Origin of the sequence: Bacillus sp. 2D03, assembly GCF_003946765.1 — a bacterium.
Lineage (GTDB): Bacteria > Bacillota > Bacilli > Bacillales > Bacillaceae_G > Bacillus_A > Bacillus_A cereus.
The window spans coordinates 397,600-455,270 of sequence record NZ_RPSJ01000001.1 but is presented as its reverse complement, the minus strand read 5'-3'; the positions used below and the strand labels follow the sequence as shown (position 1 = coordinate 455,270).

The following is a 57,671-nucleotide window of genomic DNA, read 5'->3' as shown; positions in this document are numbered from 1 at the left end:
AAACGACTTCCTGTAGTTGGAAGGGCAATATCCATCAGAGAATAAAATGTTCCTTTGCTTTCCTTTACAGTAGTGAAAAATCCAGAGCGTATTGATAAATGTTTTTCTCGCTGAAATAACGTGAGTAAAAATAATAAGGATGCAACTTCACCGAGAACAGCTGATAACATAGCGCCGGCTGCAGCGTATTCTATGCCGTAAGGTAAAAATAATTGAATGCATATAGCGATAATGGTAATGCGGACGACTTGTTCTAGAACTTGCGCATAAGCGCTAGGTTTCATGTTTTGTTTCCCTTGAAAGTAACCACGCAAAACAGAAGAAACAGCAATAACAGGAACAACGGGCAAAATGGCCATTAATGGATAGTACGTTCTTTCGTCGGTTAATAATGTTTTTGCTAAAATAGGTGTGAGGAACATAATTCCGATTGTTAAAATGATACTAATAACGGATGTAACAGCTAGTGATACGGTTAATATTTTTTTAACTCTTTGTTTATCGTTCACAGCTTCCGCTTCTGCTACAAATTTTGCGATTGCGACAGGAAGACCAATTTGTGTCAATGTAATTGCTAAAATGAATGTAGGAACGGCCATCATATAAAGACCAACGCCTTCTTCTCCCAAAATACGTGCCATTACTATGCGGTTGATAAAGCCGAGTATTTTTGTAATAAAGCCGGCTATCATTAAAATAAATGCGCCTTTTAAAAAGCTTTGTCTCGTCATGTTCTTCTCCTACCTTCTCAAAATCAATGGAATGATTTACAATAATTTATATGCACGTACGAGACAAGAATGACAAGCATTTAAGAGAGTGAAGTATGATAGTGCTCTTGAAAGTAGTTATTGCTGTCCATTAGAGCGGGAATAAAAGCGACTTTTCGTGCGAAATAAGAAGGAGATGTTATAGATGTTAGATAGAGAGGCTTTGGTAGAATCATACCGCGGACAGTTACAAGTCGTTTTAGAAAGTAAAGTAGAAGAGTTTCAAATGTTCGGCTACGACAGAGTGACAGATGATGACATTTGGAAGTTTCTTAAAGTGAAAAAGTGGAAGAAGATAGACAGCGATGTTAGATTGTATGAATTAGTTAATGACGTATTAACAGTAAGTGCTAATGAATATATGACATATTTAACTGTTGAAGCATATCAAGCGCCACTTTGGTCATTTGATGAATATGAAAATAAATAACCGACTGCAATTGGTTTGTTCTTCCTTTTGCAGTATAATGATAGGTATTGATAATCAGGAAATAATTATGTCTAAGATCATATATAAAGGAGGTAGTGAAGAGAGAAAACAAATAATGAAAGTGCAGGTATCGTGAAAACGTACCGGCACAGCTAGTGATGAGCTAGCAAAATTATAGAAAGGAAGTCTACTAACTAGACGTATGCACACGTGTAAAAGTGAATCGTAAGAGATTTATTTAAAGTGTTAGTAGCGGAAAGAGGGTACATATGGCAAAGCGTGGTACGAGAATTGCCGCCTTTTTCCTCATCGTTTTATTAATCGGTGGAGTAATTGGTGCGGCAGGAAAAGACATAGCAAAAGGAATTAGTCTAGGACTAGACCTTCGCGGTGGTTTTGAAATTCTGTATGAAGTAAAACCAGCCAAAAAAGGTGACAAAATCGATCGAGACGTACTTGTAAGTACAGTAGGTGCTCTTGAGAATCGTGTCAATGTTCTCGGTGTAAGTGAGCCGAACATTCAAATCGAAGGGCAAGATCGAATTCGTGTACAGCTTGCTGGTGTACAAGATCAGCAAAAAGCACGTGAAATGTTATCAACACAAGCGAAATTAACATTCCGTGATGTAGATGATAATCTTCTTATGGACGGAACGGATTTAAAAGGCGGCGGAGCGAAGCAAACATTTGATGAGCAAGGCCGTGCGAGCGTAGGTCTTACACTAAAGAGCGCTGAAAAATTCCGTGAAGTAACTGAAAAAATTTCAAAAATGCCACCACCAACGAATTTAATGGTAATTTGGCTTGATTTTGAAGAAGGAAAAGATTCGTACAAAGCAGAATCTGCAAAACCGAATCCGAAGTTCTTATCAGCAGCAACAGTAAACCAAGTATTTAACCAAGCTGAAGTATCTATCGTAGGTGGAAACTTCACAGTTGAAAGTGCGAAACAACTTTCATCTTTATTAAATGCAGGTGCACTTCCTGTTGATTTAAAAGAAATGTATTCAACATCTGTTGGAGCGAAGTTTGGTCAACAAGCGTTAGAGCAAACGATTTTCGCTAGTGCGATTGGTATCGCTCTTATTTTCTTATTTATGCTTGTATTCTACCGTTTACCAGGACTTGTAGCGGTTATTATGTTAGGTTTATACATTTTCGTTACGTTACTTGTCTTTAACTGGATGCATGCAGTTCTTACGCTGCCGGGTATTGCGGCGTTAGTGCTCGGGGTAGGTATCGCTGTTGATGCGAATATTATTACGTACGAGAGACTGAAAGAAGAGCTGAAAATTGGTAAGTCAATGATGTCAGCATTCCGTGCTGGTAACCATCGTTCATTAGCAACGATTTTAGATGCGAACATTACAACACTTGCAGCAGCTGGTGTGTTATTCGTTTACGGTAATAGTTCCGTAAAAGGGTTCGCAACAAGTTTAATCGTAAGTATTTTAGTCGGTTTCATTACGAACGTATTCGGTACTCGTTTCTTACTAAGTTTACTAGTAAAGAGCCGTTACTTCGATAAAAAACCAGGATACTTTGGTGTGAAGCAAAAGGATATTATTCCATTAACAAAAGGTGTAGTACATCCACCAACGAAATTTGATCGTATTAACTTCGTAAATGTCGGTCATAAATTCCTTATCTTCTCGATTGTAGTTGTAATTGCAGGTGCAATTATCTTGCCAATTTTCAAATTGAATCTTGGTATTGACTTTGCGAGTGGTACACGTATCGACTTGCAATCAAAACAAGCAGTTACTGTGTCTGATGTTCATAAAGATTTTAAAGAGTTGAACATTGATGTGAAGGAAGAAAATATTGTACCGACTGGAGATGACAATAAAGGATTCGCAGTTCGTACATTAGGTGTTCTATCAAAAGATGAAATTGCAAAAACAAAAACATTCTTCCACGATAAATATGGTACAGATCCAAACGTAAGTACAGTTTCACCAACAATCGGGAAAGAAATTGCACGAAATGCATTTATCGCAGTATTAATCGCTTCTGCGGTTATCATTTTATACGTAAGTATTCGATTCCGATTTACGTACGCATTATCTGCAGTACTTGCATTATTACATGATGCGTTCGTTATGATTGTTATATTTAGTATTTTCCAATTAGAGGTAGACTTAACGTTTATCGCTGCAGTGTTAACAATCATCGGTTATTCTATTAATGATTCAATCGTTACATTTGATAGAAACCGTGAATTATACAAACAGAAAAAACGAGTTCGCGATATAAAAGACTTAGAAGAAATCGTAAATGCAAGTATTCGCCAAACGCTTGGTCGTTCGATTAACACCGTATTAACAGTGTTATTCCCAGTAATTGCACTGCTTATCTTCGGTAGTGAGTCACTACGTAACTTCTCGTTTGCGTTACTAGTTGGATTAGTTGTAGGTACGTATTCTTCTGTTTTCGTTGCTTCTCAAATTTGGTTAATGCTTGAAAACCGTCGTTTGAAAAAGGGCAAAAACAAGAAAAAGGTTGAGAAAGTAGAATCTGAACCGCAAGTATAGAAAAGGTGATGTCTCTTTATGAGGCATCTCTTTTTTCGTTTGTGGATACAATAAGATAGCAACTTTTTAACAGAAAGAAGATGGAAGAAAGTGGTGGTATTATCGCTGTTTTTGTTAAAATAAAAAGATAGGTTAAGAAAAGAAGGGATTTTAATGATGGAAAAAGATGAACGTTTTAAACAGGCTGAGTTTGGTGCTATTGTCGGGATCGTTGGTAATATTATATTAGCGATTGTAAAGGCGGTAATTGGTTATATTGGGAACAGTAAAGCACTGTTAGCGGATGCGGTGCATTCTGCATCAGATGTAATTGGTTCGCTAGCTGTACTTTTTGGATTGCGAGCGGCAAAGCAGCCACCTGATGAGGATCATCCATATGGTCATGGTAAAGCGGAATCGATTTCAGCGATTATTGTTGCGGTATTATTATTTATTGTGGGACTTGAAATCGCGATTTCGTCTATAAAAGCTTTTTCGCAAGAACTAGAACCACCGAAAGGAATTACGATATTTGCTGTTGTTCTTTCAATCGTCGTGAAAGAAGGAATGTTTCAATATAAATTCCGATTAGGGAAAAGAGTAAACAGTGATGCAATTATTGCAAATGCATATGAGCACCGTTCGGATGTATTTTCTTCAATTGCAGCTTTAATCGGTATTTGTGCAGCTATAATCGGTGGTAAGTTTGGTATAGACTGGCTCGTATATGCTGATCCGATTGCAGGATTAGTTGTTTCACTTCTTGTTGTAAAAATGGCATGGAGCATTGGAGCGGAAGCAATTCATGCAACGCTTGACCATGTTCTTCATGAGGAGGATGTTATTCCGCTTAGAGAGGCCGTTCTTCAAGTAGATGGTGTGAAAAAAATTGGTTCTTTATATGCACGGGAGCATGGTCATTATGTTATTGTCGATATTAAAGTGTCTGTAGATCCATACATTACCGTAGAAGAAGGACACCGTATTGGAAAACATGTGAAAGAAATACTTATGAAACAAGATAATGTACAAAATGTATTCGTACATATAAATCCGTATTCTCCAAATTAAACATCATTAACATTTTAGTATATAGATATTGCATCGTAGTTTGCATTATATTGTCACCCCTTAATCTGTCTTGTATAATGAACAGGTTAAGGGGTGATTTCGTGTTACAACCGAAGACGCGTTGGAAAGAAAAAGAATATAATGACGAGCGAGTGAGTGAATTAGCAAGTAAATTACAGTTATCGCCACTTGTCGTTTCATTATTCCTCGGTAGAGGACTAGATACAGAAGATAAGATTTTAGATTTTTTAAATACAGAAAATCAAGAATTTCATGATCCATTTTTATTAGAAGGAATGGATAGAACGGTAGAACGTGTAAATAAGGCCATTCAAAATGGAGAGCAAATATTAATATTTGGTGATTACGATGCGGACGGAGTAAGTAGTACGACGGTTTTATATCTTGCTCTTCAAGAATTAGGTGCAGAAGTAGAATTTTACATTCCAAATCGTTTTACAGAAGGGTATGGACCGAACGAAGAAGCGTTTCGTTGGGCGCATAGCGCAGGGTTCTCACTGATTATTACTGTCGACACTGGCATCGCAGCAGTACATGAAGCGAATGTAGCGAAAGAGCTTGGAATAGATCTAATTATTACAGATCACCATGAGCCACCGCCAGAATTGCCAGAAGCACTTGCGATTATACATCCGAAATTAGAAGGTGGCGTATATCCGTTTCACTATTTAGCTGGTGTAGGTGTTGCGTTTAAAGTTGCGCATGCACTATTAGGCCGTGTACCAGAACATTTATTAGAGGTTGCAGTAATCGGTACAGTAGCCGATTTAGTATCACTTCATGGTGAAAATAGGTTGCTAGTGAAACGTGGTTTAAAACATATGCGTATGACGAGAAATATTGGTTTGAAGGCATTGTTTAAAGTTGCTAACGTTTCGCAAAGTGAAATTACAGAAGAGAGTATTGGCTTCTCAATTGCACCGCGTATTAATGCGGTCGGGCGTTTAGAAGATGCAGCGCCGGCTGTACACCTTTTATTATCAGATGATCCAGAGGAAGCGAAAGAGCTAGCTGAAGAAATTGATGAGCTGAACAAACTGCGAAAAGATATTGTAAAGCAAATTACAGAAGAGGCTATCGCTGAAGTTGAAAATAACTTCCCGCCAGAAGAAAACAAAGTATTAGTACTTGCAAAAGAAGGTTGGAACCCAGGGGTAATTGGAATTGTTGCTTCTAAATTAGTTGAACGTTTTTATCGTCCGACGATTGTATTAAGCATTGATCCTATAAAAGAAACAGCAAAAGGCTCAGCACGTAGTATTGCAGGATTTGATTTGTTTGCAAACTTATCAGATTGTAGAGAGTTATTGCCACACTTCGGAGGGCATCCGATGGCAGCGGGAATGACGCTACATATGAATGATGTAGATGAATTACGTCGCCGATTAAATGAACAAGCAGATGCGATTTTAACAGAAGAAGATTTTATTCCAATTACAGCAGTTGATGTTTTTTGCAAAGTAGAGGATGTAACGCTAGCGGCAATTGAAGATATGCAAAAACTAGCCCCGTTTGGTATTGGAAATCCGAAACCACGTATTGCAGTAAAAGATGCAGAGTTAGAAAGCATTCGCGCAATCGGATCAGATGGCTCTCATTTAAAAATGGCTCTTCGTGATGGACAAGCAACACTGGATACAATTGGATTTGGTTTTGGTGCATATGCGAAAGAAATCTCTCCAGTTGCAAAGGTATCTGTAATAGGAGAAGCATCCATCAATGAATGGAATAATTTTAAGAAGCCACAACTAATGGTACAAGATATTGCTGTAGAGGCGTGGCAATTATTTGATTGGCGTAGTATGCGTAATGCAGAAGCAAATTTAGCAGAACTTCCGAAAGAAAAAATAACAATGGTGTATTTTTCTGAAGAGGTATTGAATAAATTTTCTTTAGAGAGCTATAAAGAAAAGCTCATGCATGCTTCAGAAGTAACGCATTTAGATGATCAATATATTGTGTTACTTGATTTACCAAAAGGAACCGATGAATTACGTGAGTTATTTAAAGTAGGATTCCCAGCGCGAATTTATACGCTATTTTATCAAGAGAATAACCACTTATTTAGTACAGTTCCTACGAGAGAACACTTTAAATGGTATTATTCTTTCTTAAACCAAAAAACACCATTTTCTTTAAGACAATATGGAGAACAACTATGTCGTCATAAAGGTTGGTCAAAAGATACAGTAAATTTCATGACACAGGTGTTTTTTGAGTTAGAATTTGTTACAATAAAAGATGGCGTCATTTTTATGGCAGACAAAAAACAAAAGCGTGATTTAATTGAATCGAACACATATCGTGAGAAAATGAACCACTTACAATTAGAAAAAGAATTGGTTTATAGCACATATCAGCAACTATATACATGGTTTGAAACGATTCGTAATCATAAAGAAGTAGAACAGTTAGGGTAAAGGATTTGTATTTACAAACCTTTTAGATCTGAGGAGGATTCAGAAATATGGATTTCAAGCAACATATCGCAATTGTACCGGATTATCCGAAAGAAGGTATTGTGTTTAAAGACATTACACCTTTAATGAATGACGGTAAAGCATACAAAGCAGCAACAGATGCAATCGTTGAATACGCAAAAGAAAGAGATATCGATGTTGTAGTAGGACCAGAAGCTCGTGGTTTCATTATCGGTTGCCCAGTTTCTTATGCGTTAGAAGTAGGATTTGCGCCAGTTCGTAAATTAGGAAAATTACCACGTGAAGTAATTACAGTTGACTACGGTAAAGAATATGGTAAAGATGTTTTAACAATCCATAAAGATGCAATTAAGCCAGGTCAACGCGTATTAATTACAGATGACCTATTAGCTACAGGTGGAACTATCGAAGCGACAATTAAGCTAGTTGAAGAACTTGGCGGAGTTGTAGCAGGGATTGCATTCTTAGTAGAGCTTACTTACTTAGATGGTCGTAAAATGTTAGATGGTTACGATGTATTAGTATTAGAAAAATACTAATCACTATATAGGTAAAACTACGGTGATAAAAAGTACCCGTGAATCTCTTGGAGAGGAGCGGGTACTTTTGTATAATTGAACAAAAAATCATGGTGAAATGTCAGTAAAATCTTTTCCTTTTCACAATTCACAATCATTGGGTTATAATGATAGAATATAATTTATTCTATTAAATAAAGATAAAGTCAATTTTCAATAAAAGGTGATTCGATGGCAAATGAGCAGGTACTAACAGCTGAACAGGTACTCGAGAAAGCAAGTCAATATTTAGTGGATGAAGATATTGAGCTAGTAGCACGTGCCTATGAATATGCACGCGATGCGCATAGCGAACAATACAGAAAATCGGGTGAACCGTATATTATTCATCCAATTCAAGTTGCAGGTATTTTAGTTGATTTACACATGGATCCAGCTACGGTATCAGCAGGTTTCTTACATGATGTAGTGGAAGATACAGAGATTACGTTAGAAGATATTGAACGGGAATTTAACAAAGAAATTGCTATGCTTGTTGATGGTGTTACGAAGCTTGGGAAGATCAAATATAAATCTCACGAACAACAACAAGCAGAAAACCATCGCAAAATGTTTATTGCAATGGCTCAAGATATTCGAGTTATTTTAATTAAACTAGCTGATCGTCTTCATAACATGCGTACATTGAAACATTTGCCTCAAGAGAAGCAGCGTCGCATAGCGAATGAAACGCTAGAAATCTTTGCACCTTTAGCACATAGACTCGGAATTAGTACTATTAAATGGGAGCTAGAGGATACGTCACTTCGCTATTTAAATCCACAACAATATTATCGTATTGTAAATTTAATGAAGCGTAAACGTGCAGAACGTGAAGAATATTTAGACGAAGTAATGACTGGTATTCGTGAGAAATTAAAAGAAGTTGCAATTCAACCTGAGATCTCTGGAAGACCGAAACATATTTACAGTATTTATCGTAAAATGGCACTGCAAAATAAACAGTTCAATGAAATTTATGATTTATTAGCTGTACGTGTCGTTGTAAATAGTATTAAAGATTGTTATGCAGTGCTTGGAATTATTCATACGTGCTGGAAGCCGATGCCAGGTCGTTTTAAAGATTATATTGCAATGCCAAAAGCAAATCTATATCAATCTCTTCATACGACTGTAATTGGACCGAAAGGTGATCCGCTTGAAGTGCAAATTCGTACGAAAGAAATGCACGAAATTGCAGAATTCGGGATCGCGGCACACTGGGCATACAAAGAAGGAAAAACAGCAGAAACAACAGGTACATTAGAGAAGAAACTCACGTGGTTCCGTCAAATATTAGAATGGCAAAATGAAACTTCTAATGCAGAAGAATTTATGGAGTCATTAAAAATTGATTTATTCTCTGACATGGTATTCGTCTTTACACCGAAAGGCGATGTAATGGAATTACCACTTGGATCGGTTCCAATTGATTTCGCGTATCGTGTCCATTCGGAAATTGGGAATAAAACAATTGGTGCAAAAGTAAACGGGAAAATGGTGACGCTGGATTATAAATTAAAAACAGGCGATATCATTGAAATTTTAACGTCGAAACATTCATATGGCCCAAGTCAAGATTGGGTAAAACTTGCTCAAACATCTCATGCGAAAAATAAAATTCGTCAATTCTTTAAGAAACAACGTAGAGACGAAAATATTGAAAAAGGCCGTGAACTTGTTGAAAAGGAAGTACGTGGTCTAGAGTATGAGATGAAAGAAGTATTAGCGCCTGATAACTTAAAACGCGTCGCTGAGAAATTTAACTTTGCAAATGAAGAAGATATGTTTGCAGCAGTTGGATATAGCGGAATTACAGCTTCGCAAATTGTTACGCGACTAACGGACAAGTTCCGCAAGCAACGCGAAGAAGAAGAAATTGTTGAAGTTAAAGAAGTTCGTAAACCGATGAAAATTCGAAAATGGGATTCTGGTGTAAAGGTAAGCGGTGCTGATAATTTATTAATCCGTTTATCGAAATGCTGTAACCCAGTTCCGGGTGATGATATCGTTGGGTATATTACCAAAGGCCGAGGTGTATCGATTCACCGCCGTGATTGTGTAAATGTTCATACAGAAGAAGCGATAGAACGTTTATTAGAAGTTGAGTGGGAAGGTAGCCCTGAAAAAGAAATAGAGTATAACGTTGATATTGAAATTTCAGGTTACGATCGCCGCGGTTTATTAAATGAAGTACTGCAAGCTGTTACAGAGACGAAAACATACATTTCAGCTGTTTCTGGTAGAAGTGACCGTAATAAGATGGCAACAATTAATATGTCAATCTCGATTCGTAACTTACAACACTTGAAAAAAGTAGTAGAACGCATTAAACGCGTTCCAGAAATTTATGCAGTACGACGCATGATGCATTAATAGGGAGTGTAGAAAGATGAGAGTTGTTTTACAACGATCAAAGAAAGCGTCTGTCACAGTAGACGGTGAGATCGTAGGACAAATTCCGTTCGGTTTAACATTACTAGTTGGCATTACGCACGAAGATACAGAAAAAGATGCAACTTACATTGCGGAAAAAATTGCAAACTTACGTATTTTTGAAGATGAGAGTGGAAAGATGAATCATTCTGTACTTGATGTAGAAGGACAAGTTCTATCTATTTCGCAATTCACATTATACGGAGATTGCCGCAAGGGAAGACGTCCAAACTTTATGGATGCTGCGAAACCTGATTATGCAGAGCGTTTATACGATTTCTTTAATGAAGAAGTTCGTAAACAAGGATTACATGTGGAAACAGGGAAGTTCGGAGCAATGATGGATGTTTCTTTAATCAATGATGGTCCGGTGACCTTAATTGTAGAAAGTAAATAGTGTTGATAAAAAAGAGAGGGTTATATAATCCTCTCTTTTTTATACATTGTTGTATGTTTTGTTCATTTATTTGGAATCAATAGCAGTTTCGGTTATGTATAACTCTCCCATCAATATGGAACAATAAAAAGTAAAACATCCATATTGAATGTGAGGGATATACGTATGCGTATGAATGAAAAAGGGCATTCTGTTACAAATGGTGCAAATCAACTATTTAACGTGAATTTTCATGATTTTATTTCAAAAGAGCAAAACAATACTTCAATGGAGCTTGCTTCCGAGTTTGGGATTTCTCTTCAAGATGTAAAGCGTTTAAAGAAGCAGATTGAACGTTCTTAGAGCACTTGACAATCCTACTTAACAAACGTATAGTAATTTTATATTTACATATGAATATAACCGTTGATAGAGAAGAGTAAATGAGACACACATGGAAAGAGAAGGAATGTCTTAGGCTGAAAACATTTCTGCATGATGACTGATTGAATGACACTCTAGAGGTTTCAACTTGAACGGCATATACGCTTAGTAGGGATGAACGCACATTTAAGCGTTATTAAAAAAGTGGAAGCATACGTGCTTCAATTAGGGTGGCACCACGGGTATAATACTCTCGTCCCTACTGTTTAAACAGTAGAGGCGGGAGTTTTTTTATTTTTATTAAGATTAAAACAATTTGAGGAGGAACTGAATATGTCTATTCAAATCCCACGCGGAACGCAAGATATTCTTCCAGGCACTGTTGAGTTATGGCAGTATATCGAAGGGCAAGCACGCGAAATTTGCCGTCGTTACAATTATAAAGAAATTCGTACACCAATTTTTGAGCACACTGAGCTATTTTTACGCGGTGTTGGTGATACGACAGATATCGTACAAAAAGAAATGTACTCATTCCAAGATCGTGGAGAGCGCAGCTTAACATTACGTCCAGAAGGTACTGCACCTGTTGTACGTTCTTACGTTGAAAATAAAATGTTTGGTGATGCAACACAACCAACGAAATTATACTATATCGGTCAAATGTTCCGTTATGAAAGACCACAAGCAGGTCGCTATCGTCAATTCGTACAATTCGGTATCGAAGCAATCGGCAGTAATGACCCTGCAATTGATGCAGAAGTAATTGCACTTGCTGTTGAATTTTACCGCGGCATGGGCTTAAAAAATATTAAAGTTGTATTAAACAGTTTAGGTGACGCAGCGAGCCGTCAAGCGCACCGTGATGCATTAATCGCACACTTTGAGCCACGTATCGGCGAATTCTGTTCTGACTGTCAATCTCGCTTAGAAAAGAACCCACTTCGAATTTTAGACTGTAAGAAGGACCGTAACCATGAATTAATGGGAACAGCACCATCTATTACAGAATACTTAAACGAAGATTCAGCAATATACTACGACAAAGTTCAAGAACTATTAACGATGATGGATGTTCCGTTTGAAAAAGATCCGAACTTAGTGCGTGGTTTAGACTACTACCAACACACTGTTTTTGAAATTATGAGTGAGGCAGAAGGTTTCGGTGCGATCACTACATTAAGCGGTGGTGGCCGTTATAACGGACTTGTACAAGAAATCGGTGGACCAGAAATGCCAGGTATCGGTTTTGCAATGAGTATTGAACGTTTAATTATGGCGCTAAAAGCTGAAAACATCGAATTACCACTTGAACATAGTATTGATTGTTACGTTGTGGCGCTGGGCGAAAAAGCGAAAGACCATGCTGCAAAAGTTGCGTTCGATCTTCGTAAAGCTGGATTGTCAGTTGAAAAAGATTATTTAGATCGTAAAATGAAAGCACAATTTAAATCAGCAGATCGTCTAAAGGCGAAATTTGTAGCTGTATTAGGAGAAGATGAGCTAGATAAAGGCATCATTAACTTAAAAGATATGGCAACAGGTGAACAAGAAGAAGTAGCGTTAGATGTATTTGCTTCATACGTAGCAGAGAAATTAATATAGGGGGAACTTACAGTGGCTGAAAGAACACATGCATGTGGAAAAGTAACAGTAGAAGCTGTTGGACAAACAGTTCAATTAAAAGGTTGGGTACAAAAACGCCGTAACTTAGGTGGATTAATCTTTATCGACTTACGTGACCGTACAGGTATCGTGCAAGTTGTATTTAACCCAGAAACATCAAAAGAAGCGTTAGAAGTAGCAGAAACAATTCGTAGCGAATACGTATTACACGTAGAAGGTACAGTTGTTGAACGTGGTGAAGGCGCAATTAATGACAATATGGCAACTGGTCGTATTGAAGTACAAGCAACAAAAGTAAATGTACTAAATGCAGCGAAAACAACGCCAATCATCATTGCTGATGATACAGATGCATCAGAAGATGTGCGTTTAAAATATCGTTATTTAGACTTACGTCGCCCAGTAATGTTTAACACATTCAAAATGCGTCATGACGTAACGAAAACAATTCGTAACTTCTTAGACACAGAAGAGTTCTTAGAAGTAGAAACACCAATTTTAACGAAAAGCACGCCAGAAGGAGCTCGTGACTATTTAGTACCAAGTCGTGTGCATGATGGTGAATTCTATGCACTACCACAGTCACCACAGTTATTTAAACAGCTTCTTATGGTCGGCGGATTTGAGCGTTACTATCAAGTAGCACGTTGTTTCCGTGATGAAGATTTACGTGCGGATCGTCAACCGGAATTCACGCAAATTGATATCGAAGCTTCATTCTTAACACAAGATGAAATTTTAGATATGATGGAGCGTATGATGACGAAAGTTATGAAGGATGCAAAAGGTGTAGAAGTTAGTGCACCATTCCCTCGTATGAAATATGCTGATGCAATGGCTCGCTACGGTTCTGATAAGCCAGATACACGCTTTGAAATGGAACTAACAGACTTATCTGAGTTTGCAGCAGGTTGTGGCTTTAAAGTGTTTACAAGTGCTGTAGAAAGCGGCGGACAAGTAAAAGCAATCAATGCAAAAGGTGCTGCAAGTAAATATTCTCGTAAAGACATCGATGCATTAACTGAATTCGTGAAAGTATACGGTGCAAAAGGTCTAGCTTGGCTTAAAGTTGAAGAAGACGGTTTAAAAGGACCGATTGCAAAATTCTTCGGTGAAGAAGATGCAAATGTGTTAATGAGCACATTAGAAGCTACTGCTGGCGACTTATTACTATTCGTAGCAGATAAGAAGAGCGTTGTTGCAGATAGCTTAGGCGCACTTCGTTTACGTCTAGGTAAAGAGCTTGAGTTAATTGATGAAAGTAAATTTAATTTCCTATGGGTAACGGATTGGCCACTTCTTGAGTACGATGAAGATGCAGATCGTTACTTCGCAGCTCACCACCCATTCACAATGCCATTCCGTGAAGACGTTGAGTTACTAGAAACAGCACCAGAAAAAGCACGTGCACAAGCATATGACCTTGTATTAAACGGTTATGAGCTTGGTGGTGGATCACTTCGTATTTACGAGCGTGACGTACAAGAAAAAATGTTCAAAGCACTTGGATTCTCACAAGAAGAAGCGCAAGAGCAATTCGGATTCTTATTAGAAGCATTCGAATACGGTACACCACCACACGGCGGTATTGCATTAGGTTTAGATCGTCTTGTTATGCTGCTTGCAGGCCGTACGAACCTTCGTGATACAATTGCATTCCCGAAAACAGCAAGCGCAAGCTGCTTATTAACAGAAGCTCCAAGCCCAGTTGCAGAAGCACAGCTTGAAGAGTTAAACTTAAAATTAAGCTTAAAAGAAGAGAAGTAAGAATAGGGTCTAGATGGTTATACTAATACCATCTAGACTTTTTTTGAGAGGTTGTTTAAAAAGTCCGGTTTAGATAACTGTCGCATCTCATCGTTGCTTCGCCAGTTCGGTGCTCGAGTAGTATTTCTACACTGCGCTCCTCCTGGCTTCAGCGCCTCGATCTGCTCGGTTCTCTAAATCCTCCTTTTTAAACGTGTATTGAAAGGAAGTAAAAAAAGACCGGTTTACACTATGTTTTCATTATCGAAATATGTATTTTTAGGAATTCTATAACTTTTTCTATACAAATAGTCGGAAAAACGCTAGAATACATGGTAGACCATTTTTGTAATAGGAGTGTAGAGCTGAATGTTACATCAATTTTCACGTAATGAATTAGCCTTCGGTAAAGAAGGACTTGAAATATTAAAAAATAGTACAGTCGGTATTTTAGGAATTGGCGGCGTAGGCTCTTTTGCAGCTGAAGCGTTAGCACGTTCTGGCGTTGGACGTCTTGTATTAGTTGATAAAGACGTTGTAGATATTACAAACGTAAACCGTCAAATTCACGCTTTAGTATCTACTGTAGGACGTTCAAAAGTAGAATTAATGAAAGAGCGTATCGCAGACATTAACCCAGAGTGTGAAGTAATTGGACTTGAAATGTTTTATACAGATGAAACATATGAAGAGTTCTTTAAGCACGGTTTAGATTTCGTAGTGGATGCATCTGATACGATTACGTTCAAAATCCATTTAATTAAACAATGTTTACGTCGTAAAATTAAAATTATCTCATGTATGGGTGCAGCAAATAAAATGGATCCAACTCGTTTCCGTATTGCGGACATTTCTAAAACACATACAGATCCAATTGCGAAAGTCATTCGTACGAAGCTTCGTAAAGAGGGTATTAAAAAAGGTGTAAAAGTTGTCTTCTCTGACGAAAACCCAATCGTAATTCGTGAAGAGGTACGTAAAGAAATCGTACCAGACGAAAATGCAAAAATTCGTAAAGCGAAATTACCGCCTTCATCAAATGCATTCGTACCATCTGTGGCAGGCTTAATCATGGCAAGTCACGTTGTACGTGAACGTATTAAAAACGTTGAAGTGAAGCGTGTAGGGCAAGAATAAAAAGAAAGCATATATCCGTCAAGGGTATATGCTTTTTCTATTATGTTTTAAAGAATTGCAGATATTTGCAATACTAATAATTCGAATGTAAGTAATCCTAATAAAGAATAATCGTATTTATCCGACTTATAGGCGGAAGTCTTTTTTAAACTCTTAATGGTAAAAAGACCTAATATTAGAACGAGAATACCGAGTGTTATTTTGAAGACTATTAATGAAATAGCAACCATCGCCCTTAAAATGTATATGTTTATAATAACATTTTAGTAAAAAATATCTAATCTATACCGAGAGTTTTCTTGTGTGATAGGGAGGGATATTTCTTGTCGAATCATCGATATATTAAAAAAATCGTTGATATATTTTGAGTTACGATAGATATATTTGAAAAATCGTCGGTGTAATTTCATTTACCGACACATACATATATACTCTCCACCAAAGAAACAAACAGGGACGTCACTTAGTCAAAAAAGTGACGTCCCTGTTTTAATTCTCTGCAGAATAAATAATATCTAAATTTCCATTTTGATCTGTTTTGAAAATCGGGGCAATTTGCTCTTCTTGCTCTTCGACTGAAACAAGTTTTCGAGCACGATCCATAATTCGAACAAGCATCGCGTAATCTTCTTCGATTGCTTGTTGTTTTTTTGTGAGTACCGCTAATTTCGTTTCAAGTTCATGATTCGTTTTTTGCAGAGAAGTGAGCTGAGCTTGTAATACATCATTTTCAGTTTGCAACTTTGCGAGTGAAGGGTTATTATGCTCCAAGTTTTGCAAAAATGAGATGACATTTTGCATCGTAAGTTCTTGTTTACTTGGCGTAATATCTTCAGAAAACTCAGCATCGATTACGAGTTGTTTCGTTTTCGTGAACTGATTTTTTTCTATTTTAGCTTCAGAGCGCTTTAATTCTTTACGTTGTTTCTTCGCAAGCTGCACAGCATCTTCGTAATTCGGCCTTACTTCAGCATTCCATCTAAAGCCGCAAGCTGCTGAAGTCCGGTTCAACGTATCGCCGACTTCATCAAATGCTTTTATTTGTGTACTTCCGCTGCGAATATGTCGTAAAACAGTTTCTGCTAAAAGGAGATCATCTTCTTTTGTCCATGCATCTTGACGTGTTTTCATAAGCGAAGCCTCCATAATGGTGACGTTTTCGTTTATGTTACCCTTTATTTTTCGTTTTATTCGAAGTTTGTAATCTTTCATAAACAGTAGAAAGGGCTTGCTCAAATTTCCCTGTCGTTTTCGGTTTATAATATTGCTTGTTTTTTATTTTATCAGGTAAGTATTGTTGCCTTACCCAGCCATTTGGATGGTCGTGTGGATATAAATATCCAATGCCTCTTCCAAGTGATTCTGCGCCTTTGTAATGACTATCTTTTAAATGGCTTGGAATGTCACCTGTTTGACCGTTGCGTAAATCGTGTAATGCAGCATCAAGTGCTTTATAAGCTGAATTTGATTTTGGTGATAAGCATAGCTCGATAACGGCATTTGCAAGTGGGATGCGTGCTTCTGGGAATCCAACTCGTTCAGCTGATTCAATTGCAGCTAGTGTACGTGGTCCAGCTTGTGGGCTAGCAAGTCCAATATCTTCATAAGCCATAATAAGAAGGCGTCTGCCAATACTTTGTAAATCACCTGCTTCAATAAGGCGTGCTAAATAATGGAGCGCTGCATTTACATCACTTCCGCGCACTGATTTTTGAAATGCTGATAATACGTCATAATGAGCATCGCCGCCTTTGTCGTGAACGAAGCTCTTCTTTTGTAAGCATTCTTCCGCAATCTCGAGTGTGATTTCAGCCGCTTGATCGTCTGTAGTAAAGCTAGATAATACAGCAAGCTCAAGTGCGTTATAAGCGGAACGCATATCACCACCAGAGGCATTTGCAAAGTGATGTAGTGCTTCATCTGTTACCGTTACAGCATATTCTCCAAGGCCTTTTTCTTTATCTTCTAAAGCTCTTTTTAACCCAATTAAAATATCATCTTCTGTTAGTGCGTGTAATTCGAAAATTTGACACCTGCTTCGAATAGCGGAGTTTATTGCATGGAATGGATTACTTGTCGTTGCACCAATTAAAGTAAGAAGTCCGCTTTCTAAGTGAGGTAATAGAAAGTCTTGCTTTGCTTTATCTAGACGGTGAACTTCATCTAAAATTAAAACGAGGTGTCGATGCATCTTCGCTTCTTGCACGACAACTTCCATATCTTTTTTATTGTGAGTAACAGCGTTCAATAGACGAAACGGGGTACCGGTACTTCCAGCAATTGCACTGGCAATGGATGTTTTTCCTGTACCTGGAGGACCGTATAAAATCATAGATTGAAAATGATTGGCTTGGACCATTCGCCATAAAATCTTTCCTTCACCAACTAAATGTTGTTGCCCAATAATTTCTTGAATATTTGTAGGGCGCATTCGATGTGCGAGTGGTTGTTTCATTTGGACCGTCTCCCTTAATATATAATCTCGTTCTATCGTATCATTTTTTTCTACGAAATTTGAAATAGGATGCTGTTTTATGGGAAAAATGAAGGATAATATTTTCATTTTTCTTTCAATTGTAATAATTTCCGAGTTTTTCAATGTGATTTTATGTTATCATTTTGATACACAAGTTGAAATTTCTTATAATACTATATTATGCTATAATTTCATAGGATTTTAAATTGTGTTCTTTTTATAAATAAGATATAACCAATAGAAGTGAAAATTTGAAAAGAGGTGCAAAATAGATGAAAATTTCAACGAAAGGCCGCTATGGCTTAACAATTATGATTGATCTTGCAAAAAAGTTTGGTGAAGGTCCGATTTCATTAAAATCAATTGCGCAGGCGCATGACTTATCTGAGCATTACTTAGAGCAATTAATTTCACCACTTCGTAACGCTCGTCTTGTAAAGAGTACGCGCGGGGCATATGGCGGATATGTATTATCTGATCAACCGGCTAACATTACAGCTGGGGATGTAATCCGTGTATTAGAGGGACCGATTAGTGTTGTAGAAATGATAGAAGAAGAAGAGCCAGCGCAGCGCCAGTTATGGATGCGTGTTCGTGATGCGGTGCAAGAAGTGTTAGATAGTACAACGTTAGAAGATTTAGTACGTTATGAGGAAGAAAATCACGGGGGCTATATGTTTTACATTTAATTCCTTGTGAAACGATTTGGAAAGAAGGAGATTTAATGGAACGCATTTACTTAGATCATGCTGCGACATCTCCGACTCACCCAGAAGTGGTCGAAAAGATGATTCCATATATGACACAAATATTCGGGAACCCGTCTAGTATTCACTTTTATGGACGTCAAACTCGTCACACAGTAGATGAGGCGAGAAGAGTGTGTGCACGCAGCATTCATGCGAATCCGAATGAAATTATATTTACGAGCGGTGGTACAGAAGCTGATAATTTAGCGCTTATCGGTGTAGCACGTGCGAACCGTCATAAAGGTAACCACATTATAACGACGCAAATTGAACATCATGCGATTTTGCATACGTGCGAATTGTTAGAGCGTGAAGGGTTTGAAGTGACATATTTACCTGTCGATGAAACAGGGCGCATTCAAGTTTCTGACATACAAAAGGCATTAACAGAAGAGACGATTCTTGTATCTGTTATGTTTGGGAATAATGAAGTAGGGACGATGCAACCGATTGTGGAAATAGGAAAGCTGTTAAAAGAGCATCAAGCGTATTTCCATACAGATGCGGTACAAGCTTACGGTTTAGTAGAAATTAATGTGAAAGAGTTTGGTATTGATTTATTATCAATTTCAGCTCATAAAATTAACGGGCCAAAAGGTGTAGGTTTCTTATACGCTGGTGCAAATGTGAAATTTGAACCGTTATTAATAGGCGGAGAGCAAGAAAGAAAACGCCGTGCTGGTACGGAAAATGTGCCTAGTATTGCTGGGCTTCAGTATGCAATTCTTATAGCTGAAAAAACTCGTGAGCAAAAAAATGCCCAATATGAAGAGTTTAAAGATATAATGGTATCTGTCTTCAAAAATGAAGGCATTACTTTCGAGGTAAACGGAAACTTAGAACATCGCTTACCGCATGTACTTAATGTAAGTTTTACAGGAATGAACATTGAACCTTTCCTTGTGAACTTAGACTTAGCTGGCATTGCAGTATCAAGTGGTTCTGCTTGTACAGCTGGTTCGATTGATCCATCACATGTATTAGTAGCGATGTTTGGAAAAGACTCCGATCAAATACGTTCATCCGTACGCTTTAGTTTTGGACTTGGAAATACGAAAGAGCAAATTGAAAAAGCGGCGTACGAAACAGTGAAAATCGTGAAGCGATTAACACAAAATTAGCATGGGAGGTGACATGATGAACAAACTACCTCACGAAACACGCGTTGTCATCGGAATGTCCGGTGGCGTCGATTCATCTGTAGCAGCACTTTTATTAAAAGAGCAAGGTTATGATGTAATCGGAATTTTTATGAAAAACTGGGATGATACAGATGAGAATGGTGTCTGCACAGCAACAGAAGATTACAATGATGTAATTGAAGTGTGTAACCAAATTGGTATTCCGTATTATGCAGTAAACTTTGAAAAACAATACTGGGATAAAGTATTTACGTACTTCTTAGATGAGTACCGAGCTGGTCGTACACCAAACCCAGATGTAATGTGTAATAAAGAAATTAAGTTTAAAGCATTTTTAGAGCATGCAATTGCGCTTGGTGCGGATTATGTGGCAACAGGCCATTATGCACGCGTTGCTTATATGGACGGCGAATATAAAATGCTTCGCGGTGTTGATGACAATAAAGATCAAACATATTTCTTAAATCAATTAAGCCAAGAGCAATTATCAAAAACAATGTTCCCGTTAGGTGAATTAAAGAAACCGCAAATTCGTGAAATGGCGAAAGAAGCTGGCTTAGCGACAGCGGCGAAAAAAGATAGTACAGGTATTTGCTTCATTGGTGAGCGTAACTTTAAAGATTTCTTAAGTAATTACTTACCGGCACAACCAGGTGTAATGCAAACATTATCTGGTGAAGTGAAAGGGAAGCATGACGGTTTAATGTATTATACAATTGGACAACGTCATGGCCTTGGAATTGGTGGTAATGGTGATCCATGGTTTGCTGTTGGAAAAAATCTAAAAGAAAACATTTTATATGTTGATCAAGGATTCCATAACGAACTTCTATATGGTGATGAAGTTATTGCTACGAATGTAGGATGGGTAAGTAACAAAGAAAAAGAAACAGAATTTAAGTGCACGGCGAAATTCCGTTATCGTCAAGAAGACAATAAAGTAACGGTTCAAATCGTTGATGAAAATACAGTTCGTATTCTTTGTGATGAGCCAATTCGTGCAATTACACCAGGACAAGCAGTCGTTTTCTATGATGGAGATGAGTGCTTAGGCGGTGCTACAATTGATGAAGTATACCGTAGTGGTAAGAAATTGGATTATTTAGGATAAATGAGAAGCCTCTGCCGATTAGCGGTTAGAGGTTTCTTTTACATAAAGCGAATTTTCGTTCGCTTGGAAAATACATTCTTTGTTATAATTTGTTGTAGAGGTGAAGGACATGTCAAACAAACTTGAAACAGGTATTCAATATATGCAAGAAGGAAACTGGGAAGAAGCAGCTAAAAATTTTACAGAAGCAATCGAAGAAAATCCGAAAGATGCGCTTGGATACATTAATTTTGCAAATTTATTAGATGTATTAGGTGATAGCGAGCGAGCGATTTTATTTTATAAACGTGCACTAGAGTTAGATGATAAATCTGCAGCAGCCTATTATGGTTTAGGAAATGTATATTATGGCCAAGAGCAATTTACTGAAGCGAAAGCTGTATTTGAACAAGCAATGCAAGCTGGATTACAATCAGCTGATGTAACATTTATGTTAGGTATCACACATGTACAGCTTGGAAATGATCGTCTTGCACTACCATTCTTACAAAGAGCAACAGAATTAGATGAAAACGATGTAGAAGCTGTATTCCAGTGCGGACTTTGCTTCGCGCGACTAGAACACGTTCAAGAGGCGAAACCTTATTTTGAAAAGGTATTAGAAATGGATGAGGAGCATGCAGATGCGTATTACAATTTAGGTGTTGCGTACGTATTTGAGGAAAATAATGAGAAGGCTCTCGCTTTATTTAAGAAAGCAACTGAAATTCAGCCAGATCACTTTTTAGCGGGTAATGGCGTTCGTTTATTAGAGCAAGAAGCTGAATAAGATAAAAATATAGTTTAATGGGTAGTTATCCCTCATCTAAAAAGGTGGGGGATGTACTGCTCATTAAAGTGAAAATACCGGAAAGGAGAGGAAAAATGGGAAATCAACATGCAATGGATTTGTTTGAGGAAGAGAAAAAGTTTATAAAAGCGCAAGTTCTTCATACCATTTTCCACAACGAAGAAAACCTCTATTCCGTTGTCAGTATGAAAGTCATTGAAACGAATGAAACGTATGACGAAAAGAAAGTAATGATAAACGGTCATTTTCCCCGCATGCATGAAGATGAAGTGTTTACATTGACAGGTCATTTTAAGGACCATCCAAAGTATGGAAAACAATATATGGTTGAAACATTTAAAAAAGAATTGCCGCAAACAAAAGCAGGTATGGTGCAATATTTAGCGAGTGATTTATTTAAAGGGATAGGAAAGCGTACAGCTGAAAAAATTGTAGACCATCTCGGAGAACATGCTATTTCTAAAATTATGGATGACCCTGAGGCATTAAATGGTGTTGTTAATAAACAAAAGGCTCAGGAAATATATGAGACAATTGTTGAACATCAAGGGTTAGAGAAAGTAATGAGCTTTTTAAATGGCTACGGTTTTGGAACGAAACTTTCTATTAAGATTTACCAGCAATATAAAGAGATGACATTAGAAGTGATTCGTAATAATCCGTATCAACTTATCGAAGAAGTGGACGGGATTGGTTTTGGAAGAGCGGATGATATAGGGCGTGCGTTAGGGATATCGGGTAATCATGACGACCGTGTACGCGCAGGATGTTTTTACACATTAGAGAATGTCTCATTACAACTTGGTCACGTTTATATGAGGAAAGATCAACTTGTAAGAGAAACGATGTCACTTTTAAACAATCAAGAAGGAAGAGTGACTGAGGAAGATATTATAGGTTGTATTGAAACGATGCAAAGTGAAGGGAAAGTCATCATAGAAGAAGAACGAGTGTATTTAGCAACGTTATTCTACTCTGAGAAAGGTGTTGTAAAGTCTATTCGCAGGCTTATGAATCAAGAAGAAACACCTTCATTTCCAGAAGCAGAAGTGTTAAAAACGTTAGGTGAAATTGAAGAACAACTGAACGTACAATATGCACCGTTTCAGCAAGAAGCAATTCAAACAGCACTTCATAAACCGATGATGTTATTGACAGGTGGACCAGGAACAGGGAAAACAACAGTTATTAAAGGGATTGTTGAAATGTATGCATCACTACACGGGTTATCGTTAAATCCGAATGAATACAGTGATGATAATCCATTTCCAATACTATTAACAGCTCCAACAGGAAGAGCAGCGAAGCGAATGAGTGAATCGACAGGACTTCCAGCTTGCACAATTCACCGTTTACTTGGTTGGACGCCAGAAGGATCTTTCCAGCGTAATGAAACGGATCCTGTCCAAGGTAAGCTCCTTATTATCGATGAATTTTCAATGGTTGATATTTGGCTTGCAAATCAGCTATTTAAGTCGTTGCCGACGAACATTCAAGTTATCGTTGTAGGTGATGAAGATCAGTTGCCATCTGTAGGACCTGGACAAGTATTAAAAGATTTATTAAATGCAGGTGCAGTTCCGACAGTGAAGCTTACTGAAATTTATCGTCAAGCGGAAGGCTCATCAGTGATTCAACTTGCCCATGCGATAAAAAATGGAACTCTACCACCAGATTTAGCACAAAATCAAAAAGATCGTTCATTTATCGGCTGTACAGGAGCTCAAATTGTTGAGGTTGTGAAAAAAGTTTGTGAAAATGCTAAAACAAAAGGCTTTAGCGCAAGAGATGTACAAGTATTAGCACCGATGTACCGCGGGCCTGCTGGTATTAATGTATTAAACGAAGCGCTGCAACAAGTATTTAATCCGAAGAGGGAAAAGAGTAAAGAAATTGCTTACGGTGATGTTGTGTACCGAAGAGGCGATAAAGTACTGCAACTCGTGAATCAGCCGGAGAGCCAAGTGTTTAATGGTGATATTGGGGAAATTGTTTCGGTGTTTTATGCGAAAGAAAACGTTGAGCAACAAGATATGATTATCGTTTCATTTGACGGAATTGAGGTAACGTATACGAAGCCCGATTTAAATCAAATTACGCATGCATATTGTTGTTCCATTCATAAATCACAAGGTAGTGAATTTCCGATTGTTATTATGCCAATCGTGAAAAGTTACAACCGTATGTTACGTCGTAATTTAATTTACACGGGCATTACAAGAAGTAAGAAGTTCCTTATTATTTGCGGAGAGGAAGCAGCTTTCCAATCTGGTGTAAATCGCCTTGATGATGCAATGCGTCAAACAACCTTAGCTAGTCGCTTGCAAGAATCACAAGGAGAAGTACAGATGGTCACAGTTAATGGCGAGGAAATGGACGTGGAAAACATTTCACCGTATGATTTCATGTAACAAGGTGAAATTATATAGTGAAACTTTCAAACGCATAGCGTTGAAAGGCTCCAGTAAAATGTATAAATGAATGCAGTTTGGACATAATGGCGAATAGAATCTGGGAGACTGTAAGGAGATGAAAGCCATATGTTTATTTGTCCAAATTGCAAAGGGAAAGACATTGGAAAAATAGGTGTCAACCAATTTTATTGCTGGAATTGTTATATCGAATTATCGGTTTCAAAGGGGAAAATCCATACGCATCAAGTTGAGGAAGATGGTTCACTAAGCTCTCTTGATGATTTATTTGATGAGAATGAAAGAACGATCGGATAACGAAAAGGGGGATTTACTTTGAATCTACGCAATTCATTAATCGCATTAGGTGTTGGAGCTGCAGCATATCAATATGCTCGTAAGCAAGATGTATTTTCAAAACGCAATATGAAAAAAGCACGTAAGATGATTAAGTCTTACTTATAATCATTTCGATAAAGTGAAAAACTCCCTTGTAGACAAGGGAGTTTTTTTATGCACCCATATGCAAATAAAAAAGTCCGATCTCTGAGAAAAGATAAGATAGACCGTAGCAGCCAACGCCAAGTATTCCATACTGCCATAATTGCTTCGCTTTTTCTTTACGTGAGGAATGAATAAAGAACCCCTTCCAAATACCGAACCCGATACAAATCCATTCAAGAATCATAAAAAGTGCTGATAATCCAAGCATAAACAAAACCATAATTAGCCCTCCTGATTATATTAATTCATGCTGTATTCTCAGGGGTGGTTGTCCTTGTTATGTTATTTATATGTACGTCTTTAAAAAACAGTATGGTCCGTATGAAAAGATTTTAAAAGTTTCGCACATAACCTACCCCATTTATTTTCAAAATAAAGGTGGAGGAGGTTTTTCATGTGAAGAATCTTAAAATCATTTGGATATATCGTTTAGGATTATTGTTACTTGTTTTTCTTTGTCTGCTCGTCTTTTTAAAAATTAAGCCGCTATGGGCACCGATTATTTTTGTATTTAAAGTAGCGATTACGCCGTTTCTTATCGCGTGTTTTATTGCGTATTTATTGCACCCTTTAATTGAAAAAATTCATAAGGAAGGGATGCCCCGTACACTTGCCATTTTGCTCATTTATATCCTTTTCTTTGGCGGAATTGGTTATGGGATTTATAAAGGAACACCAGTCGTTATTAAGCAGTTACAAGAGATTAATGAACAATTTCCGCAGTTTACAAAAATGTACGATTCGTGGATGGATGGCGTTACAGAACAAACGGCGAATTTCCCTTCGTTCATTCATGAAAAGGTGAAACAACTTTTTGTGGGTGTGGAAACGAAGATTCAAGCGCTTTTAAATAAAGTGATGAGTACAGCTCGTGGTGTACTCGATTCATTGCTCATTATTTTCTTAATACCGTTCATTGTATTTTACATATTAAAAGATTATGGTGAGTTTTATCATATCTTTTGGAAACTAGTCCCAAGTAAATGGCGAGGTACGGGGCAAATGCTTGCGAAAGAAATTGATAAATCACTTGGAAGTTATATTCGAGGACAGTTATTTGTTTGTTTAGTATTAGGGGGAGTATCAGCTCTTTCTTTTTGGTTTATCGGTATGAAATATCCATTATTGCTTGGCATTATTATTGGGGTAACGGATATAATCCCGTACTTCGGTCCTATTTTAGGAGCAATCCCGACGTTAATGATTGCAGCAACAGTATCAACGAGTTTACTTATTAAGGCGGGGATCACAATTGCGATTTTGCAATTTGTGGAGAGTAACATTTTATCGCCTTACATCGTTGGTAAGTCACTTCGTATGCATCCCGTTATTATTATGCTTGCCTTACTAGTTGGGGGAGAGGTAGCTGGGATTGTAGGATTGCTAATATCGGTTCCGATTTTAGCAGTTATTCGCACTGTCACTGTTCATGTGAGACCGCTCTTGAAAAAAGAAGATGTGTAAGTATAGAAGCCCTCTATGTAAGAAATAGAGGGCTAATCATATATTTATTTAGAAAGCTGCTCGTGTATCTTTTGAACGAGGGAGCTCACATCATTTGTTTGAATATGTTTTATTTTTTTCCATTCGTTATCATACATAAATACAATTTGATTGTTGAAAAGACGCTTTTGTTCTTTTAGATTAGAAATTTTTGCGAAAGAGTACTCTTCAAATATTGGATTCTTACTTACATCTGGCCCATAAAAGAATAGCCTTTTGTTCGTTAAAATTAGCAATCCTGGCCTTGCGACGGAACGATAAATAAATATGTCTAATGAACATGCTGCGTAAAATAATATCGTTTCGTCAGTCGCTAATATGTTTTTAGCTTTGCTAAGTAAGGTTGTCATTGTGATCGCTCCTTTATTTTATTAACAATAATTTAATTATAACAAAAAAAGTAATATTTAGAAATTTTTATAAATTATTCTTATAAGGAGATTCCGATTTATTAATAAATGCATACTATATGAAAAGGCTGTTAAGAATGAATAGTAGAATACTTATGATTAATAAGTAATTAATCCAATATAAATGATTATCTACATTGACAAACTTAAGAGAATTCTATTATATTTAGTCATATAATACATTAAATCAATGACGGAACAAGTACGTTACAGTCCATTTATAGAGAGAAGCTTCCATATGGCTGAAAGAAGCTTTAAATGAAGGGTAACAGAAAGCTAATCCTGAGAGCAGCTAATCACTGCCGTCTTGCCACGTTACGGCACCATGAGGTGATGAATTGATTGTTATTGTAATCAATTCATAATTAGGGTGGTATCGCGAGTTAACTCTCGTCCCTTTATAGGGACGGGAGTTTTTTATATTTAAGGAGGAAAATACAATGAAACAACTAACAGGCGCACAAATTCGTCAAATGTTTTTAGACTTTTTCCAAGAAAAAGGACATGCAGTAGAACCTAGTGCATCACTAGTTCCGCATGAAGATCCATCTCTGTTATGGATTAACAGTGGTGTAGCGACATTAAAAAAATATTTTGATGGACGTGTAATCCCGCAAAATCCACGTATTACAAATGCCCAAAAATCAATTCGTACAAACGATATTGAAAACGTAGGGAAAACAGCTCGCCACCATACATTCTTTGAAATGTTAGGAAACTTCTCAATCGGTGATTACTTTAAAGAAGAAGCAATTACTTGGGCTTGGGAATTCTTAACGAGCGACAAATGGATCGGATTCGATAAAGAATTACTATCAGTTACAATCCATCCAGAAGATGAAGAAGCATTCACAATTTGGAATGAGAAAATGGGCGTTCCAAAAGAGCGTATTATCCGCTTAGAAGAAAACTTCTGGGATATCGGTGAAGGCCCAAGTGGACCGAATACAGAGATTTTCTATGACCGCGGAGAAGCTTACGGTAATGACTTTAGTGACCCAGAATTATATCCAGGCGGAGAAAACGAACGTTACTTAGAAGTATGGAACCTTGTATTCTCTCAATTTAACCATAATCCAGACGGTTCATATACACCACTTCCTAAGAAAAACATTGATACAGGGATGGGTCTAGAGCGTATGACATCTATCGTTCAAGATGTGCCTACAAACTTTGATACAGACCTATTCATGCCGATGATTGGTGCAACAGAAACAATTTCTGGTGAAAAATATCGTAATGGCGATTTAGAAAAAGATATGGCATTCAAAGTAATTGCTGACCATATCCGTACAGTAACATTCGCTGTTGGTGACGGTGCTCTTCCATCTAACGAAGGCCGTGGTTATGTATTACGTCGTTTATTACGCCGCGCTGTTCGTTATTCGAAGAAATTAAACATCAACCGTCCATTTATGTTTGAATTAGTACCGGTTGTTGGAGAAGTAATGAAAGACTTCTATCCAGAAGTACTTGAAAAGAAAGATTTCATTGCGAAAGTTGTGAAGAACGAAGAAGAGCGTTTCCATGAAACACTTCATGATGGTGAAGCGATTTTAGCTGAAGTAATTGCAAAAGCAAAAGAAGAAAAAACAACTGTTATTTCTGGAGTAGATGCGTTCCGTCTATATGACACATACGGTTTCCCAATTGAATTAACAGAAGAATATGCAGAAGAAGCTGGCATGACAGTTGATCATGAAGGTTTTGAAAATGAAATGGAAAAACAACGTGAGCGTGCACGTGCTGCTCGTCAAGACGTTGATTCTATGCAAGTTCAAGGTGGTGTCCTTGGAGAAATTAAAGTAGCGAGCGAATTCGTTGGTTACGGTACAGTTGCAGCAGAAAGTAACGTTGTTGCACTTGTGAAAAACGGCGAATACACAGACAGCTTACAAGCTGGTGAAGAAGGACAGTTAATTCTTGATGTAACACCATTCTATGCTGAGAGCGGTGGACAAATTGCAGACCGTGGTTACCTTCTTGCAGATGGTGTGAAAGTTCTTGTAAAAGACGTACAAAAAGCACCAAACGGCCAAAACTTGCATAAAGTTGTTGTTGAAGAAGGAACATTAACGAAAGATGCGGCTGTAAAAGCTATTATCGATACGAAAAATCGTAGTAGCGTTGTAAAAAATCATACAGCAACTCATTTACTACACCAAGCATTAAAAGACGTACTTGGAACACACGTTAACCAAGCAGGTTCTCTTGTAACTTCTGAACGTCTACGCTTTGACTTCTCTCACTTCGGTCAAGTACAAGCTGACGAATTAGAAAAAATTGAGCGTATGGTAAACGAGAAAATTTGGGAAAGTATTGATGTTGAGATTTCTCAAAAAGCAATTGAAGAAGCGAAAGAAATGGGCGCAATGGCATTATTCGGTGAAAAATACGGAGATGTTGTACGCGTTGTACAAGTTGGCGATTACAGCTTAGAGCTTTGTGGTGGTTGTCACGTTGATAATACAGCTTCTATCGGTATTTTCAAAATCGTTGCTGAATCTGGTATCGGTGCAGGAACTCGTCGTATTGAAGCAGTAACTGGTAAGTCTGCATACGAATTAATGAACGATCAAGTAGGTTTATTAAAAGAAGCAGCAGGAAAAATGAAAACAAATCCGAAAGATATTTTAACAAGAGTTGATGGTCTATTTGCTGAAGTGAAACAACTGCAAAAAGAAAATGAATCTCTTGCTGCGAAATTAAGCAATATCGAAGCTGGAAACTTAACTGATTCTGTAATGACAGTTGATGGGGTGAATGTATTAGCAGCGAAAGTAAATGTTGCAGATATGAACAACTTACGTACGATGATGGATGACTTGAAAAATAAATTAGAGTCAGCAGTTGTTGTATTAGCGTCTGTTAATGACGATAAAGTAAACATCCTAGCAGGTGTAACGAAAGACTTAATTAGCCAAGGTTACCATGCTGGTAAACTTGTGAAAGAAGTAGCTTCTCGTTGCGGCGGTGGCGGTGGCGGCCGTCCTGATATGGCACAAGCAGGGGGTAAAAACCCAGCTCAAGTCGAAGAAGCTTTAGCATTTGTACAAGAGTACGTTAAATCTGTTTCAAAATAAAGAGATAGTAGTGTACAATGGTAGGGAGAGGAGAAGTTCTTCTCCCTATACTTACTATATAAGTGAGGTGCTTGAAATGGACGGTTTTGATAAAACAATGAAGTTTAGCATTCAAGATGAAAAACAGAGTGTCCATGTAAATGATGTACTTTTAACTGTGTATGATGCACTTCAAGAAAAAGGCTATAATCCGATTAACCAAATCGTCGGTTATTTATTAAGTGGAGACCCAGCATACATACCTCGCCATAAAGATGCACGTAGCATCATTCGCAAGCTTGAACGTGATGAGTTAATTGAAGAGCTTGTGAAGTCTTACTTGAAACATCATCGTGAGGAGTAGTTTATGCGGATATTAGGTTTAGATGTAGGTACAAAAACAGTCGGAGTTGCAATTAGCGACGAAATGGGCTGGACAGCACAAGGATTAGAAACAATTAAGATTAACGAAGAACGAGGTCACTTTGGTTTTGATCGTATTTCTGAGTTAGTAAAGCAGTACAATGTGGACAAGATAGTAGTAGGTTTACCTAAAAATATGAATGGTACAATTGGCCCGCGTGGTGAAGCGTGCCAACAATTTGCAGAAAACCTACGAGAGCTGTTACAATTAGACGTTGTAATGTGGGACGAGCGTTTGTCAACAATGGCAGCGGAACGTCTGCTCATTTCAGCCGATGTAAGCCGTAAGAAGCGAAAGCAAGTAATTGATAAGATGGCTGCAGTCGTAATCTTACAAGGATTTTTAGATAGTAAATAAGAGGTGACCAAAATGGAAGAAAATCAAATTACAATTGTAGACGAAAAAGGTAACGAACATTTATGTGAAATTATTTTCACTTTTGACGCTGAAAAATTTGGAAAAAAATCATACGTAGTCTTCTCTCCAATCGGTGAAGTAGACGAAGATGGAGACCAAATTTATGATGCAATGGCTTATGAGCAAAATGAAGAAGAGGGCGGAACTTTACTTCCAATCGAATCTGAAGAAGAGTGGGAAATGGTACAAGAAATGTTCAACACTCTAGCTGATGAGCAAGAAGCTGAATAATAAGTACTGAAAAGATGGACGACATACAGTCCATCTTTTTTTTGTATTTATATGTAAAATGAAAGATTTTTTGTCGAAACTGTGTAAGTCTTTGTAGTATAATGAGACGGATTGTAGAAAAATAAAGTGTCAATTAAAAAAGATAAGTGAATTTTTTGCGTTTTTACATCGTGCTGTATAGAAAGGTGTACATACGGTCTACAATTAAGTAAGGAGGAAATGTTTTGATAGAGAATCAAGTGAAAAAGAAGCGTAGACGTATCTTTTTATTTTCGATTATTGCACTGCTTTTAGTTTGTGGTTCAGTCTATGCGTATATTTCATCCGCATTAGGACCAGTTGATAGCGGGAATAAAAAAGAGATTGAAGTAGAAATTCCGAAAGGATCATCTACAAGTAAAATTGGAGAAATTTTAGAAGAAAAAGGTGCTGTGAAAAACGGTACAGTTTTTAGTTTTTATACAAAGGCTAAATCGAAAAGTTTACAAGCAGGTACATATTTATTAAACCCTTCAATGAGTGCTGAAGATGTGATCGAACAAATGTCATCTGGCAATGTGCATCGTCCAGCTCTTTATAAAGTGACGATTAAAGAAGGGGCGCAAGTAACTGAAATTGCAGAAACGATTGCGACAGAACTAAAGTGGAATAAAGATGATGTTACGCGTCAATTAAACGATAAAGCATTTATTCAAAAAATGCAGCAAAAGTATCCGAAGTTATTAACGGATAAAATCTTTGATAGCAATATTAAATACCCATTAGAAGGTTATTTATATCCTGCAACGTATTCGTTTTATAAGAAAGATACGACGTTAGAAGAAATTGTAATTCTAATGCTTGAGAAAACAAATGCAATCATTGTTCAAAATGAGGCGACAATGAAAGCGAAGAATTGGGATGTTCATCAGCTTTTAACATTATCTTCACTTATTGAAGAAGAGGCAACTGGTTTTACAGATCGTCAAAAGATCTCTAGTGTCTTTTATAATCGTTTAGCAAAAGGTATGCCGCTTCAAACGGATCCAACGGTATTATATGCACTTGGAAAGCATAAACAACGTGTATTATACGAAGATTTAAAGGTCAACTCACCGTACAATACGTATGTTGTAAAAGGATTGCCGGTAGGGCCAATCGCAAACTCTGGTAGACATTCAGTAGAAGCTGCGTTAGAACCTGCGCAAACAGATTATTATTATTTCTTAGCTGCACCAAGTGGTGAAGTGTACTATGCGAAAACATTAGAAGAGCATAATGCATTAAAGCAAAAATACATTACGAAAAAACAGTGAAATGGGGAGGGATAGCGAAAAAAGTCGCACATCCCTCTTTTTTGTGGTAAAATATATCGGGTTAAAAACTGGCAGAAGAATCGTTTTTAATATCAAAACGGGACGTACAAGCTAAGGGTAAAGCTGGCTTGTATTTTTATTGCATTCTATGTGTGAAAAGACGTCATAGAGGCACTTCTCCATGTAAATAAGGAGGACCATTTATGGAGGATGCAGTTAACGAGTACCTATTATCATTTATTGATCCGAAAGATAAATTAATTCTTGAAATGGAAGAATATGCAACAGAAAATCATGTGCCGATTATGGATCGACTTGGAATGGAATTTATGCTGCAATTTTTACGTTTAATTGGACCGAAAAGCATTTTAGAACTTGGAACAGCAATCGGTTATTCTAGTATTCGTATGATGCAAGCTATTCCAAATTCACGTATTGTGACAGTTGAGCGCAATCGTGAGCGATATGAAAAAGCACTTGAATATATAGAACGTTCCCCAGTAACAGATCGTATTTCAGTTATTTACGGTGATGCGTTAGAGACAGGTGAACAAGTAAAAGAACACGGGACATTTGACGTTATTTTTATTGATGCAGCAAAAGGACAGTATCGTCGCTTTTTTGACTTATATGAACCGTTATTAAATCCTGGTGGCGTAATTATTTCAGATAATGTTATGTACCACGGTCTTGTAACGACAAAAGAGAAAATTGAAAACAGACGTACACGTGGTTTAATCCGTCGTATTAAGACGTACAATGAGTGGCTTATGAACCATGAAGGATATGATACAACGATTTTCCCAATTGGTGATGGAGTAGCTGTTAGTAAAAAGAGAGGGTGACCAAGGTATGAAGAAACCTGAATTGTTAGTAACGCCAAGAGCGGTGGCGGATATCGAACAACTTGCGAAAGCAGGAGCAGATGCGGTAATGATCGGTGAGCAAAAGTTTGGTTTACGTTTAGCAGGGGAGTTTTCACGTGAAGATGTAAAACAAGCTGTGAAGATTGCACATGAAAATGGTGTGAAAGTATACGTAGCCATGAACGCTATGTTCCACAACGATAAAGTAGAAGAATTAATAGATTACGTTTCATTTTTAAACGAAGTAAATGTAGATGCAATTGTTTTCGGAGATCCAGCGGTATTAATGGCTGTTCGTGAAGTAGCACCAAATATGCAGTTGCACTGGAATACAGAAACGACAGCAACAAACTGGTTCACTTGTAATTACTGGGGACAAAGAGGATCAAAGCGTGCTGTATTAGCTCGTGAGCTTAGCTTAGATGAAATTGTTGATTTAAAAGAAAATGCTGAAGTGGAACTGGAAGTACAAATTCACGGTATGACTTGTATGTTCCAATCGAAGCGTTCATTAGTAGGAAACTACTTTGAGTATCAAGGACGTAATCTTGACATTGAAAAGAAAAAATATGAAGAGAATATGTTCTTATATGACCCAGAGCGTAACAATAAATATCCAATTTATGAAGATGAAAATGGTACTCACATTATGAGTCCGAACGACATTTGTTTCATCGATGAATTAGAGGAACTAATCGATGCTGAAGTTGATAGCTTAAAAATCGACGGTGTACTAAAAAGCTCTGAATACATTATTGAAGTAACGAAGAAATATCGTCAAGCGATTGATTTATGCGTAGAAGATCGTGATGCATATTATGACGTGAAAGATGATCTATATAAAGAAATAGAAGAAATGCAACCAGTAAATCGTCCGTTAGATACAGGATTCTTCTTTAAAGAAACGGTTTACTAAACGAGGAGGGTGTAGGAAATGACTGTACAAGAAATTTCACGAGTGATCGATGGCAAACGTGTTATTGTGAAGAAACCTGAACTGTTAATCCCTGCGGGTAACTTAGAAAAATTAAAAGTAGCTATCCATTACGGGGCAGATGCTGTATATTTAGGTGGACAAGAATTTGGTCTTCGTTCGAATGCAGGTAACTTTACGCTAGAAGAAATGGCAGAAGGCGTTGAGTTTGCAAAGAAGTATGGAGCAAAAATATACGTAACAACAAATATCTTTGCACATAATGAAAATATGGACGGGCTAGAGGAATATTTAAAAGGGATTGAAAAAGCTGGCGTAACGGGAATTATCGTTGCTGATCCACTTATCATTGAGACTTGTAAACGCGTAGCGCCTTCTGTTGAGGTGCATTTAAGCACACAGCAATCACTATCCAACTGGAAAGCAGCACAGTATTGGAAAGAAGAAGGTTTACATCGCCTTGTATTAGCTCGTGAAGCAAGCTATGAAGAAATGAAAGAAATTAAAGAAAAAGTGGATATTGAAATTGAAGCATTCGTCCATGGTGCAATGTGTATCGCATATTCAGGAAGATGTACATTAAGTAACCATATGACAGCGCGTGATTCTAATCGTGGTGGTTGTTGCCAATCTTGCCGCTGGGATTATGATTTAGTTCAAACAGTATCACAACATAAAGATGCAAAAGAGCTTCCTCTATTCCAAGAAGGAGATGCTCACTTTGCGATGAGTCCAAAAGATTTAAATTTAATTTTATCAATTCCAAAAATGATTGAAATCGGAATCGATAGCTTAAAGGTAGAAGGACGTATGAAATCAATCCATTACGTAGCGACTGTAGCAACTGTATATCGTAAAGTAATTGATGCGTATTGTGCGGATCCAGATAACTTTGAGTTTAAACAAGAATGGTTAGATGAGCTTGATAAATGTGCAAATCGTGATACAGCTCCTGCATTCTTTGAAGGGGTTCCAGGACATCAAGAGCAAATGTTTGGAAATCATAGTAAGAAAACAACGTATGATTTTGCTGGTTTAGTGTTAGATTATAATGAAGAAACGGGCATCGTAACGATTGAGCAACGTAATCATTTCAAACCAGGACATGAAGTGGAGTTCTTTGGACCAGAAATAGAAAACTTTACGCAAACGGTGGAGAAAATTTGGGATGAGGATGGAAACGAATTAGATGCAGCGAGACATCCGTTGCAAATCGTGAAATTCAAAGTGGATCAACGAGTGTATGTGAATAATATGATGCGCAAAAGCATACTTCAATAAGAAAGAGTGATAGTCGAATGGGGACGAATAAGCCTGTTGTAATTGGAATTGCTGGTGGTTCGGGATCAGGTAAAACGAGTGTAACGAAAGCGATTTTTGACCATTTTAAAGGTCATTCTATTTTAATCTTAGAGCAAGATTATTATTACAAAGATCAAAGCCATTTACCAATGGAAGAGCGTTTAAAAACAAATTATGATCATCCGCTTGCGTTTGATAATGATCTGTTAATTGAACATTTGCAGCAGTTGCTTGCATATGAGCAAATTGATAAGCCTGTATATGACTATACATTGCATACGCGTTCAGAAGAAATTATTCCGGTTGAGCCGAAAGATGTAATTATTTTAGAAGGAATTCTTATTTTAGAAGACCCACGTCTTTGCGAGTTAATGGACATTAAATTATTCGTTGATACGGATGCTGACCTTCGTATTCTGCGCCGCATGCAACGTGATATTAAAGAGCGCGGTCGTACGATGGATTCAGTTATTGATCAGTACGTAAATGTTGTACGTCCAATGCACAATCAATTTATTGAGCCTTCTAAGAAATTTGCGGATATTATTATCCCTGAAGGTGGACAAAACCACGTTGCAATTGATATTATGGTGACAAAAATTGCAACAATTCTTGAACAAAAAGTAAATTTGTAATAGCATAGTAAAAGATATACGGTAGGAAGGGATTTTTTCCCTTCTTATCGAATACAATGAAACATGCAACCTCATCTATATATAGGTGAGGGCATATTTATATCAACTTTCCATACATATCTTCTTTATATAAAGAAGAATTGGAAATACGGGGTTGTATGTGACAACTCCGCTAGTGCAAGGGTACTAGAAACCTCCGCTAACAATGGAAGCGGAGGAGTTTTCATATGGAACTCCTCTTTTTTTCAGGGGATTGGTATATAAAAGGAGTGGAAAATATGTCAACAGAAAAAACATACCCTATGACGCAAGAGGGTAAGCAAAAACTAGAGAACGAACTTGAGCAATTAAAAACAGTAAGACGTAAAGAAGTAGTAGAACGTATTAAAATCGCACGTAGCTTCGGGGATCTTTCTGAGAACTCTGAGTACGATGCAGCGAAAGATGAGCAAGCGTTCGTAGAAGGACGTATTACACAATTAGAAAATATGATTCGTAACGCAGTTATCATTAAAGATACTGGCGAAGTATCTACTGTTGTTACATTAGGTAAAACAGTAACATTTAAAGAATTACCAAACGGAGATGAAGAAGCGTATACAATCGTAGGTAGCGCGGAAGCTGATCCATTCGAAGGAAGAATTTCTAACGATTCTCCAATCGCAAAAAGCTTATTAGGTAAGCAAATTGGTGAGAAAGTAACAATCCAAACACCAGGCGGAGAAATGCAAGTAGAGATTGTCTCTGTAAAATAAAAAAAGATTCTCCTATCGGGAGAATCTTTTTTTTATCCCGCTATTTGCCAGACAGTAAGACCACCATCTCAAAATTCAGCGGAAGCAAAGAAGTTAGGTGGGCATCGGACTGCTCGTAAACGCCCGCTTGGTGAGGGCTAATTAAAGTTTCTTTTTATCTGTAGAATAGAAAAATTTGTGTAAACCTTAGAGTGATTCGACAAAAAATGTCAAAAAAACATTTTAAGCTTTGATATCATAATTAGAGACCATAGTTTTTAAAAGGGAAAAGGGGCTAATTATGAAACATAAAATCTTTACAGGATTGGTTTGTAGTATCTCTATATTAGGACTTGCTGCATGCGGAACGAATGAAGAAACTACATCATCAAAGGGAGAAAAAGTAAAGCAAGAAGAAAAAAAGGATATTAAAGCAACTGAGAGTTCAAAAGCCTTAGAAAATCCACAAGATAAAAAGGAATTTAATGATTTTGATGTAGCGTATCAATTAGCAATTGTCATGAAAATATTTCAAGATGTAACGATTAAGTATGATTACGCAATTGGGAATCCAGATTATTTATTGCGAGATTCGATGGATCAAAAAACAATAGATGATATGAAGAATATGTTACAAGAACAGGCGAAGAATAATGATAAAATTTTAAAAGATGAAGTGAATCAAGCATATACATATTTAAAACAATCGAAAGTAAGTAATAAAGATGATATTCAAAAAATAATAGATGCACAAAATAATTATTTACATATTGTAGATAAGATGATTACTTGTATTGATTCTGTAACAGTTGAGAATGCAAAAGAAAAAAGAAATGAAATGGATAATCTTAGTAAGGATTATTTAAAAATAGCGGCTAATGTAACAACCACTGTAATTGAAGTTGCTAAAAACACTGGAGTGAATGAAACTGAATTTAGATCGCTTCTTATGAAATTTTTAGAGAAGCCAAAGAAACAATAATAGCCTTATATAATATCTGTTTTTGTTTTGGAGATTGTATAAATAAAATAGTACCTCGTCTAAACTACAATAGACGAGGTGTTTTTTATGAAAATAAAACGGAGAATTACAATTGTTTTAATTTGTTTTATGTGCGTTATGTTTGTATTGCTTTGTCGTTTAATCCAAATTCAAATTATAGATACAGAATCATTTACTGATCGCAAAATAAATTTAATTGAAAAAAGTGTTACGCAACGCACACAATCCATTACAGTAGACGATGGACGTGGGCAGTTTATAGATCGTAATGGTAAAAAAATAGGTGAGGAAAAATATCCTGTTTTAATTATTTTTCCATTTTTACAAATAAAAAATGACATGTTAGAGAAAATCGCGCATATCATTGGTGTGTCGAGACAAGAGATTAGAAGACAAATGAAAAATAATAAAAATGCATTTACACTACAAGGAGAAACTGCTCCATTTCGAGTGACACGAGAGCAGATGGAGAAGGTAAATGAATTACATGTATTAGGTATTGTAGCAGCTGAAGTGCGATTAAAACAAACTGGAGAGATAAATCATTTAATTGGTGATGTAGGGGAGAACGAAAGGGAGTTTCAAAAGCGATATGGAGAATTGAAAAGAATCTCAAAACAAACGCCGATAGGTATTTCAGGATTACAGCAATCATTTGATGAATTTCTATTGACTGATGGAGAGGCAAAAGTATTATATCAAGTAGATCGGCAAGGAGAACCAATTTTCGGAAAGCAAGCGAAATACACTTCACCAGGAAATCCATTTTATCCAGTTAGGATTCAAACTACTTTACATAAAGAGTTGCAGCAAAAAGCAGAAGAAGTGATTGAAGCGAACGAAATAAAGAAGGGGGGACTAGTATTACTAGATGTAAAGACAAATGAAATATTAGCGATGGCTAGTAAGCCGTCTTTACAAGTAAGGGATGAGAATTTATATAAAACTACACTTGAAAATCAAATGTTAACGCCACATTTTCCAGGCTCTGTTTTTAAAACAGTAGTTGCAGCTGCAGTCATTGATCAAAAAGTAAATTTGTTTAATCGGACATTTAACTGTAATAAAGATTTATATGGTGAAAACGACCCGCAAGTTAGGATGGGTACACTTAACTTTAAAGAGAGCTTTGCTAGGAGTTGTAACAGGACATTTTCCGAGTTAGGTAACGAGCTATTACAAAAGGATAAGACGGTGCTAGAAACATACGTAGCAGCTTTAGGAGCAAATGAAAAGGTTGGATGGAAAGGTTCTGTATTTCATACACCTCATTTTGAGCAAATGCCAGAAGAAAAGGGTACTACTATTTGGGGGAATGAAGAAAATAAAAATAGTAAAAAAGCGGTAGAACAAACAGCAATTGGACAGAAAGATGTACGTATATCACCTCTAGCAATTGCAAATATGATGGCGACGATTGCGAGGAATGGAGAAAAGATGGAAGTGAAAGCAGTTGAAAAAATAGTATATAAAAATGGAGCGGATTTTTTTACATTTGAGAGCCATACGTTAAATGGAAAACAGCTTTCGTATGAAACAGTGAAAACATTACAAGAGTTATTAAGAGGCGTTGTAACAAGGGAGAAAGGAACAGGAACGGCATTCCGTTCGTTGCCACTAAGTGTCGCTGGAAAATCCGGGACAGCGCAAACAGGGAAAGGGACGAGGGTGAATCGCTGGTTTGCAGGTTATTTTCCGTATGAGAATCCAAGATATGCTTTAGTTGTTGTTGATCTAGAGACTGATAGCAAAGTGAATAAAGTTACACCTATTTTTAAAGATATGGTAGGAGCAATCTATCAATTGGAGAATGAAAAGTAATCTTGCAATTTATAGTGAAATGTCTTCATTTCATGAAAATATCATTGTAAATGTTCAACCTTTCTAGATTTAATGTTACAATAGCAATTAGGAAAAACTGCATGGAGGTTTGGAGAATGGCAGGAGGATCAAGATTCCAACAGAAACAACAAAAACGTCGTCAAAACGGTGTTTTAAATATTGCAATCGCTATTGTATTACTATTAGTAGCTATTGTAGCATATCAATTGTTCGTTCCTAGTACGAAAGAGCAAGCATCTTCTACTGATAAGAAAGTCTCTCAACAAACAACAAAGAATGAGAAAGCTGGAAAATCAGAAGATAAAGAATCTGCTAAGAAAAAAGAAAAAGAACAAGAGCAAGCAGAAGCCAAGAAAAAAGCTGAAGAAGAGAAGCTAAAGGCTGAAGAAGAACAGAAAAAAGCTGAAGAAGAAGCGAAAGCTAACGAGAAAGTATCAGCTGAGAAAACTGTATCTAAGGCAAAAGAGGCGTATACAAAACCTTCTTGGAAAGCTGTAGGAACAGAACAAGGTTCATCACCAGCGATGACGTTTAAACAGGGTTCATCAGATTGGAATGAGATGCAAAGTGCAATTGCTGCAGGTGTTGAAGTACCGAAAGAGCAATTAGTATTCCATTTTGTTGGAAGAGACAAAACTGGAAAGAGTAAAGCTTATGGTGATGTTCAAGATAAGCAAAGTGGGAAAAGATATTATGTAAATATTGATTGGGTAGACAATGAGGGCTGGAAACCAGTACTTGTTCAAACTCTAAACTAAAAAAGAGAGGCTCCTTAGGAGCTTCTCTTTTTTGTTAACGCAATTTCTTTAATTTAAAATGAACAACCGCGCTATAATACGGTCTTTTGCTTTCAGGATCCATAACCATCTGATGTGAGATGTGATGAACTTCAAGCATAAGTGCTTTATTATTATCAATTTGTTCACTAATTTTTCGTTCTAAAGAAGCTAAGTCTCCCGCTTCAAAAAACTCTACTTTATCTTCTAACATTTCAAAGGTAAATGACATGAAGACGGCCCCTCTCCTATGTAATCAACTATAGTGTAACAAAGAAAAGAAGGAAATACCATGTACATTTCAATTGACATTTTTAGAAAGAGGGAATATCATACTGATAAAACCGATAAGAAAAAGGGGAATTTTTATGGGTACAGAATTTAATGGTTTATTTGATGAGTGGGCTCATACGTACGACTCATTTGTACAAGGCGAAGATATACAATATAAAGAAGTTTTCGCCCATTATGAGGACATTCTAGAGGATGTAGTTAACAAGTCATTTGGTAATGTATTAGAATTTGGTGTCGGTACAGGTAATTTAACAGATAAATTATTACTTGCTGGCCGCACAGTTTACGGTATAGAACCGTCGCGTGAAATGCGCATGATTGCAAAAGAGAAATTGCCAAAAGAATTTTCAATTACAGACGGTGATTTTCTTTCGTTTGAAGTTCCAAATTCAATTGATACCATTGTAAGCACCTATGCATTTCATCATTTAACAGATGATGAAAAAAATGTAGCGATTGCGAAGTATAGTCAATTGCTAAACAAAGGTGGTAAAATAGTGTTTGCTGATACGATATTTGCAGATCAAGATGCATATGATAAAACTGTTGAAACAGCAAAACAAAGAGGTTTCCACCAGTTAGCAAACGATTTGCAAACGGAATACTATACACGTATTCCAGTTATGCAGACTATTTTTGAAAACAATGGCTTCCATGTAACGTTCACGAGATTAAATCATTTCGTTTGGGTAATGGAGGCAACTAAGCAATAGAAAGAGGGATTAGATTGAGAATTGCTGTAATTGGAGCAATGGAAGAAGAAGTACGTATTTTACGTGACAAATTAGAACAAGCAGAGACAGAAACAGTTGCAGGTTGTGAATTTACGAAAGGGCTATTAGCAGGGCATGAAGTAATCTTGTTAAAGTCTGGTATTGGTAAAGTAAACGCAGCGATGTCAACGACAATTTTATTAGAAAAATATAAGCCTGAAAAAGTAATTAATACTGGTTCAGCTGGTGGATTCCATCATTCTCTAAACGTAGGTGATGTAGTTATTTCCACTGAAGTTCGTCACCATGACGTAGATGTAACAGCATTTAACTATGAATATGGTCAAGTACCAGGAATGCCGCCTGGATTTAAAGCTGATGAGGCGTTAGTTGCATTAGCTGAGAAATGTATGCAGGCTGAAGAAAATATTCAAGTTGTAAAAGGTATGATTGCAACAGGTGATTCATTTATGAGTGATCCGAACCGCGTTGCAGCCATCCGTGATAAATTTGAAAATCTTTATGCGGTAGAAATGGAAGCAGCAGCAGTTGCACAAGTATGCCACCAATATGAAATTCCGTTTGTTATCATTCGCGCACTTTCTGATATTGCTGGTAAAGAATCAAATGTTTCATTTGATCAGTTTTTAGATCAAGCAGCTCTTCACTCTACAAACTTTATTGTAAAAGTGTTAGAAGAGTTAAAGTAATGTAACAAAAAGGCAACTGTCTCATATAAAGAAAATACATACAGTTGCCTTTTCTTTATTGGCAAACAAGGGGGAGAACACGATGAATGTATATCGTGGAGTTCATGAGTTAATTGGTCATACACCAATTGTAGAAATTACTCGTTTTTCACTTCCGAAAGGGGTCCGTTTATTTGCAAAGCTTGAATTTTATAACCCAGGCGGAAGCGTTAAGGATCGTTTAGGAAGAGAATTAATCGAAGATGCGCTAGAAAAAGGGCTTGTTACCCAGGGTGGAACAATTATTGAACCGACTGCTGGGAATACTGGTATTGGACTGGCACTTGCAGCATTAGAACATGATTTACGTGTTATCGTTTGTGTACCAGAGAAATTTAGTATTGAAAAACAAGAATTAATGAAAGCACTAGGTGCAACGGTCGTGCATACACCGACTGAGCAAGGAATGACCGGTGCAATTGCTAAAGCAAAAGAGTTAGTAAATGAACTACCGAATTCATATTCTCCAAGTCAGTTCGCAAATGAGGCAAATCCTCGTGCATATTTTAAAACATTAGGACCTGAACTGTGGGACGCATTGAATGGAGAGATTAACATATTTGTTGCTGGAGCAGGAACTGGCGGTACGTTTATGGGGACTGCATCTTATTTGAAAGAAAAAAATATAGATATTAAAACAGTGATTGTAGAGCCAGAAGGATCTATTTTAAATGGTGGTAAGGCTGGTTCACATGAGACCGAAGGAATTGGACTGGAATTTATCCCGCCATTTTTGAAGACATCTTATTTTGATGAAATTCATACGATTTCTGATCGAAATGCATTTTTACGAGTGAAAGAATTAGCCCAAAAAGAAGGACTTCTCGTTGGGAGCTCTTCAGGAGCAGCATTTCATGCGAGCTTACTGGAGGCAGAGAAGGCAGCACCAGGTACAAATATTGTAACCATTTTTCCTGATAGCAGTGAGCGCTATTTAAGTAAAGACATATACAAAGGATGGGAATAAAAAATGAGAGCAAAGACAAAGTTAATTCATGGTATTCGCATAGGAGAACCTTCAACTGGATCTGTAAACGTACCGATTTATCAAACAAGTACGTACAAACAAGAAGCGGTTGGTAAGCATCAAGGATATGAATATTCACGTACAGGTAACCCAACACGTGCAGCTTTAGAAGAAATGATTGCTGTATTAGAAAATGGGCATGCTGGATTTGCATTTGGTTCAGGAATGGCTGCTATTACAGCGACAATTATGTTGTTCTCAAAAGGTGACCACGTAATTTTAACAGATGATGTTTATGGCGGAACATACCGCGTTATTACGAAAGTATTAAACCGTTTCGGTATTGAGCATACATTTGTAGATACAACAAACTTAGAGGAAGTTGAAGAAGCGATTCGTCCAAATACGAAAGCAATTTATGTGGAAACACCAACGAATCCACTACTAAAAATTACTGATATTAAGAAAATATCTACTCTTGCTAAAGAGAAAGACTTATTAACAATTATTGATAACACATTCATGACGCCATATTGGCAGTCGCCGATTTCTTTAGGAGCAGATATTGTGCTTCATAGTGCAACGAAATATTTAGGAGGTCATAGTGACGTAGTTGCAGGTTTAGTAGTTGTAAATAGTCCACAACTAGCAGAAGATCTTCACTTTGTACAAAACTCAACAGGAGGTATTCTTGGGCCACAAGATAGCTTCTTACTACTTCGCGGTTTAAAAACATTAGGAATTCGTATGGAAGAACATGAAACGAATTCACGCGCTATTGCTGAGTTCTTAAATAATCATCCAAAAGTAAATAAAGTATATTACCCAGGTCTTGAATCACATCAAAACCACGAATTAGCAACAGAACAAGCAAACGGATTTGGTGCTATTATCTCATTTGATGTAGATAGTGAAGAGACATTAAATAAAGTACTTGAGAAACTACAATACTTTACACTTGCTGAAAGCTTAGGAGCAGTAGAAAGTTTAATTTCTATTCCATCTCAAATGACACATGCATCAATCCCAGCCGATCGCCGCAAAGAATTAGGAATTACAGATACATTAATTCGTATTTCTGTCGGTATTGAAGATGGTGAAGATTTAATTGAAGATTTAGCACAAGCGCTAGCATAATAAAAAATGCACTGCTCTATATTAGCAGTGCGTTTTTTTATTACATCATTTGTGAAACATTTCACAAAATAGACATACACAAACGAAATGATTTCATGTATATTGAATTCAGGAAATGTTACTCACGAACAAACTTGTGAAACTTTTCACAAACAATGAAATTCATGTAGGAAAGCATCTCTATTTTTTTGTGTTAATTGGGACTTATTTTGACCTATAGGGACATATAAGGACCGTGATAGTAGAATAGGAGGAAATTCACATGGTAGTCAAAGAGAAAGTTGTAAATGAAATGCAGGAAGTAAAAAAGATGATTGATACGCTAGTAAATAATGGTCAACAAGCTTTACAAGCATTAGAAAGTTTTACACAAGAGGAAATTGACAACATTGTTCATGAAATGGCATTAGCAGGTGTTGATCAACATATGCCGCTAGCAAAATTGGCAGTTGAAGAAACTGGCCGTGGTGTATATGAAGACAAATGCATTAAAAATATTTTTGCCACTGAATATATTTGGCATAGTATAAAGCAAGATAAAACGGTAGGGATTATTCACGAAGATCCTCATGAAGAAATAATAGAAATCGCGGAACCTGTCGGTGTAGTAGCTGGGGTAACGCCAGTAACGAATCCAACGTCGACAACAATGTTTAAAGCGTTAATTGCGATAAAAACAAGAAATCCAATTATTTTCGCATTTCATCCTTCCGCACAAAAATGTTCTGTGGCAGCAGCGAAAACCGTATATGATGCAGCGATGAAAGCTGGTGCACCAAAACACTGTATTCAATGGATTGAAAGACCGTCTGTTGAAGCGACGAAACAATTGATGAACCATGATGGTGTAGCACTCGTTCTAGCAACTGGAGGCGCTGGTATGGTGAAATCAGCTTACTCTACTGGAAAACCAGCGTTAGGCGTTGGTCCTGGTAATGTACCGTGTTATATAGAAAAATCAGCACATGTAAAACGAGCTGTTAATGATTTAATTTTATCGAAAACATTTGATAACGGTATGATTTGTGCATCGGAACAAGCAATCATTGTCGATAAAGAAATTTATGATGATGTTAAAACAGAAATGATTGAAAACAATTGTTACTTTGTAACAGAAGAAGAAAGAAAAAAATTAGAAAAGCTCGTTATAAATGAAAATACATGTGCAGTAAATAGTGATATTGTAGGGAAATCAGCACAGTATATTGCCGATTTAGTTGGGATCACTGTTCCTGAACATACAAAAATGCTTGTAGCTGAAATTCAAGGTATCGGAGCAGCATATCCGTTATCTCGTGAGAAACTGAGTCCAGTATTAGCTTGTGTGAAGGCGAATTCATTAGAAGAAGGATTTACATATTGCAAAGAAATGTTGAACCTCGGTGGTTTAGGACATTCAGCAGTTATCCATTCTACAAATAAAGATGTGCAAAAGCAATTTGGGTTACGTATGAAAGCTTGCCGTCTCATTGTAAATGCACCTTCATCACAAGGTGGAATAGGGGATATATATAATGGATTTATTCCATCACTTACACTTGGTTGTGGTTCATACGGAAAGAATTCAGTTTCCCAAAATGTAACAGCGACCCATTTATTAAATATAAAAAGGCTGGCAAATAGAAAAAAGAATATGCAGTGGTTCAAACTGCCACCAAAAATTTATTTTGAAAAACATGCTACAGCTTATTTAACAAATATGCCTAACATTTCACGTGCATTTATTGTAACGGACCCCGGAATGGTTGAACATGGCTATGTCGATACAGTCGCGCACTATTTAAACAAGAATGCAAATGATGTGAAAGTTGAAGTTTTCTTTGAGGTCGAACCAGATCCATCAGATGAAACTGTTTTCAAAGGTGCGGAAATGATGAAAAGCTTTAAGCCAGATGTAATTATCGCACTTGGTGGTGGTTCAGCTATGGATGCAGCAAAAGGAATGTGGTTATTCTATGAGCATCCAGAAACGACATTCTATGGTATTAAACAGAAATTTTTAGATATAAGAAAACGTACATGTAAATATCCGGAATTAGGAAATAAGGCGCAGTTTGTTGCGATTCCAACGACATCAGGAACGGGATCAGAAGTGACACCATTTGCGGTTATTACAGATAAGAAAAATAATATAAAGTATCCGCTCGCAGATTATGAATTAACACCAGATGTAGCAATTGTTGATCCACAATTTGTAATGACAGTACCACCACATGTAACAGCAGATACTGGTATGGATGTTTTAACACATGCAATTGAGGCGTATGTGTCTGTTATGGCAAATGACTATACAGATGGATTAGCATTAAAAGCTATTGATCTCGTATTCAAATATTTACCGAGAGCATATAAAGATGGAAATGATGAAGAAGCAAGAGAAAAAATGCATAACGCTTCTGCAATTGCAGGGATGGCATTTGCGAACGCTTTCCTCGGTATTAATCACAGCTTAGCACATAAGATTGGACCAGAATTCCATATTCCGCACGGACGCGCAAATGCCATTCTAATGCCGCACGTAGTCCGCTATAATGCTATTAAGCCAAGAAAACACGCATTGTTCCCAAAATATGAGCACTTTGTGGCAGATGAAAGATATGCACATATAGCGAGAATGCTCGGTCTTCCAGCAAGTTCGGCAGCAGAAGGGGTGGAATCACTCGTCCAAGCAATTATTGAGCTTGGAAAAAGCTTAAATATTAATATGAGTATTGCGGGACAAGGAGTCGATAAAGAGCAATTTGAAGAGGTTGTTGGAGTATTAGCAGAAAGAGCTTTTGAAGATCAATGTACAACTGCTAATCCAAAGTTACCGCTTATTTCAGAGCTGAAAGAAATTTATATGGAAGCATATAAAGGTGAATAATGATAAAAAAAGAGCCGCAGTAAAAGCGGCTCTTTTTTTTATTGGAAAACATCTCCCAGAATGGCTGTATTTACTGGTCTTTCAGTTTCATAGAATATGATACAGTGAAATGGAGGAGTGAGAATATAATGAAAGAATTAAAAGGAAAAATAGAAGATTATACTCGGTTTGGACAAATGCTTCTCGCTGTAAGTACATTGTTAATGGTTGGCTTATTGATTCCGAGTGGAGCAAAAGAGACAATCCAATTTTTTGTTATGATGGGGAGCATCGTTATATTTTTAAGCTTATCGTTCTTTTTCTTTCAGCGTGTGAAAGTGATGCGTGACCAGCTAGAGGAAAATGAATGTGAATAATATTGTTAACTAGAGCGCAGCGAAAAGAAAAAATCTTTTTGTCGCGCTTTTTGTTTTTTGTAGGAAAATATATGCGTTTCGTGTTGACAATGATAATCCTTATCAATTAAAGTAGAATAGTAGTTAATGATTATCATTATCAATTAGAGGTGAAGAAATGAAAAAATCTATTACGCTATTTACAGCGATTTTATCTATTTTTTTCTTGTTAATAGGTTGCAGTGCCAAAGGGGACGAAAAAGCGTCTGCAACCAAAACAGAAAAAGGAAAAGAGAAAATCGAAATTACCGACCTATCAGGAAGAAAGGTAACATTCGATAAAGTGCCAGAAAGTTTTGCAACATTAAGTATGGGGGACATGGATATTATTCATGCTTTAGGTGGAAAAATAGTAGGTCGCCCGGATACGAAATTAACTCTTCCGGATGAGCTAAAGAAAGCACAAGTAATTGGGAATGCACATCAACCGAATTTTGAGCAAATTGTTAGTTTAAAGCCCGATGTACTTGTTGCTAACAATGGATTCCAAAAGAATGTGCCAACGGTTGAAGGACAAGGAACGCAAGTTATCATTTCTTCTGCGAATTCTGTACAAGATATTCAAAAGAATATTGAATTATATGGAACGGTAATGAAGAAAGAAGATAAAGCAAAAGAAATTATTCAAAAAATGAATGATCAAATGAAGAAATATGAGAAAAAGAGCGATGTGAAAGCATTGCTAGTGTATGGCGCACCAGGAACTTATTTAGCGGCATTACCAACATCTTTATCAGGTGATATTTTAGAAAAAACAGGCGGAAAAAATATTGCTTCTGATTTTCCAGAAACGAAAGAATATCCGCAATATGCACAGCTAAGTGTAGAACGTATTATTGAGGCGAATCCAGATGTGATTTATTTAATTACACACGGAGATCCAAAAAGTGTGAAAAAAGCATTCGAAGGCGAAATGATGAAAAATGAAGCGTGGAAAAATTTAGAGGCAGTAAAACAAAACCGCGTAGTTATTTTGCCACCTGATTTATTTGGATCTAATCCTGGTACAAAAGTTACAGAAGCAATGGACTTTATGTATAAAAGTATACAAGATGTAAGGAAATGATACGTATGGAAAGTAGTGAAGTAGTAAGAGAAAAGGAACATCCTTTTGCGAAAAAAAGATGGATAATAGCAGTTACTTTAGTTGTATTAACAATCCTAGGTCTCTTTTACGGTCTTTTCGCAGGAAGTTTATCCTTTTCTGTACGAGATATTCTAACGGGTATACAAGATGAAGGTTCGACAGTTCATCGAATTGTATGGGATCTTCGCATACCGAGAGTGCTCATTGGGTTTATAGTAGGAACATGTTTAGCTGCATCTGGTACACTGCTACAAGGAGTTATGAGAAACCCTCTTGCAGATCCTGGTATTATCGGAGTTTCATCTGGGGCAGGCCTTGTAGCAATTGTCATCATGATTTTATTCCCACAGCATCTAGCTTTTTTACCACTAGGGGCGTTTTTAGGAGCTTTCATAACAGCGATGGTTATTTATGCTTTATCATGGCAAAAAGGGGCACCACCTTCAAGAATCGTCTTAGTAGGGGTGTCGATCAATGCATTAATTGGTGCAGCAACGTCAGCATTAATGTTATTACATAGTGACAAAGTACAATCGGTGTTACCGTGGCTAGCGGGTGGTATTGGTGGTGTAAGTTGGGCACATTTAAATATGATTATTTATTATGCAATATTCGCCATTATATTAGCTTTCTTTGGTATTAAGCATATTCGAGTGTTAATGCTTGGAGATGAAATGGCAAAGTTATTAGGACATAACGTGGAAAAAAGTCGGTTTTATTTAATCGTAGTAAGTACATTATTAGCTGGAATTGCAGTAAGTGTGTCTGGTCTTATTGGATTTGTCGGTCTTGTCGTACCACATATGCTACGTTTATTAGTTGGAAATGATTATAGATATTTGCTACCTTTATCATGCCTTGGCGGCGGGGTATTACTTGTTTTTGCGGATGCAATAGCTCGAAGTTGGTTTGACCCAATCGAATTGCCTGTTGGTATTTTACTGTCCTTCTTAGGTGGTCCGTTCTTCTTATATTTAATTCATAGAGGAGGAAAACAAAGTGATTTCCGTTAACAAAGTGTTTTACGCACACTCTGAAAGATTTCAAATGCAAAATATGAATGTACATATTAAGGCTGGAGAAATCGTTAGTTTAATTGGTCCGAATGGATCGGGAAAATCTACTTTGCTTCGTTTAATAGCAAGGCTACTGAAACAAAGCGAAGGGGACATCATTTTAGATGGGAAAAATATTCATATGATGAAGAGTGCTGATGTAGCGAAGCAATTAGCAATGTTACCACAAATGCATGATCATCAATTAGATTTAACAGTGAAAGAACTAATTGAGTTCGGAAGAGGTCCACATAAATCATGGAGTAGCCACTTAAATAAAGAAGATGAAGAAATTGTTGATTGGGCATTGTCTGTTACAAATCTTGAAGGGTGTGAATATCGTCTTTTACATTCTTTATCAGGAGGAGAACGGCAACGTGCTTGGATTGCGATGACGCTAGCGCAACGTACAAATGTCTTATTATTGGATGAACCAACAACCTTTTTAGATATCGTTCACCAGTTGGAAGTAATGGAACTTGTGAAACGATTAAATGAGGAGTTTGGAATGACAATTATAATGGTTTTACATGACATTAACCAAGCTGCTCAATATAGCGATCGTTTACTTGTATTAAAGCGAGGGAAAATTCAGTATGATGGTATACCAGAAGAAGTACTATGCCATGAAATGTTTCAACATGTATTTGGCATAGATGTAGATATTTTTCAGGGAAGTGACAAGCCTTTTTTTACACCGAAACGAATTTCTAAAAGGGGAGAAGAGCGATGCAAACAGAAGAGCGTATTACCATTGAATTAGTAAGAAAATTTGTTATGGCAGCTCACGGGGATTTAGAGAAAGTACAAGAGCTATTGGTTGAATCACCAAGCTTACTTCACGCCTCTTATAATTGGGGTGGATCAGATTGGGAAAGTGCGTTAGGCGCATCGGCACATGTAGGTCGTAAAGATATTGCTCTTTATTTACTAGAAAAGGGTGCTCGGATGGATATTTTTGCAGCAGCTATGCTTGGTGAATTAGAAGTTGTACAAGCTATTTTAGTAGCTCAACCAGAAGCATTGCGCGCATCTGGTCCTCATGGTATTTCTCTTCTTCAACATGCACGAATGGGTGGAGAGAAATCTAAGCGTGTATATGATTATTTAGCAATACTATCTTAATGAACGAAGGAAGTTCTTATGTGCGGTAAACTTTTCACTTGAAACAATTGGAAAGTTTACCGCCCGTTAGAACGGGATAAGTATCTAGTATATTTGAAAATCCTACCCCCCCCCCTCAATTGTAGTTTTCTTTATGCTAGTTATGATATGGATGCAGTGGACAATATTTGTCTACTGCTTTTTTTGTTTCTATAAGATTGAATATTCTGTGTTATGTAGTTGATTCATTTATAATAAATGGTAACATTTATTGTGCATACAAAATATGATTGTGAAATTAAGAAGAAATTAGTAGAAAGGAGTGAAGGAATGTTTCATACAGACCGTTTACAAATTCGTAAATATACAATGGATGATTTACAGTTCTACGCTTCACTATGGGGAAACGAAAAAGTAATGCGCTATATTGGAAATGGGAATTTAAAAACATATATGCAATGTAAAAAAAGTTTGGAAGAGTGGGTAATTCCTAGCTATAAAAACGGCCTCGGTTTATTTGTATTAATTGAAAAGGAAACGGGGATACGGATTGGTCATGCAGGATTAGTAAAGCAGCAGATAGATGGAAAAGAGGAATTTGAAATTGGTTATTGGTTATTACCTCAGTATTGGGGAAAAGGCTATGCGAAAGAAGCAGCGGCAGCATTTCGAGACTATGGCTTCCAAGCGTTACGAATGAATAAATTGATTTCTCTTATTAATCCGGACCACCCCGCCTCAATCTTTGTCGCTAGAAAAACGGGGCTTAGTTATGAGAAAACAACTTCATTTCATGGGATGGATGTTCTCGTTTATTCCATTAGGCGCGTTGGATGAAAAAAGGTTAATTGCATTTTTTGAAGAATGGTATATAAAAATAAAAGGGGGGATTACATGTACATTTATCATAATGGACTTATTATTCGTGAGGGAACGAATGGTGTACCTGCATATGCAATTAAGACTTTATTTGAAGATGCCGGTTGGAGCAATGATAATATCCCTTCTTGGCAAATTGAAAAATTCACGATAGCATTTGAAAATTCAACATGGGCATTCACAATCTGGGATGAAGAAGAGATGATTGCCATGGTTAGAGTCATTTCTGATGGAATCATGGTCGCGAACATAGTAAATTTAGTTGTGAAATGTGAATATAGAGGGAAGGGATTAGGTAAGAAACTTGTCGCTCTTTGTTTGCAAAAGCTACCACATGGTGACTGGTTTGCACATACTTCTGCGAACAATTTTGATTTTTATAGAAGCTGTGGATTTGAAGTTAGAGAGCTATCGAGAAATGGAACATGTGCGTATTATGGATATCAAGTCGCCAAAAGAGATGGTCACCGATAAATGAATGGCAAGTAAAAAAGTATAGCGAGGTAATTTTGAGACTTTTGATAATAGAGAATGGATTGAGGCTCGTTTTATGATAAAATAAAAGAAAATTCTGTTTATTTCTAGGGGGATAAAAATGAGTATAAAAGTTGGGGATGTATTTAAATATGAAAGAAGATTTACTGAGGAAGAGGTTTTTGAATTTGCAAATATTACCGGTGATAAAGGTAGACACCATGTGGAATACGATGAAGATGGAAGATTAATGGTTCATGGTTTATTGACTGCTAGCATTGGGACGAAAGTGGGAGAAGAGTTACATTACATAGCAAGAGAATTAGTAAGTGAGTTTATTAGACCAGTGTTCACAGGAGATACGATCACTTGTGAACTAACTTTAACAAATGTTGAGCAAATGGAAGGCTATAAAAAAGTTTCAATCGAGTCAGTTTATCGCAATCAGCATGAAAAGACTGTACTAGTTGGGACAAGTTATGGAATTATAAGGGGATAAAAAAGAAGCCTGTTTAACAGGCTTCTTTTTTATTATTTAGTAAACACGTTTTCGATTTTCTGCATAACTAGAGATGAGTAATAATGCAGTTTCTTCTCCTATATTACGAACAATATGAGGAACACATGCATTCCATGAGAAAGAATCACCTTCTTCTACAATTGCAATATCTTCACCGTGCTGAACTTCTAGTTTTCCGCGTAATACAAGGTGACATTCTTCCCCTTCATGGGCATTTGGTGAGTTTTCTTTCGGGAATCCAGTAGGGATTTCTACTAAAGATAGGCGAAGGCCCCCTTGCTCCGCAACATGTTCAATTCTTTGCTCATCTTTGCCGTATACACTGTATTTCCGTTCTTCTTTTTTGACAATTTTTAATCGATCTTTTTGCTCTAACAATAAATAGGGAAGGGGAACGTTTAAAAAATTGGAGATCGTTTCTAAAGTTGAGATAGATGGTGATGTTTTATTATTTTCAACCTGACTCATAAATCCTTTAGAAAGACCTGTTCCCTCACAAATTTGTGCGATTGTTATGCCCCTACGTTGACGAATTTCACGTATTGCAGAACCAATATTCATAAAATCAAGCTCCTTTTTGTAAACAACTATTTGTATCATAGCAAAAAAAATATATTTTTTCCCAGTGAAAATGAATTGACGAATAAAAAAAATTAGTGTATGTTTTGTAATGTAAATAAAAGTTTTATATAATAAAACTATAAAGGAGAGAAAGAAATGAATCAACATATTGGTAACTTAATTATTCGTATCGTGTTAGGGGTAACATTCTTCATGCACGGTTTAACAAAATTCCAATCAGGAATTGACAATATTGCAGGGTGGTTTACAAGCATTGGTTTACCAGGAGGACTTGCATACGGTGTAGCAACATTTGAATTAGTTGGAGGCCTATTATTAATTCTAGGTTTAGGTGTAAGATATATTGGATTATTATTTGCACTTGTTATGGTTGGAGCAATCGTAAAAGTGAAATGGTCAGCTGGTTTATTGGGAGATGGAAAAAATCCTGGTTTCGAATTAGAACTTGCATTATTAGCAATGGGTGCATACTTATTTGTTGCAAAAGCTGATGGTTTTGTAGATAATTTCTTAAAAGAAAAAATGTCAAAGAAGAAATAATTTAAATGGGGGAGGCTAACAAGATGAGTTTTCAACTTCATCCCAATACAACACTTGATGTTGTTCATTTATACGTATCTAATGTAAAGAAATCACTAGAGTTTTATACGGAAGTACTAAGTATGAAGGTGCTAAAAGAAGAAAAAGCAGTCGTTACATTTGGGAATGAAAATGATGAACCACTTCTTATCATTGAAGAAAAGAAAGAAGCTTTTCCGAAGCAAAGAGGAAGAACAGGGTTATATCATTACGCAATTTTATTACCAAGTAGGCAGGATTTAGCGAATGTTCTTCGTCATCTTGTAGAAATGGTATATCCACTACATGGCGGGGCCGATCATTACTTTAGTGAAGCTCTTTATTTAGCTGATCCAGATGGAAACGGGATTGAAATTTATCATGATCGACAAAAAGAAGTTTGGCGTGATGAGAATGGAGAGCTCCCATTTGTTAGTAACCCGTTAGCTGGTGAAGAATTATTGCAGCAAGGAAGTACATGGAGTGGATTTCCAGCTGGTACTGTGATGGGGCATATTCATTTCCATGTAGCTGATTTAGAGGAAGCGAAACGTTTCTATGTTGATGGTCTTGGTTTTGAAGTAACGATCCCAGCTCGTAATGGAGCGTTGTTCGTATCAGCAGGTGGCTATCATCACCATATCGGTTTAAATACATGGCAAGGTGAAGGGGTACCACCGCAAATGCCAGGTTCTGTTGGTTTGAAATATTTCACAATTGTACTAGCGGATGAAAAACAAAAAGAACAAGTATGTGAAAGCTTAAAAAATATTGGCAAGATTGCTACGTACAAAGATGGAATATTACAAGTCGAGGATCCATTTGGACATTGTATCCATTTCAAAATAAAAGGAGAAGCCTAAAAAGGCTTCTCTTTTTTATTTTCTTATAATTGCATTTTCGTTTTGTAAAAATAGTTCATCAAATTGTTTTGCAAGCTCAAAATCTAGTTTCGTTAAACCTTTTGCATTCCAAGATGACAAAGTAATAATAACTGCTTTATACTGGATAAGGATAAATGGATGGTGATTATGTTCTTCTGATAGTTTGGCGGCTTCAGAGACAAATTCGACTCCTTTTAAGTAGTCGGAAAACATATATTTTCGTTCAATCCATTTCTCATCTTTTACCATCCATTTATCTACCTTCAATAATTCCTCGTGAACTTCTTCTTCAGTTAATCTTAGCATCATTTTTCACATCCTTTATTGGAAGTAACGCAAGACCATTGTTAATAAGGCGTGTTACAGCTTCGTCAGTTGTGAAAGTAGAAAGTTGATGTAGTAATGCTGCAGATGTTTCATGCCCTTTGTTATGCTCTAAAAGTAACTCTAATACTTCAAGGCGCAGCAACCATTCTTTCGCATAAAATTTATTTAATACTTCTTGAATTGCTACTAATTGATCGATATGCGCGTCGTGTAAAATCCCCTCACTTCGAATATCTCGAACTGTTTGATACATACGCTCGAGTTCATTCAGTACAAGCGGAGCAGGAATTTCTTGAACTTCTTCATCCATTGGGAAAAATGCTGCTGCATCTGCGGCACCTGGGAATACTGAAGTGATTTGTGAGCCAACAGCCATATCAAATGCGCCCCATGAAGCATCAAATAAAACGCGGGCGTTATAAGTAACTGTGCAATCGATAAAGGAAATAAGAGCAATTTTCTTATCGTTTTTCACAATATCTGTTACTGTTCCTTTTACATGAATACCACTTGCAAAAGTAAACTCAGCGATAGTTCCAATTGTAATTCCTAATGATTGTAGTTGTTCGTCTGTACAATTTTCTAATGCAATATTTTCAGTAAGTAATCCAATCGGTGTTCCAAATCCGTCACTGTGTACAGAAGTAGAATGATTCGCTAACTGTTTATTATGAAGCGCTAATGCCGTTGGCGAATTTGTTCGCATGTAAATTAATTCACCTGCATCGTTTTCAATTGTCTCGCTAAATGTACCTGTGATTTGTAATCCGCTATTTAGCTCAGCTGTTGCATAGTTCTCAGAGCGAATTGCTTTTTCTAAACCTTCTTTTCCACCTGTTTTAAAGGCCATTGTTTTAGAAAATGTTTCAAGCGCATCTGTTAATTCTTCAAAGGACTTGCAAACGAATAGTTGTGGTTGCATTTTTGTTACGTCATAAGTTGTCCCTGTACATGCTTCGATAGAAAATGGAACTTTTTCTACAGCGTCTGTTAAGCAATGTTTGCTTTCGCCAACAGAAGAAAGGAGACCAGCACCATATATTTTTGGATCATCTATATTTCCAATCAATCCATATTCTACTGTCCACCAGAAAAGACGTGAAATTTGTTCAGCTTCTGATAAACCAGAAACTAAGTTTTGTTTTTCGATTACAGCATTTTCAGCAGCCTTAACTTCATCAGGAGTAGAAGTAGGACTTTCTTTTACTATCGTTAATGTACGAACAGCTTCAAATGCATCATGTTCTTCTTTTGTAGAGAAAGCTTTTGCACCAATTTGCCCAAAACGTTTCACATATTTTGCATATGTAGGATCAAGTAAAATCGGTGCGTGTCCTGCGGCTTCGTGTACGATATCTGGAGCTGGTGTGTACTCGATATTTTCTACTTTCCGAATATCTGTTGCGATTGGTAGTAATCCGTGTCCTTGGAAATCGAAGAATGCTACACCGGGAATAAGTCCGTCAATCGTTACAGCGCCCCAGCCACTTGGTGCCAAACACTCATTCATTTCTTCTACTTTTGGAATTGAATCTATATTAATACCAGATGATTGTAGTCCGTTCACATAGGCTGGATGAGCAACGTCTTTTAAGAAACTATGATTTTGTCTCATAATATAACGCCACACAGCGTGATTCACCGGTGTGTATTGATCATAATGTTGTGTGGATACGAATGGTTTTAAATGCGATGGGATTTCTGTTTTCTTTGTCATTTAGACATCCTCCTTTTTTTTTCAATAAAATTGAATATCGATTTCGTAAGCTTGTATCACCTCCTTTCATTTTTGTAAGCGCTTATAAAATTTTATCATAAGATTCGGAATTATTTAACATATGTTTCTGTGAGAAATAGAAAAAGCCCCTATCGGAAAATCCGATAGGGGCGAAAGAATCGCGGTACCACCCTATTTGTAAGAGAAAATATACTTACATCTCAATTAATGATAACGGAAAAATTCCGTCTTTTCCTTCATGCATAAAAGCACTACGAAAAAGAAGCTCCAGAATTGTAATTCATACTTATATATGTGCTAATTTCCACCGACCATTAGCTCTCTGTAACAGGGATATAAGATACTACTGCGATTCTTTCAACGCGTATATATGAAATTGTGTAAGAGGATGGATGCAAAAAAGTCCCTATCGGAAAATCCGATAGGGACGATAAAAATCGCGGTACCACCCTATTTGTAAACAACTAATTGTTTACCACTCACTTTACGATAACGGAAAGATCCGTCTTTCTCTTCATGCCATAAAAAGCATTACGGGAAAGAAGCTCCAGAATTGTAATTCACGCTTGTATATGTACTGATTCGCACCAACCATCAGTTCTCTGAGACAGTGATATAAGTCGCTACTAGCATTCCTTCAAAGCCGATATATAATTCGTTCAACTAAACTATGTTTTGTATTATAAAACTATATTAAAAAAATTGTCAACAAAAATTTTTTATCCCGTGTTAATGAGCAGTAAAATTCCTACCTCAAAATTCAGTGGAAGTAAAGAAGTAAAGAAGTAAAGAAGTAAAGAAGTAAAGAAGTAAGATGGGAGCCTAACTGCTCGTGAACCCCCGATTGGTGAAGGCTAATAATCAGTGGGGATGAACGAAATCTCCACTGATTAAAATTTCACTTTATTTCACTTCTAAATTAACAGTTAAATTAGAGGTATTGCCAGCTGCATCAGTTGCTACAATGTGAATAGTATTTTTTCCTTCGTGTAATTGAGTGCGATCGAAATAAATGTCATAGCTTTTCTCCCAAGGGTTCAGGAATGCCTGTTCCCATACACCATTTCCGTTAATTTCATATTGCATTCTCACTGGAATACCAGGTGCTATCCAACCAGATTCTGACATCCAATCTAGTAGAATATCATCAACTTTTCCTCTAATTACAAGATTTTCTTGGTCAACCTCGTGTGTTAACTTAGGTGCAGTTCGATCAA

General features: G+C 36.9%; 57 protein-coding genes and 4 other annotated features (2 of these 61 only partly in view). Of the genes, 47 read left to right on the top strand and 10 right to left on the bottom strand.

Annotated features, from left to right (window positions below; all coding sequences use genetic code 11):
* Window positions 1–731: the 5' end (the start) of a stage V sporulation protein B gene (gene spoVB / locus EBQ15_RS02630; protein ID WP_000198296.1), read on the bottom strand. It extends 829 nt beyond the left edge of the window; 731 of the gene's 1,560 nt are visible here — the first part of the coding sequence; it begins with the start codon at window positions 729–731; its stop codon lies beyond the left edge, outside the window.
* A 184-nt stretch (window positions 732–915) separates the two neighbouring features.
* Between spoVB and EBQ15_RS02625 the strand changes: the two genes are divergently transcribed.
* The 11 genes from EBQ15_RS02625 (at window position 916) to EBQ15_RS02580 (ending at window position 15,508) form a co-directional block, all read left to right on the top strand.
* On the top strand, window positions 916–1,200 hold the full coding sequence (locus EBQ15_RS02625) for a post-transcriptional regulator (protein ID WP_000886978.1): 285 nt from the start codon (window positions 916–918) through the stop codon (window positions 1,198–1,200).
* A 269-nt stretch (window positions 1,201–1,469) separates the two neighbouring features.
* Complete coding sequence (gene secDF / locus EBQ15_RS02620) at window positions 1,470–3,734, top strand: protein translocase subunit SecDF (RefSeq protein WP_001119060.1); 2,265 nt, start codon at window positions 1,470–1,472, stop codon at window positions 3,732–3,734.
* Between the two features lie 156 nt (window positions 3,735–3,890).
* Window positions 3,891–4,784: a cation diffusion facilitator family transporter gene (locus EBQ15_RS02615; protein ID WP_000409741.1), complete on the top strand. Its 894-nt coding sequence runs from the start codon at window positions 3,891–3,893 to the stop codon at window positions 4,782–4,784.
* 101 nt (window positions 4,785–4,885) lie between these two features.
* Window positions 4,886–7,225, top strand: coding sequence for a single-stranded-DNA-specific exonuclease RecJ (recJ, locus tag EBQ15_RS02610; protein WP_000941240.1), 2,340 nt, complete (start codon window positions 4,886–4,888; stop codon window positions 7,223–7,225).
* A gap of 47 nt (window positions 7,226–7,272) precedes the next feature.
* A complete protein-coding gene (locus tag EBQ15_RS02605; protein WP_000346215.1) occupies window positions 7,273–7,785 on the top strand; it encodes an adenine phosphoribosyltransferase in 513 nt (170 codons plus the stop codon).
* A 210-nt stretch (window positions 7,786–7,995) separates the two neighbouring features.
* Window positions 7,996–10,179, top strand: a complete 2,184-nt coding sequence (gene relA / locus EBQ15_RS02600) for a GTP diphosphokinase (RefSeq protein WP_001262813.1) — start codon at window positions 7,996–7,998, stop codon at window positions 10,177–10,179.
* A gap of 16 nt (window positions 10,180–10,195) precedes the next feature.
* Window positions 10,196–10,636, top strand: coding sequence for a D-tyrosyl-tRNA(Tyr) deacylase (locus tag EBQ15_RS02595; RefSeq protein ID WP_001266965.1), 441 nt, complete (start codon window positions 10,196–10,198; stop codon window positions 10,634–10,636).
* Window positions 10,637–10,801: 165 nt separating this feature from the next.
* The gene (locus tag EBQ15_RS31000) at window positions 10,802–10,978 is read left to right on the top strand and encodes a hypothetical protein (protein ID WP_001242605.1); all 177 of its coding nucleotides are present in this window, start codon (window positions 10,802–10,804) and stop codon (window positions 10,976–10,978) included.
* Window positions 10,979–11,032: 54 nt separating this feature from the next.
* Window positions 11,033–11,263: a binding site (T-box leader), on the top strand.
* Between the two features lie 69 nt (window positions 11,264–11,332).
* The gene (gene hisS / locus EBQ15_RS02590; protein ID WP_000027081.1) at window positions 11,333–12,604 is read left to right on the top strand and encodes a histidine--tRNA ligase; all 1,272 of its coding nucleotides are present in this window, start codon (window positions 11,333–11,335) and stop codon (window positions 12,602–12,604) included.
* Window positions 12,605–12,616: 12 nt separating this feature from the next.
* Window positions 12,617–14,392, top strand: a complete 1,776-nt coding sequence (aspS, locus tag EBQ15_RS02585) for an aspartate--tRNA ligase (RefSeq protein WP_000840924.1) — start codon at window positions 12,617–12,619, stop codon at window positions 14,390–14,392.
* 348 nt (window positions 14,393–14,740) lie between these two features.
* On the top strand, window positions 14,741–15,508 hold the full coding sequence (locus EBQ15_RS02580; protein ID WP_000903176.1) for a tRNA threonylcarbamoyladenosine dehydratase: 768 nt from the start codon (window positions 14,741–14,743) through the stop codon (window positions 15,506–15,508).
* A 489-nt stretch (window positions 15,509–15,997) separates the two neighbouring features.
* On the opposite strand, the gene EBQ15_RS02570 is transcribed toward EBQ15_RS02580, so the two are convergent.
* Together EBQ15_RS02570 and EBQ15_RS02565 are read right to left on the bottom strand one after the other, a co-directional pair.
* Window positions 15,998–16,639, bottom strand: coding sequence for an RsfA family transcriptional regulator (locus tag EBQ15_RS02570; protein WP_000857722.1), 642 nt, complete (start codon window positions 16,637–16,639; stop codon window positions 15,998–16,000).
* Between the two features lie 37 nt (window positions 16,640–16,676).
* A complete protein-coding gene (locus tag EBQ15_RS02565; RefSeq protein ID WP_000812919.1) occupies window positions 16,677–17,963 on the bottom strand; it encodes a replication-associated recombination protein A in 1,287 nt (428 codons plus the stop codon).
* Between the two features lie 293 nt (window positions 17,964–18,256).
* Here EBQ15_RS02565 and cymR point away from each other — a divergent pair, with 293 nt between their 5' ends.
* The 7 genes from cymR (at window position 18,257) to EBQ15_RS02530 (ending at window position 24,652) form a co-directional block, all read left to right on the top strand.
* A complete protein-coding gene (gene cymR, locus EBQ15_RS02560) occupies window positions 18,257–18,673 on the top strand; it encodes a cysteine metabolism transcriptional regulator CymR (RefSeq protein WP_000704116.1) in 417 nt (138 codons plus the stop codon).
* A 35-nt stretch (window positions 18,674–18,708) separates the two neighbouring features.
* On the top strand, window positions 18,709–19,854 hold the full coding sequence (locus EBQ15_RS02555; protein WP_000439924.1) for a cysteine desulfurase family protein: 1,146 nt from the start codon (window positions 18,709–18,711) through the stop codon (window positions 19,852–19,854).
* A gap of 16 nt (window positions 19,855–19,870) precedes the next feature.
* Complete coding sequence (gene mnmA, locus EBQ15_RS02550) at window positions 19,871–20,986, top strand: tRNA 2-thiouridine(34) synthase MnmA (protein ID WP_001038010.1); 1,116 nt, start codon at window positions 19,871–19,873, stop codon at window positions 20,984–20,986.
* Window positions 20,987–21,095: 109 nt separating this feature from the next.
* Entirely contained in the window at window positions 21,096–21,755 is a 660-nt protein-coding gene (locus EBQ15_RS02545) for a tetratricopeptide repeat protein (RefSeq protein ID WP_000066409.1), read from the top strand.
* Window positions 21,756–21,850: 95 nt separating this feature from the next.
* Entirely contained in the window at window positions 21,851–24,187 is a 2,337-nt protein-coding gene (gene recD2, locus EBQ15_RS02540) for an SF1B family DNA helicase RecD2 (RefSeq protein WP_000528086.1), read from the top strand.
* A 129-nt stretch (window positions 24,188–24,316) separates the two neighbouring features.
* Window positions 24,317–24,505 carry a hypothetical protein gene (locus EBQ15_RS02535; protein ID WP_000469281.1) on the top strand — a complete coding sequence of 63 codons (189 nt, stop codon included), beginning with the start codon at window positions 24,317–24,319 and terminating at the stop codon, window positions 24,503–24,505.
* An 18-nt stretch (window positions 24,506–24,523) separates the two neighbouring features.
* A complete protein-coding gene (locus EBQ15_RS02530; protein ID WP_001053553.1) occupies window positions 24,524–24,652 on the top strand; it encodes a YrzQ family protein in 129 nt (42 codons plus the stop codon).
* A gap of 46 nt (window positions 24,653–24,698) precedes the next feature.
* On the opposite strand, the gene EBQ15_RS02525 is transcribed toward EBQ15_RS02530, so the two are convergent.
* Window positions 24,699–24,911, bottom strand: a complete 213-nt coding sequence (locus EBQ15_RS02525) for a hypothetical protein (RefSeq protein ID WP_000242535.1) — start codon at window positions 24,909–24,911, stop codon at window positions 24,699–24,701.
* 176 nt (window positions 24,912–25,087) lie between these two features.
* Between EBQ15_RS02525 and EBQ15_RS02520 the strand changes: the two genes are divergently transcribed.
* Entirely contained in the window at window positions 25,088–26,155 is a 1,068-nt protein-coding gene (locus tag EBQ15_RS02520) for an AI-2E family transporter (protein ID WP_000793130.1), read from the top strand.
* Window positions 26,156–26,199: 44 nt separating this feature from the next.
* Here the strand turns inward: EBQ15_RS02520 and EBQ15_RS02515 are convergent, their stop codons facing one another.
* Window positions 26,200–26,544 carry a PH domain-containing protein gene (locus EBQ15_RS02515; RefSeq protein ID WP_000209579.1) on the bottom strand — a complete coding sequence of 115 codons (345 nt, stop codon included), beginning with the start codon at window positions 26,542–26,544 and terminating at the stop codon, window positions 26,200–26,202.
* 241 nt (window positions 26,545–26,785) lie between these two features.
* Window positions 26,786–27,005: a binding site (T-box leader), on the top strand.
* Window positions 27,006–27,044: 39 nt separating this feature from the next.
* Here EBQ15_RS02515 and alaS point away from each other — a divergent pair.
* The 13 genes from alaS (at window position 27,045) to EBQ15_RS02450 (ending at window position 40,107) form a co-directional block, all read left to right on the top strand.
* A complete protein-coding gene (alaS, locus tag EBQ15_RS02510) occupies window positions 27,045–29,687 on the top strand; it encodes an alanine--tRNA ligase (protein WP_000811820.1) in 2,643 nt (880 codons plus the stop codon).
* A 76-nt stretch (window positions 29,688–29,763) separates the two neighbouring features.
* Complete coding sequence (locus tag EBQ15_RS02505) at window positions 29,764–30,030, top strand: IreB family regulatory phosphoprotein (RefSeq protein ID WP_000348590.1); 267 nt, start codon at window positions 29,764–29,766, stop codon at window positions 30,028–30,030.
* Between the two features lie 3 nt (window positions 30,031–30,033).
* A complete protein-coding gene (ruvX, locus tag EBQ15_RS02500) occupies window positions 30,034–30,447 on the top strand; it encodes a Holliday junction resolvase RuvX (protein ID WP_001221193.1) in 414 nt (137 codons plus the stop codon).
* 12 nt (window positions 30,448–30,459) lie between these two features.
* Window positions 30,460–30,738, top strand: coding sequence for a DUF1292 domain-containing protein (locus EBQ15_RS02495; RefSeq protein ID WP_000392247.1), 279 nt, complete (start codon window positions 30,460–30,462; stop codon window positions 30,736–30,738).
* 224 nt (window positions 30,739–30,962) lie between these two features.
* Window positions 30,963–32,033, top strand: a complete 1,071-nt coding sequence (gene mltG / locus EBQ15_RS02490) for an endolytic transglycosylase MltG (RefSeq protein ID WP_000572142.1) — start codon at window positions 30,963–30,965, stop codon at window positions 32,031–32,033.
* Window positions 32,034–32,236: 203 nt separating this feature from the next.
* Complete coding sequence (locus tag EBQ15_RS02485; protein WP_000389102.1) at window positions 32,237–32,878, top strand: O-methyltransferase; 642 nt, start codon at window positions 32,237–32,239, stop codon at window positions 32,876–32,878.
* A gap of 7 nt (window positions 32,879–32,885) precedes the next feature.
* A complete protein-coding gene (locus EBQ15_RS02480) occupies window positions 32,886–33,815 on the top strand; it encodes a peptidase U32 family protein (RefSeq protein ID WP_000742805.1) in 930 nt (309 codons plus the stop codon).
* Between the two features lie 18 nt (window positions 33,816–33,833).
* Window positions 33,834–35,114, top strand: a complete 1,281-nt coding sequence (locus EBQ15_RS02475) for a peptidase U32 family protein (protein WP_000217974.1) — start codon at window positions 33,834–33,836, stop codon at window positions 35,112–35,114.
* A 17-nt stretch (window positions 35,115–35,131) separates the two neighbouring features.
* The gene (udk, locus tag EBQ15_RS02470) at window positions 35,132–35,770 is read left to right on the top strand and encodes a uridine kinase (protein ID WP_000537078.1); all 639 of its coding nucleotides are present in this window, start codon (window positions 35,132–35,134) and stop codon (window positions 35,768–35,770) included.
* A 278-nt stretch (window positions 35,771–36,048) separates the two neighbouring features.
* The gene (gene greA, locus EBQ15_RS02465; RefSeq protein WP_000102591.1) at window positions 36,049–36,525 is read left to right on the top strand and encodes a transcription elongation factor GreA; all 477 of its coding nucleotides are present in this window, start codon (window positions 36,049–36,051) and stop codon (window positions 36,523–36,525) included.
* Window positions 36,526–36,805: 280 nt separating this feature from the next.
* Complete coding sequence (locus EBQ15_RS02460; RefSeq protein ID WP_000680878.1) at window positions 36,806–37,486, top strand: hypothetical protein; 681 nt, start codon at window positions 36,806–36,808, stop codon at window positions 37,484–37,486.
* Window positions 37,487–37,573: 87 nt separating this feature from the next.
* Window positions 37,574–39,328: a peptidoglycan D,D-transpeptidase FtsI family protein gene (locus EBQ15_RS02455; protein ID WP_000695140.1), complete on the top strand. Its 1,755-nt coding sequence runs from the start codon at window positions 37,574–37,576 to the stop codon at window positions 39,326–39,328.
* Between the two features lie 116 nt (window positions 39,329–39,444).
* A complete protein-coding gene (locus EBQ15_RS02450) occupies window positions 39,445–40,107 on the top strand; it encodes a YrrS family protein (protein ID WP_000897099.1) in 663 nt (220 codons plus the stop codon).
* Window positions 40,108–40,141: 34 nt separating this feature from the next.
* Here EBQ15_RS02450 and EBQ15_RS02445 read toward each other — a convergent pair whose 3' ends face one another.
* Window positions 40,142–40,357 carry a YrzA family protein gene (locus EBQ15_RS02445; RefSeq protein ID WP_000010984.1) on the bottom strand — a complete coding sequence of 72 codons (216 nt, stop codon included), beginning with the start codon at window positions 40,355–40,357 and terminating at the stop codon, window positions 40,142–40,144.
* Between the two features lie 136 nt (window positions 40,358–40,493).
* Here EBQ15_RS02445 and EBQ15_RS02440 point away from each other — a divergent pair, with 136 nt between their 5' ends.
* From EBQ15_RS02440 to EBQ15_RS02375, 13 genes are all read left to right on the top strand, one after another.
* Window positions 40,494–41,132, top strand: a complete 639-nt coding sequence (locus tag EBQ15_RS02440; RefSeq protein WP_000536313.1) for a class I SAM-dependent methyltransferase — start codon at window positions 40,494–40,496, stop codon at window positions 41,130–41,132.
* 14 nt (window positions 41,133–41,146) lie between these two features.
* Window positions 41,147–41,842 carry a 5'-methylthioadenosine/S-adenosylhomocysteine nucleosidase gene (gene mtnN, locus EBQ15_RS02435; RefSeq protein WP_001217024.1) on the top strand — a complete coding sequence of 232 codons (696 nt, stop codon included), beginning with the start codon at window positions 41,147–41,149 and terminating at the stop codon, window positions 41,840–41,842.
* 82 nt (window positions 41,843–41,924) lie between these two features.
* Complete coding sequence (locus tag EBQ15_RS02430; protein WP_001103881.1) at window positions 41,925–42,848, top strand: O-acetylserine dependent cystathionine beta-synthase; 924 nt, start codon at window positions 41,925–41,927, stop codon at window positions 42,846–42,848.
* Between the two features lie 3 nt (window positions 42,849–42,851).
* A complete protein-coding gene (locus EBQ15_RS02425; protein WP_001201908.1) occupies window positions 42,852–43,985 on the top strand; it encodes a bifunctional cystathionine gamma-lyase/homocysteine desulfhydrase in 1,134 nt (377 codons plus the stop codon).
* 262 nt (window positions 43,986–44,247) lie between these two features.
* Window positions 44,248–46,851, top strand: a complete 2,604-nt coding sequence (adhE, locus tag EBQ15_RS02420) for a bifunctional acetaldehyde-CoA/alcohol dehydrogenase (RefSeq protein WP_000260497.1) — start codon at window positions 44,248–44,250, stop codon at window positions 46,849–46,851.
* Between the two features lie 128 nt (window positions 46,852–46,979).
* Window positions 46,980–47,207 (top strand): YrhC family protein, encoded by a 228-nt coding sequence (locus EBQ15_RS02415; protein ID WP_000661265.1) that lies wholly within the window; start codon window positions 46,980–46,982, stop codon window positions 47,205–47,207.
* Window positions 47,208–47,364: 157 nt separating this feature from the next.
* Window positions 47,365–48,312, top strand: coding sequence for an ABC transporter substrate-binding protein (locus tag EBQ15_RS02405; protein ID WP_000748455.1), 948 nt, complete (start codon window positions 47,365–47,367; stop codon window positions 48,310–48,312).
* Window positions 48,313–48,317: 5 nt separating this feature from the next.
* A complete protein-coding gene (locus EBQ15_RS02400) occupies window positions 48,318–49,346 on the top strand; it encodes a FecCD family ABC transporter permease (protein WP_002000971.1) in 1,029 nt (342 codons plus the stop codon).
* Entirely contained in the window at window positions 49,333–50,151 is an 819-nt protein-coding gene (locus EBQ15_RS02395; RefSeq protein ID WP_000626524.1) for an ABC transporter ATP-binding protein, read from the top strand. The genes EBQ15_RS02400 and EBQ15_RS02395 overlap by 14 nt, the downstream gene beginning before the upstream one ends.
* Complete coding sequence (locus tag EBQ15_RS02390) at window positions 50,118–50,513, top strand: ankyrin repeat domain-containing protein (protein ID WP_016118650.1); 396 nt, start codon at window positions 50,118–50,120, stop codon at window positions 50,511–50,513. The genes EBQ15_RS02395 and EBQ15_RS02390 overlap by 34 nt, the downstream gene beginning before the upstream one ends.
* A 237-nt stretch (window positions 50,514–50,750) precedes the next feature.
* Entirely contained in the window at window positions 50,751–51,329 is a 579-nt protein-coding gene (locus EBQ15_RS02385; RefSeq protein ID WP_002000973.1) for a GNAT family N-acetyltransferase, read from the top strand.
* Window positions 51,330–51,386: 57 nt separating this feature from the next.
* Window positions 51,387–51,845, top strand: coding sequence for a GNAT family N-acetyltransferase (locus tag EBQ15_RS02380; protein ID WP_000276114.1), 459 nt, complete (start codon window positions 51,387–51,389; stop codon window positions 51,843–51,845).
* Between the two features lie 121 nt (window positions 51,846–51,966).
* Window positions 51,967–52,344, top strand: a complete 378-nt coding sequence (locus tag EBQ15_RS02375) for a hotdog family protein (RefSeq protein ID WP_000025014.1) — start codon at window positions 51,967–51,969, stop codon at window positions 52,342–52,344.
* Window positions 52,345–52,380: 36 nt separating this feature from the next.
* Here EBQ15_RS02375 and EBQ15_RS02370 read toward each other — a convergent pair whose 3' ends face one another.
* Window positions 52,381–52,926, bottom strand: a complete 546-nt coding sequence (locus EBQ15_RS02370; protein ID WP_001020693.1) for a helix-turn-helix domain-containing protein — start codon at window positions 52,924–52,926, stop codon at window positions 52,381–52,383.
* Between the two features lie 156 nt (window positions 52,927–53,082).
* Between EBQ15_RS02370 and EBQ15_RS02365 the strand changes: the two genes are divergently transcribed.
* Both EBQ15_RS02365 and EBQ15_RS02360 read left to right on the top strand, forming a co-directional pair.
* A complete protein-coding gene (locus tag EBQ15_RS02365; protein WP_001071552.1) occupies window positions 53,083–53,487 on the top strand; it encodes a DoxX family protein in 405 nt (134 codons plus the stop codon).
* A 23-nt stretch (window positions 53,488–53,510) separates the two neighbouring features.
* Entirely contained in the window at window positions 53,511–54,368 is an 858-nt protein-coding gene (locus tag EBQ15_RS02360) for a VOC family protein (protein WP_000009857.1), read from the top strand.
* Window positions 54,369–54,383: 15 nt separating this feature from the next.
* Here EBQ15_RS02360 and EBQ15_RS02355 read toward each other — a convergent pair whose 3' ends face one another.
* From EBQ15_RS02355 to EBQ15_RS02345, 3 genes are all read right to left on the bottom strand, one after another.
* Complete coding sequence (locus EBQ15_RS02355) at window positions 54,384–54,698, bottom strand: 4a-hydroxytetrahydrobiopterin dehydratase (protein WP_000979538.1); 315 nt, start codon at window positions 54,696–54,698, stop codon at window positions 54,384–54,386.
* Window positions 54,679–56,433 carry an aromatic amino acid hydroxylase gene (locus tag EBQ15_RS02350; RefSeq protein WP_000163212.1) on the bottom strand — a complete coding sequence of 585 codons (1,755 nt, stop codon included), beginning with the start codon at window positions 56,431–56,433 and terminating at the stop codon, window positions 54,679–54,681. Before EBQ15_RS02350 ends, EBQ15_RS02355 begins: the two co-directional genes overlap by 20 nt.
* A 163-nt stretch (window positions 56,434–56,596) precedes the next feature.
* Window positions 56,597–56,824: a binding site (T-box leader), on the bottom strand.
* Window positions 56,825–56,874: 50 nt separating this feature from the next.
* Window positions 56,875–57,104, bottom strand: a binding site (T-box leader).
* 253 nt (window positions 57,105–57,357) lie between these two features.
* Window positions 57,358–57,671 carry the end of a S8 family peptidase gene (locus tag EBQ15_RS02345; protein ID WP_000754149.1) on the bottom strand. Its footprint extends 2,440 nt past the window's final position, so only the last 314 of its 2,754 coding nucleotides appear in the window; its start codon lies beyond the right edge, outside the window — the gene reads right to left on this strand; it ends in the stop codon at window positions 57,358–57,360.

What these genes read in the sequence shown, in the direction of transcription:
- EBQ15_RS02625 (WP_000886978.1), top strand. Translation starts at nt 916, where the DNA reads ATGTTAGATAGAGAGGCTTTGGTAGAATCATACCGCGGACAGTTACAA.
- secDF (WP_001119060.1), top strand. Translation starts at nt 1,470, where the DNA reads ATGGCAAAGCGTGGTACGAGAATTGCCGCCTTTTTCCTCATCGTTTTA.
- EBQ15_RS02615 (WP_000409741.1), top strand. Translation starts at nt 3,891, where the DNA reads ATGGAAAAAGATGAACGTTTTAAACAGGCTGAGTTTGGTGCTATTGTC.
- EBQ15_RS02605 (WP_000346215.1), top strand. Translation starts at nt 7,273, where the DNA reads ATGGATTTCAAGCAACATATCGCAATTGTACCGGATTATCCGAAAGAA.
- relA (WP_001262813.1), top strand. Translation starts at nt 7,996, where the DNA reads ATGGCAAATGAGCAGGTACTAACAGCTGAACAGGTACTCGAGAAAGCA.
- EBQ15_RS02595 (WP_001266965.1), top strand. Translation starts at nt 10,196, where the DNA reads ATGAGAGTTGTTTTACAACGATCAAAGAAAGCGTCTGTCACAGTAGAC.
- EBQ15_RS31000 (WP_001242605.1), top strand. Translation starts at nt 10,802, where the DNA reads ATGCGTATGAATGAAAAAGGGCATTCTGTTACAAATGGTGCAAATCAA.
- hisS (WP_000027081.1), top strand. Translation starts at nt 11,333, where the DNA reads ATGTCTATTCAAATCCCACGCGGAACGCAAGATATTCTTCCAGGCACT.
- EBQ15_RS02580 (WP_000903176.1), top strand. Translation starts at nt 14,741, where the DNA reads ATGTTACATCAATTTTCACGTAATGAATTAGCCTTCGGTAAAGAAGGA.
- EBQ15_RS02570 (WP_000857722.1), bottom strand. Translation starts at nt 16,639, where the DNA reads ATGAAAACACGTCAAGATGCATGGACAAAAGAAGATGATCTCCTTTTA.
- EBQ15_RS02565 (WP_000812919.1), bottom strand. Translation starts at nt 17,963, where the DNA reads ATGAAACAACCACTCGCACATCGAATGCGCCCTACAAATATTCAAGAA.
- cymR (WP_000704116.1), top strand. Translation starts at nt 18,257, where the DNA reads ATGAAAATTTCAACGAAAGGCCGCTATGGCTTAACAATTATGATTGAT.
- EBQ15_RS02555 (WP_000439924.1), top strand. Translation starts at nt 18,709, where the DNA reads ATGGAACGCATTTACTTAGATCATGCTGCGACATCTCCGACTCACCCA.
- mnmA (WP_001038010.1), top strand. Translation starts at nt 19,871, where the DNA reads ATGAACAAACTACCTCACGAAACACGCGTTGTCATCGGAATGTCCGGT.
- EBQ15_RS02545 (WP_000066409.1), top strand. Translation starts at nt 21,096, where the DNA reads ATGTCAAACAAACTTGAAACAGGTATTCAATATATGCAAGAAGGAAAC.
- recD2 (WP_000528086.1), top strand. Translation starts at nt 21,851, where the DNA reads ATGGGAAATCAACATGCAATGGATTTGTTTGAGGAAGAGAAAAAGTTT.
- EBQ15_RS02535 (WP_000469281.1), top strand. Translation starts at nt 24,317, where the DNA reads ATGTTTATTTGTCCAAATTGCAAAGGGAAAGACATTGGAAAAATAGGT.
- EBQ15_RS02525 (WP_000242535.1), bottom strand. Translation starts at nt 24,911, where the DNA reads ATGGTTTTGTTTATGCTTGGATTATCAGCACTTTTTATGATTCTTGAA.
- EBQ15_RS02515 (WP_000209579.1), bottom strand. Translation starts at nt 26,544, where the DNA reads ATGACAACCTTACTTAGCAAAGCTAAAAACATATTAGCGACTGACGAA.
- alaS (WP_000811820.1), top strand. Translation starts at nt 27,045, where the DNA reads ATGAAACAACTAACAGGCGCACAAATTCGTCAAATGTTTTTAGACTTT.
- EBQ15_RS02505 (WP_000348590.1), top strand. Translation starts at nt 29,764, where the DNA reads ATGGACGGTTTTGATAAAACAATGAAGTTTAGCATTCAAGATGAAAAA.
- ruvX (WP_001221193.1), top strand. Translation starts at nt 30,034, where the DNA reads ATGCGGATATTAGGTTTAGATGTAGGTACAAAAACAGTCGGAGTTGCA.
- EBQ15_RS02495 (WP_000392247.1), top strand. Translation starts at nt 30,460, where the DNA reads ATGGAAGAAAATCAAATTACAATTGTAGACGAAAAAGGTAACGAACAT.
- EBQ15_RS02485 (WP_000389102.1), top strand. Translation starts at nt 32,237, where the DNA reads ATGGAGGATGCAGTTAACGAGTACCTATTATCATTTATTGATCCGAAA.
- EBQ15_RS02480 (WP_000742805.1), top strand. Translation starts at nt 32,886, where the DNA reads ATGAAGAAACCTGAATTGTTAGTAACGCCAAGAGCGGTGGCGGATATC.
- EBQ15_RS02475 (WP_000217974.1), top strand. Translation starts at nt 33,834, where the DNA reads ATGACTGTACAAGAAATTTCACGAGTGATCGATGGCAAACGTGTTATT.
- udk (WP_000537078.1), top strand. Translation starts at nt 35,132, where the DNA reads ATGGGGACGAATAAGCCTGTTGTAATTGGAATTGCTGGTGGTTCGGGA.
- greA (WP_000102591.1), top strand. Translation starts at nt 36,049, where the DNA reads ATGTCAACAGAAAAAACATACCCTATGACGCAAGAGGGTAAGCAAAAA.
- EBQ15_RS02460 (WP_000680878.1), top strand. Translation starts at nt 36,806, where the DNA reads ATGAAACATAAAATCTTTACAGGATTGGTTTGTAGTATCTCTATATTA.
- EBQ15_RS02455 (WP_000695140.1), top strand. Translation starts at nt 37,574, where the DNA reads ATGAAAATAAAACGGAGAATTACAATTGTTTTAATTTGTTTTATGTGC.
- EBQ15_RS02450 (WP_000897099.1), top strand. Translation starts at nt 39,445, where the DNA reads ATGGCAGGAGGATCAAGATTCCAACAGAAACAACAAAAACGTCGTCAA.
- EBQ15_RS02445 (WP_000010984.1), bottom strand. Translation starts at nt 40,357, where the DNA reads ATGTCATTTACCTTTGAAATGTTAGAAGATAAAGTAGAGTTTTTTGAA.
- EBQ15_RS02440 (WP_000536313.1), top strand. Translation starts at nt 40,494, where the DNA reads ATGGGTACAGAATTTAATGGTTTATTTGATGAGTGGGCTCATACGTAC.
- EBQ15_RS02430 (WP_001103881.1), top strand. Translation starts at nt 41,925, where the DNA reads ATGAATGTATATCGTGGAGTTCATGAGTTAATTGGTCATACACCAATT.
- EBQ15_RS02425 (WP_001201908.1), top strand. Translation starts at nt 42,852, where the DNA reads ATGAGAGCAAAGACAAAGTTAATTCATGGTATTCGCATAGGAGAACCT.
- adhE (WP_000260497.1), top strand. Translation starts at nt 44,248, where the DNA reads ATGGTAGTCAAAGAGAAAGTTGTAAATGAAATGCAGGAAGTAAAAAAG.
- EBQ15_RS02415 (WP_000661265.1), top strand. Translation starts at nt 46,980, where the DNA reads ATGAAAGAATTAAAAGGAAAAATAGAAGATTATACTCGGTTTGGACAA.
- EBQ15_RS02405 (WP_000748455.1), top strand. Translation starts at nt 47,365, where the DNA reads ATGAAAAAATCTATTACGCTATTTACAGCGATTTTATCTATTTTTTTC.
- EBQ15_RS02400 (WP_002000971.1), top strand. Translation starts at nt 48,318, where the DNA reads ATGGAAAGTAGTGAAGTAGTAAGAGAAAAGGAACATCCTTTTGCGAAA.
- EBQ15_RS02390 (WP_016118650.1), top strand. Translation starts at nt 50,118, where the DNA reads ATGCAAACAGAAGAGCGTATTACCATTGAATTAGTAAGAAAATTTGTT.
- EBQ15_RS02385 (WP_002000973.1), top strand. Translation starts at nt 50,751, where the DNA reads ATGGTAACATTTATTGTGCATACAAAATATGATTGTGAAATTAAGAAG.
- EBQ15_RS02380 (WP_000276114.1), top strand. Translation starts at nt 51,387, where the DNA reads ATGTACATTTATCATAATGGACTTATTATTCGTGAGGGAACGAATGGT.
- EBQ15_RS02375 (WP_000025014.1), top strand. Translation starts at nt 51,967, where the DNA reads ATGAGTATAAAAGTTGGGGATGTATTTAAATATGAAAGAAGATTTACT.
- EBQ15_RS02370 (WP_001020693.1), bottom strand. Translation starts at nt 52,926, where the DNA reads ATGAATATTGGTTCTGCAATACGTGAAATTCGTCAACGTAGGGGCATA.
- EBQ15_RS02365 (WP_001071552.1), top strand. Translation starts at nt 53,083, where the DNA reads ATGAATCAACATATTGGTAACTTAATTATTCGTATCGTGTTAGGGGTA.
- EBQ15_RS02360 (WP_000009857.1), top strand. Translation starts at nt 53,511, where the DNA reads ATGAGTTTTCAACTTCATCCCAATACAACACTTGATGTTGTTCATTTA.
- EBQ15_RS02355 (WP_000979538.1), bottom strand. Translation starts at nt 54,698, where the DNA reads ATGATGCTAAGATTAACTGAAGAAGAAGTTCACGAGGAATTATTGAAG.
- EBQ15_RS02350 (WP_000163212.1), bottom strand. Translation starts at nt 56,433, where the DNA reads ATGACAAAGAAAACAGAAATCCCATCGCATTTAAAACCATTCGTATCC.